The 54,954-nt window shown below is 70.0% G+C and carries 53 protein-coding genes and 1 pseudogene (2 of these 54 running past the window's edge); 30 read left to right on the top strand and 24 right to left on the bottom strand.

Annotation, left to right across the window (positions count from 1 at the left end; translation table 11 throughout):
- Window positions 1–457: the 5' portion of a toxin-antitoxin system YwqK family antitoxin gene (locus AC1C2S_RS06955; RefSeq protein ID WP_495351797.1), read on the bottom strand. It extends 26 nt beyond the left edge of the window; 457 of the gene's 483 nt are visible here — the first part of the coding sequence; it begins with the start codon at window positions 455–457; its stop codon lies off the left edge, out of view.
- Window positions 458–459: 2 nt separating this feature from the next.
- Window positions 460–897 (bottom strand): Lrp/AsnC family transcriptional regulator, encoded by a 438-nt coding sequence (locus AC1C2S_RS06950; RefSeq protein ID WP_495353208.1) that lies wholly within the window; start codon window positions 895–897, stop codon window positions 460–462.
- Between the two features lie 153 nt (window positions 898–1,050).
- On the opposite strand from AC1C2S_RS06950, the gene AC1C2S_RS06945 reads away from it, so the two are divergent.
- From AC1C2S_RS06945 to AC1C2S_RS06935, 3 genes are all read left to right on the top strand, one after another.
- Complete coding sequence (locus AC1C2S_RS06945; RefSeq protein ID WP_495351796.1) at window positions 1,051–1,491, top strand: helix-turn-helix transcriptional regulator; 441 nt, start codon at window positions 1,051–1,053, stop codon at window positions 1,489–1,491.
- Window positions 1,492–1,501: 10 nt separating this feature from the next.
- Complete coding sequence (locus AC1C2S_RS06940; RefSeq protein ID WP_495351795.1) at window positions 1,502–1,912, top strand: VOC family protein; 411 nt, start codon at window positions 1,502–1,504, stop codon at window positions 1,910–1,912.
- Window positions 1,913–1,976: 64 nt separating this feature from the next.
- Complete coding sequence (locus AC1C2S_RS06935; RefSeq protein ID WP_495351794.1) at window positions 1,977–2,777, top strand: LLM class F420-dependent oxidoreductase; 801 nt, start codon at window positions 1,977–1,979, stop codon at window positions 2,775–2,777.
- Window positions 2,778–2,784: 7 nt separating this feature from the next.
- On the opposite strand, the gene AC1C2S_RS06930 is transcribed toward AC1C2S_RS06935, so the two are convergent.
- The 3 genes from AC1C2S_RS06930 to AC1C2S_RS06920 all read right to left on the bottom strand — a co-directional run bounded on the left by AC1C2S_RS06930 (window position 2,785) and on the right by AC1C2S_RS06920 (window position 5,121).
- A complete protein-coding gene (locus AC1C2S_RS06930) occupies window positions 2,785–3,537 on the bottom strand; it encodes a hypothetical protein (protein WP_495351793.1) in 753 nt (250 codons plus the stop codon).
- A complete protein-coding gene (locus tag AC1C2S_RS06925; RefSeq protein ID WP_495351792.1) occupies window positions 3,534–4,379 on the bottom strand; it encodes a hypothetical protein in 846 nt (281 codons plus the stop codon). Before AC1C2S_RS06925 ends, AC1C2S_RS06930 begins: the two co-directional genes overlap by 4 nt.
- Before the next feature lie 184 nt (window positions 4,380–4,563).
- Entirely contained in the window at window positions 4,564–5,121 is a 558-nt protein-coding gene (locus AC1C2S_RS06920; RefSeq protein WP_495351791.1) for a TetR/AcrR family transcriptional regulator, read from the bottom strand.
- Window positions 5,122–5,158: 37 nt separating this feature from the next.
- Here AC1C2S_RS06920 and AC1C2S_RS06915 point away from each other — a divergent pair, with 37 nt between their 5' ends.
- From AC1C2S_RS06915 to rocD, 3 genes are all read left to right on the top strand, one after another.
- Window positions 5,159–6,439: an FAD-dependent oxidoreductase gene (locus AC1C2S_RS06915; protein WP_495351790.1), complete on the top strand. Its 1,281-nt coding sequence runs from the start codon at window positions 5,159–5,161 to the stop codon at window positions 6,437–6,439.
- A 251-nt stretch (window positions 6,440–6,690) separates the two neighbouring features.
- Window positions 6,691–7,563 (top strand): dimethylargininase, encoded by an 873-nt coding sequence (gene ddaH, locus AC1C2S_RS06910; RefSeq protein ID WP_495351789.1) that lies wholly within the window; start codon window positions 6,691–6,693, stop codon window positions 7,561–7,563.
- Complete coding sequence (rocD, locus tag AC1C2S_RS06905; protein WP_495351788.1) at window positions 7,560–8,819, top strand: ornithine--oxo-acid transaminase; 1,260 nt, start codon at window positions 7,560–7,562, stop codon at window positions 8,817–8,819. Before ddaH ends, rocD begins: the two co-directional genes overlap by 4 nt.
- Before the next feature lie 25 nt (window positions 8,820–8,844).
- Here rocD and AC1C2S_RS06900 read toward each other — a convergent pair whose 3' ends face one another.
- A complete protein-coding gene (locus AC1C2S_RS06900) occupies window positions 8,845–9,591 on the bottom strand; it encodes a DUF4097 family beta strand repeat-containing protein (protein ID WP_495351787.1) in 747 nt (248 codons plus the stop codon).
- Between the two features lie 206 nt (window positions 9,592–9,797).
- On the opposite strand from AC1C2S_RS06900, the gene AC1C2S_RS06895 reads away from it, so the two are divergent.
- The 4 genes from AC1C2S_RS06895 to AC1C2S_RS06880 all read left to right on the top strand — a co-directional run bounded on the left by AC1C2S_RS06895 (window position 9,798) and on the right by AC1C2S_RS06880 (window position 13,632).
- Complete coding sequence (locus AC1C2S_RS06895) at window positions 9,798–10,385, top strand: Rho termination factor N-terminal domain-containing protein (protein WP_495351786.1); 588 nt, start codon at window positions 9,798–9,800, stop codon at window positions 10,383–10,385.
- 83 nt (window positions 10,386–10,468) lie between these two features.
- Window positions 10,469–11,020, top strand: a complete 552-nt coding sequence (locus AC1C2S_RS06890) for a TetR/AcrR family transcriptional regulator (RefSeq protein ID WP_495351785.1) — start codon at window positions 10,469–10,471, stop codon at window positions 11,018–11,020.
- Window positions 11,021–11,242: 222 nt separating this feature from the next.
- On the top strand, window positions 11,243–12,766 hold the full coding sequence (locus AC1C2S_RS06885; protein WP_495351784.1) for a peptide MFS transporter: 1,524 nt from the start codon (window positions 11,243–11,245) through the stop codon (window positions 12,764–12,766).
- 50 nt (window positions 12,767–12,816) lie between these two features.
- Window positions 12,817–13,632, top strand: a complete 816-nt coding sequence (locus AC1C2S_RS06880; RefSeq protein ID WP_495351783.1) for a polyprenol monophosphomannose synthase — start codon at window positions 12,817–12,819, stop codon at window positions 13,630–13,632.
- On the opposite strand, the gene AC1C2S_RS06875 is transcribed toward AC1C2S_RS06880, so the two are convergent.
- The gene (locus tag AC1C2S_RS06875; RefSeq protein ID WP_495351782.1) at window positions 13,584–14,855 is read right to left on the bottom strand and encodes an ROK family protein; all 1,272 of its coding nucleotides are present in this window, start codon (window positions 14,853–14,855) and stop codon (window positions 13,584–13,586) included. The two genes, AC1C2S_RS06880 and AC1C2S_RS06875, sit on opposite strands and share 49 nt — an antisense overlap.
- A 167-nt stretch (window positions 14,856–15,022) precedes the next feature.
- Between AC1C2S_RS06875 and AC1C2S_RS06870 the strand changes: the two genes are divergently transcribed.
- Entirely contained in the window at window positions 15,023–16,264 is a 1,242-nt protein-coding gene (locus AC1C2S_RS06870) for an MFS transporter (protein WP_495351781.1), read from the top strand.
- Between the two features lie 2 nt (window positions 16,265–16,266).
- Here AC1C2S_RS06870 and AC1C2S_RS06865 read toward each other — a convergent pair whose 3' ends face one another.
- Together AC1C2S_RS06865 and AC1C2S_RS06860 are read right to left on the bottom strand one after the other, a co-directional pair.
- Window positions 16,267–17,175, bottom strand: a complete 909-nt coding sequence (locus tag AC1C2S_RS06865) for an AraC family transcriptional regulator (protein ID WP_495351780.1) — start codon at window positions 17,173–17,175, stop codon at window positions 16,267–16,269.
- A gap of 103 nt (window positions 17,176–17,278) precedes the next feature.
- A complete protein-coding gene (locus AC1C2S_RS06860) occupies window positions 17,279–18,781 on the bottom strand; it encodes a carboxylesterase/lipase family protein (RefSeq protein ID WP_495351779.1) in 1,503 nt (500 codons plus the stop codon).
- 201 nt (window positions 18,782–18,982) lie between these two features.
- On the opposite strand from AC1C2S_RS06860, the gene AC1C2S_RS06855 reads away from it, so the two are divergent.
- A complete protein-coding gene (locus AC1C2S_RS06855; RefSeq protein ID WP_495351778.1) occupies window positions 18,983–19,525 on the top strand; it encodes a DUF1990 domain-containing protein in 543 nt (180 codons plus the stop codon).
- 91 nt (window positions 19,526–19,616) lie between these two features.
- Here AC1C2S_RS06855 and AC1C2S_RS06850 read toward each other — a convergent pair whose 3' ends face one another.
- Window positions 19,617–20,198, bottom strand: a complete 582-nt coding sequence (locus tag AC1C2S_RS06850; protein WP_495351777.1) for a TetR/AcrR family transcriptional regulator — start codon at window positions 20,196–20,198, stop codon at window positions 19,617–19,619.
- 94 nt (window positions 20,199–20,292) lie between these two features.
- On the opposite strand from AC1C2S_RS06850, the gene AC1C2S_RS06845 reads away from it, so the two are divergent.
- Together AC1C2S_RS06845 and AC1C2S_RS06840 are read left to right on the top strand one after the other, a co-directional pair.
- Window positions 20,293–21,570, top strand: coding sequence for an MFS transporter (locus tag AC1C2S_RS06845; protein ID WP_495351776.1), 1,278 nt, complete (start codon window positions 20,293–20,295; stop codon window positions 21,568–21,570).
- 115 nt (window positions 21,571–21,685) lie between these two features.
- Window positions 21,686–23,980 carry a beta-glucosidase gene (locus tag AC1C2S_RS06840; RefSeq protein ID WP_495351775.1) on the top strand — a complete coding sequence of 765 codons (2,295 nt, stop codon included), beginning with the start codon at window positions 21,686–21,688 and terminating at the stop codon, window positions 23,978–23,980.
- A 157-nt stretch (window positions 23,981–24,137) separates the two neighbouring features.
- Here the strand turns inward: AC1C2S_RS06840 and AC1C2S_RS06835 are convergent, their stop codons facing one another.
- Window positions 24,138–24,710: a TetR/AcrR family transcriptional regulator gene (locus tag AC1C2S_RS06835; protein ID WP_495351774.1), complete on the bottom strand. Its 573-nt coding sequence runs from the start codon at window positions 24,708–24,710 to the stop codon at window positions 24,138–24,140.
- Window positions 24,711–24,783: 73 nt separating this feature from the next.
- Here AC1C2S_RS06835 and AC1C2S_RS06830 point away from each other — a divergent pair, with 73 nt between their 5' ends.
- The 4 genes from AC1C2S_RS06830 to AC1C2S_RS06815 all read left to right on the top strand — a co-directional run bounded on the left by AC1C2S_RS06830 (window position 24,784) and on the right by AC1C2S_RS06815 (window position 27,770).
- The gene (locus AC1C2S_RS06830; RefSeq protein WP_495351773.1) at window positions 24,784–25,374 is read left to right on the top strand and encodes a dihydrofolate reductase family protein; all 591 of its coding nucleotides are present in this window, start codon (window positions 24,784–24,786) and stop codon (window positions 25,372–25,374) included.
- Between the two features lie 287 nt (window positions 25,375–25,661).
- The gene (locus AC1C2S_RS06825) at window positions 25,662–26,216 is read left to right on the top strand and encodes a hypothetical protein (RefSeq protein ID WP_495351772.1); all 555 of its coding nucleotides are present in this window, start codon (window positions 25,662–25,664) and stop codon (window positions 26,214–26,216) included.
- 9 nt (window positions 26,217–26,225) lie between these two features.
- Window positions 26,226–27,149, top strand: a complete 924-nt coding sequence (locus AC1C2S_RS06820) for a transglutaminase-like domain-containing protein (RefSeq protein ID WP_495351771.1) — start codon at window positions 26,226–26,228, stop codon at window positions 27,147–27,149.
- A 243-nt stretch (window positions 27,150–27,392) separates the two neighbouring features.
- The gene (locus tag AC1C2S_RS06815) at window positions 27,393–27,770 is read left to right on the top strand and encodes a hypothetical protein (RefSeq protein WP_495351770.1); all 378 of its coding nucleotides are present in this window, start codon (window positions 27,393–27,395) and stop codon (window positions 27,768–27,770) included.
- On the opposite strand, the gene AC1C2S_RS06810 is transcribed toward AC1C2S_RS06815, so the two are convergent.
- The 4 genes from AC1C2S_RS06810 to AC1C2S_RS06795 form a co-directional block, all read right to left on the bottom strand.
- Complete coding sequence (locus tag AC1C2S_RS06810; RefSeq protein ID WP_495351769.1) at window positions 27,760–29,133, bottom strand: alpha-hydroxy acid oxidase; 1,374 nt, start codon at window positions 29,131–29,133, stop codon at window positions 27,760–27,762. The two genes, AC1C2S_RS06815 and AC1C2S_RS06810, sit on opposite strands and share 11 nt — an antisense overlap.
- Window positions 29,134–29,203: 70 nt before the next feature.
- On the bottom strand, window positions 29,204–30,052 hold the full coding sequence (locus AC1C2S_RS06805; protein WP_495351768.1) for a FadR/GntR family transcriptional regulator: 849 nt from the start codon (window positions 30,050–30,052) through the stop codon (window positions 29,204–29,206).
- Window positions 30,053–30,240: 188 nt separating this feature from the next.
- Window positions 30,241–30,933, bottom strand: coding sequence for a CAP domain-containing protein (locus tag AC1C2S_RS06800; protein WP_495351767.1), 693 nt, complete (start codon window positions 30,931–30,933; stop codon window positions 30,241–30,243).
- A 638-nt stretch (window positions 30,934–31,571) separates the two neighbouring features.
- The gene (locus AC1C2S_RS06795; protein WP_495351766.1) at window positions 31,572–32,723 is read right to left on the bottom strand and encodes an NYN domain-containing protein; all 1,152 of its coding nucleotides are present in this window, start codon (window positions 32,721–32,723) and stop codon (window positions 31,572–31,574) included.
- 108 nt (window positions 32,724–32,831) lie between these two features.
- Here AC1C2S_RS06795 and AC1C2S_RS06790 point away from each other — a divergent pair, with 108 nt between their 5' ends.
- The 3 genes and pseudogenes from AC1C2S_RS06790 (at window position 32,832) to AC1C2S_RS06780 (ending at window position 34,929) form a co-directional block, all read left to right on the top strand.
- Entirely contained in the window at window positions 32,832–33,329 is a 498-nt protein-coding gene (locus AC1C2S_RS06790) for a DUF1707 SHOCT-like domain-containing protein (protein WP_495351765.1), read from the top strand.
- Window positions 33,330–33,376: 47 nt separating this feature from the next.
- A complete protein-coding gene (locus tag AC1C2S_RS06785; RefSeq protein WP_495351764.1) occupies window positions 33,377–34,417 on the top strand; it encodes an aldo/keto reductase in 1,041 nt (346 codons plus the stop codon).
- A gap of 114 nt (window positions 34,418–34,531) precedes the next feature.
- Window positions 34,532–34,929, top strand: a pseudogene (locus AC1C2S_RS06780) (alpha/beta-hydrolase family protein).
- A 147-nt stretch (window positions 34,930–35,076) separates the two neighbouring features.
- Here AC1C2S_RS06780 and AC1C2S_RS06775 read toward each other — a convergent pair.
- Together AC1C2S_RS06775 and AC1C2S_RS06770 are read right to left on the bottom strand one after the other, a co-directional pair.
- Window positions 35,077–36,060 (bottom strand): serine hydrolase domain-containing protein, encoded by a 984-nt coding sequence (locus tag AC1C2S_RS06775; protein WP_495351763.1) that lies wholly within the window; start codon window positions 36,058–36,060, stop codon window positions 35,077–35,079.
- 58 nt (window positions 36,061–36,118) lie between these two features.
- Complete coding sequence (locus tag AC1C2S_RS06770) at window positions 36,119–37,045, bottom strand: 2-hydroxyacid dehydrogenase (protein ID WP_495351762.1); 927 nt, start codon at window positions 37,043–37,045, stop codon at window positions 36,119–36,121.
- Window positions 37,046–37,150: 105 nt separating this feature from the next.
- On the opposite strand from AC1C2S_RS06770, the gene AC1C2S_RS06765 reads away from it, so the two are divergent.
- Together AC1C2S_RS06765 and AC1C2S_RS06760 are read left to right on the top strand one after the other, a co-directional pair.
- On the top strand, window positions 37,151–37,726 hold the full coding sequence (locus AC1C2S_RS06765; RefSeq protein WP_495351761.1) for a hypothetical protein: 576 nt from the start codon (window positions 37,151–37,153) through the stop codon (window positions 37,724–37,726).
- Window positions 37,727–37,830: 104 nt separating this feature from the next.
- On the top strand, window positions 37,831–38,316 hold the full coding sequence (locus AC1C2S_RS06760) for a pyridoxamine 5'-phosphate oxidase family protein (RefSeq protein ID WP_495351760.1): 486 nt from the start codon (window positions 37,831–37,833) through the stop codon (window positions 38,314–38,316).
- Between the two features lie 73 nt (window positions 38,317–38,389).
- Here AC1C2S_RS06760 and AC1C2S_RS06755 read toward each other — a convergent pair whose 3' ends face one another.
- The 3 genes from AC1C2S_RS06755 to AC1C2S_RS06745 all read right to left on the bottom strand — a co-directional run bounded on the left by AC1C2S_RS06755 (window position 38,390) and on the right by AC1C2S_RS06745 (window position 42,800).
- Complete coding sequence (locus tag AC1C2S_RS06755) at window positions 38,390–39,853, bottom strand: rhamnulokinase (RefSeq protein WP_495351759.1); 1,464 nt, start codon at window positions 39,851–39,853, stop codon at window positions 38,390–38,392.
- A 31-nt stretch (window positions 39,854–39,884) separates the two neighbouring features.
- Window positions 39,885–41,933 carry a bifunctional aldolase/short-chain dehydrogenase gene (locus AC1C2S_RS06750; RefSeq protein ID WP_495351758.1) on the bottom strand — a complete coding sequence of 683 codons (2,049 nt, stop codon included), beginning with the start codon at window positions 41,931–41,933 and terminating at the stop codon, window positions 39,885–39,887.
- A gap of 105 nt (window positions 41,934–42,038) precedes the next feature.
- Entirely contained in the window at window positions 42,039–42,800 is a 762-nt protein-coding gene (locus AC1C2S_RS06745) for a DeoR/GlpR family DNA-binding transcription regulator (protein WP_495351757.1), read from the bottom strand.
- 140 nt (window positions 42,801–42,940) lie between these two features.
- On the opposite strand from AC1C2S_RS06745, the gene AC1C2S_RS06740 reads away from it, so the two are divergent.
- Window positions 42,941–43,726 (top strand): SDR family NAD(P)-dependent oxidoreductase, encoded by a 786-nt coding sequence (locus tag AC1C2S_RS06740; protein ID WP_495351756.1) that lies wholly within the window; start codon window positions 42,941–42,943, stop codon window positions 43,724–43,726.
- Window positions 43,727–43,758: 32 nt separating this feature from the next.
- Window positions 43,759–45,207, top strand: a complete 1,449-nt coding sequence (locus AC1C2S_RS06735; RefSeq protein ID WP_495351755.1) for a rhamnulokinase — start codon at window positions 43,759–43,761, stop codon at window positions 45,205–45,207.
- Here the strand turns inward: AC1C2S_RS06735 and AC1C2S_RS06730 are convergent.
- Window positions 45,185–46,123 (bottom strand): sugar-binding transcriptional regulator, encoded by a 939-nt coding sequence (locus AC1C2S_RS06730; RefSeq protein WP_495351754.1) that lies wholly within the window; start codon window positions 46,121–46,123, stop codon window positions 45,185–45,187. The genes AC1C2S_RS06735 and AC1C2S_RS06730 overlap by 23 nt on opposite strands.
- A gap of 157 nt (window positions 46,124–46,280) precedes the next feature.
- Between AC1C2S_RS06730 and AC1C2S_RS06725 the strand changes: the two genes are divergently transcribed.
- From AC1C2S_RS06725 to xylB, 5 genes are all read left to right on the top strand, one after another.
- On the top strand, window positions 46,281–47,324 hold the full coding sequence (locus AC1C2S_RS06725; RefSeq protein ID WP_495351753.1) for an NAD(P)-dependent alcohol dehydrogenase: 1,044 nt from the start codon (window positions 46,281–46,283) through the stop codon (window positions 47,322–47,324).
- A complete protein-coding gene (locus tag AC1C2S_RS06720) occupies window positions 47,321–48,910 on the top strand; it encodes a sugar ABC transporter ATP-binding protein (protein ID WP_495351752.1) in 1,590 nt (529 codons plus the stop codon). Before AC1C2S_RS06725 ends, AC1C2S_RS06720 begins: the two co-directional genes overlap by 4 nt.
- Window positions 48,907–49,920, top strand: a complete 1,014-nt coding sequence (locus AC1C2S_RS06715; protein ID WP_495351751.1) for an ABC transporter permease — start codon at window positions 48,907–48,909, stop codon at window positions 49,918–49,920. Before AC1C2S_RS06720 ends, AC1C2S_RS06715 begins: the two co-directional genes overlap by 4 nt.
- A gap of 88 nt (window positions 49,921–50,008) precedes the next feature.
- Window positions 50,009–51,076 (top strand): substrate-binding domain-containing protein, encoded by a 1,068-nt coding sequence (locus AC1C2S_RS06710; RefSeq protein WP_495351750.1) that lies wholly within the window; start codon window positions 50,009–50,011, stop codon window positions 51,074–51,076.
- 46 nt (window positions 51,077–51,122) lie between these two features.
- Window positions 51,123–52,538, top strand: coding sequence for a xylulokinase (xylB, locus tag AC1C2S_RS06705; protein WP_495351749.1), 1,416 nt, complete (start codon window positions 51,123–51,125; stop codon window positions 52,536–52,538).
- Between the two features lie 48 nt (window positions 52,539–52,586).
- On the opposite strand, the gene AC1C2S_RS06700 is transcribed toward xylB, so the two are convergent.
- From AC1C2S_RS06700 to AC1C2S_RS06690, 3 genes are all read right to left on the bottom strand, one after another.
- Window positions 52,587–53,525 (bottom strand): alpha/beta hydrolase, encoded by a 939-nt coding sequence (locus AC1C2S_RS06700; protein ID WP_495351748.1) that lies wholly within the window; start codon window positions 53,523–53,525, stop codon window positions 52,587–52,589.
- Window positions 53,526–53,554: 29 nt separating this feature from the next.
- Window positions 53,555–54,721, bottom strand: coding sequence for an L-rhamnose isomerase (rhaI, locus tag AC1C2S_RS06695; RefSeq protein WP_495351747.1), 1,167 nt, complete (start codon window positions 54,719–54,721; stop codon window positions 53,555–53,557).
- A gap of 84 nt (window positions 54,722–54,805) precedes the next feature.
- A protein-coding gene (locus AC1C2S_RS06690; protein ID WP_495351746.1) for an L-rhamnose mutarotase crosses the window boundary here: on the bottom strand, window positions 54,806–54,954 show its end. Its footprint extends 217 nt past the window's final position; only the last 149 of its 366 coding nucleotides appear in the window; its start codon lies beyond the right edge, outside the window; the stop codon is at window positions 54,806–54,808.

The following is a 54,954-nucleotide window of genomic DNA, read 5'->3' as shown; positions in this document are numbered from 1 at the left end:
CCGAGGGCTTCACGCGCAGGGTGCGCTCGTCGCGGACCGACCCGTCGGGGTGGTACCGGCGCCACAGGCCGACCTTCGTGCCGTGGTCGTACTCGCCTTCGTCCATGAGCTCGCCGCTCGCATGCCAGCGCTTCCACGGGCCGTGCTGCTCGTCGCGCACGAAGGAGCCCTTCTGCAGCGGCTGCCCGTTGTCGCGCCACCACTGCCAGAGCCCGTCGAGGGTGTCGTCGACGCGGTCGCCGATCGCCTTCAGTCGCCCGTCGCGGTACCAGTAGCGCCAAGGGCCCTGCTGCACCCCGTGCACAAAGTCGCCCTCTTCGGAGACAGCGCCATTCGCGAAGCGCTGCTGCCACAGCCCGTGCTTGCGGCCCTCGGCGTCGAGAGCGTTCGGCGCCGGCGTCTTGCTCGGCGTGCGGCTCGCGGCATCCGCGTCGCCCTGAACTGCTCGATGAGTCATCGTCAGTCCCTGTTGCGGTTGACCAATCGCGACAGCACGATCGCGCTGCGGGTGTGGTCGACGTTCGGGGCGATGCGCACTCGCTCGAGCGCGTCTTCGAGCGAGGTGATGTCGCGGGCGCGCATGTGCACGATCGCGTCGGCACTGCCGGTGACGGTGCCCGCGTAGACGACCTCGGGCACCCCCTGCAGGATGCGCTGCAGTTCGTCGGGCGCGACGGTGCCGCGGCAGAAGAGCTCGACGTACGCTTCGGTCGACATGCCGTCGACGGCGGGGTCGACCTGGATCGTGAACGAGCGGATGACTCCGTCGGCGACGAGCCGGTCGACTCGACGCTTCACGGCCGACGCCGAGAGGCCCACCGCCGACCCGATGTCGCCGTAGCCAGCCCGGGAGTTCTGCCGAAGCAGGTCGAGGATGGCGCGATCGAGGTTGTCCATGCTCGGATTGTACGTCGATCCGTTGCGCTCCCACAGCGCGTCGCGCACTTTTCCTGCGCCGCGCGCACGGTCCCACTCGGAGACGACGCCGATGCCGTCCCGCCTGGAATCGCCGGCCATCCGGCCTCGTGGCGCCGGTGCTACCGTCGAATCATGACCCCGCAGGAGCTCGAGAACTTCGCTCACCTGCGCCGTGCCCGCGATCTGATCGATCGCGAGTACGCGAAACCGCTCGACGTACCGACCATGGCGAGCCGGGCGCTCATGTCGCCCGCGCACTTCTCGCGCCGATTCCGCGCGGCATACGGTGAGACGCCGTACAGCTACCTGATGACCCGCAGAATCGAACGGGCGATGGCGTTGCTGCGTGCGGGCGTGAGCGTCACCGAAGCGTGCATGGCGGTCGGCTGTACTTCGCTCGGCTCGTTCAGCTCGCGGTTCACCGAGATCGTCGGCGAGACCCCGACGGCCTACCGGAGCCAGGAGCACGACGCCGTCAAGGCCATGCCCGCTTGCGTCGCGAAAACCTACACGCGCCCGGTCCGAAACGCATCGAGCAGAAACGGAGAAGCGACCTCGGAAGACGCGGCGTAATGTCTCGATCATGACCATCGCACTCCAGTACACGAACATCACCGTCAACGACGTCGACGAGTCGCTCCCCTTCTACCGCGACGCGCTCGGTCTCGACGTGCAGAACGACGTGGCCTCCGGCGAGTTCAGGTGGGTCACGCTCGGCAGCGACGCGCAGCCCGGCCTCGGCATCGTGCTCTCCGTGCCGCACGCTGGTCGCTCCGAGGCTGACGGTGACGCGATCCAGGAGCTCCTCGTCAAGGGCCAACTGCCGATGCTCGTGTTCCGCTCCGATGACGTCGATGCGACGTTCGAGACCGTGCGGGCATCCGGCGCCGAGGTGCTCCAGGAGCCCATCGACCAGGGCTGGGGCCCGCGCGACTGCGCGTTCCGCGACCCGTCGGGCAACACCGTGCGCATCTCGCAGGCGCCCGCGGCCTGACGGCTCAGGCGAAATCTCGCGACTCGCTCGGTGAGAGCGCGATGTTCAGCCGTAGGCTTTCGGGATGCCTCTGAATTCGCCCGTGCGTCTCGCTGTGCAGGTGCAGCAACAGCACGCCCAATACCCCGCCATCCGTGACACGGTGTTGCGTCTCGAAGACCTCGGTGTCGACGTCGTCTTCAACTGGGACCACTTCTTCCCACTCACGGGTGACCGCGACGGGCTGCACTTCGAGGCGTGGTCGATGCTCGGCGCTTGGGCGGAGCAGACCGAGCGCATCGAGTTCGGCTCCCTCGTGAACTGCAACTCGTACCGGAACGCCGACCTGCAGGCGGACATGGCCCGTACCCTCGACCACATCAGCGCAAAGGGCGGCACGGGCCGGTTCATCTTCGCCACGGGTTCCGGGTGGTTCGAGCGCGACTTCGACGAGTACGGCTACGAGTTCGGCACTCGTGGATCCCGGCTGAACGCACTCGCCGCCGCGATGCCACGCATCGAGGCCCGTTGGGCGAAGCTCAACCCGCCGCCGACCCGAGACATTCCGGTCATGATCGGCGGCAAGGGGGAGCAGAAGACGCTCCGCATCGTGGCGCAGCATGCGGACATCTGGCACTCCTTCGTTCCGCCGGCCGAGTTGCCGCACAAGCTCGACGTGCTCGCTCGCTGGGGCGACGAGGTCGGGCGGGATGTCTCGGAGATCACCGTCTCGAACGAACTTGATCGATCGGGCGTCGACGTCGAGCACGCCGACGCGCTGTTCGCGGCGGGAGTTCGACTCTTCACGCTCGGCATCACCGGGCCCGACTACGAGCTCGGCCCCGTGCGGCGCTGGTTGGACTGGCGCGACGCGAAGAACGGCTGAGGCTGCGTCAGCCGGCGAGCACCTGCATCGTCAGGGAGCCATCGGGGTGCCAGGTCACGTCGACGCTCGGAGTCGAGGTGCCGTAGAGGGAGCCACTGAGCCGGAGGCCGTCAGGAGGAAAGCGACCATCGGTTGTGCACGTCCCGGCGCCGCCGTCGCTCCCGAACGGGACGAACAGGCACAACTCCGAGTCGTCGCGTGCGCCGTAGACCGGTAGACCGTCGGCCCTGGTGGCGAGGAGCCGATACTCGAGTGGGCCGTTGCCGTAGCTCATCAGTGGGCTCGTGCCCGGTGAATCGGCGGCGGTCGCGGGTCGCAGGAACACGTCTGCTGCGGGAGAGTCCGCCGCGACCGGCAGCGATTCGAGGAACTCGGCCTGCGTGCGCGGACCAAGGAACACCGTCGGGGTCGCGCCGGCTGCGGCCGCGTCGGATGCTTCGCGCTCCCCGAGCTGCCACCCGGCCAGGAGGCCGATGACGAGCGCTGCGGTCCCGGCGATGACGGCCGTGCGATACCTGCGTTGTCGCGAGGACCTACTGCGTCTGTCGATCGCGTCGGCCGCCGTGCCGGTTCCCTCGTGGGTGTCGGATGCCGCGTCGGCGGCTCGAACCGGTGACGGAACGGATTCGGTGATTTCCGCCGCGGCCGAACGCAGGGCGTCGAGCTCGCGGGCGGCATTCACCCGTTCCTCGTCACTCGCCCCGGCGCCGTAGATGAGCTCGTGCAGCCGGGCGATCCGCTCCTCCTGGTCGGGGTTCACTTCGTGCCCTCCACGACATCACCGGAGATGGGCAGCACCTTCGGTGGGGCGACGGTGGTGATCTCGACCGCTCCGTCGGGGCGCCAGCGCACGGTCATCGGGATGGATTCGTCAGGGTACAGGTACCCGACGGCGAGCCCATCGTCGCTCATCGCACTGTAGGTGCTGCATGCGACTCCGGCGTCCTCCATGGTGGAACCCACTGCGACCAGGCAGACATCGGCGCCTCGCCTCGCCCCGTACACGGCGAGCCCGTCGGAGCGGGTGAGCAGCAGCCGCACGCTCGCAGAGTCGAGCTCGAACGCCGTCACCCAGGTGGCCTGCGTTGCGTCCACCTCGGTCGCCGCGCGTTCGAGTATTGCCGGCAGCTGGGTGTCGGGCAGGGGAATCATCGACTCGGGCAGTGGGCCACCGGTGGGCGACGCCATCGGCAGTGCGGTCGGTGGCGCCTGGCTCGACAGCGTCACCGATGCCGCCGGCTCCGTCACTGTGCGAGTGCCGAGCTGCCACCCGGCCATGAGCCCGATGGCGAGCGCAGCGACGCCCGCGACGATCGCCCAGCGGGGATCGCGGGCATCAGCGCCCCACCATGGAGCCGCCGTCGTCGAAGTCGCATCGTCGACGAGCGTCGGCGTCGGCGGCTCCTGAGCGGGTGCCATCGGTGCCGCGGCCGACTCTGCGTCCGATTCCGCGCGCCTCAGAGCATCGAGTTCGGCGGCGGCCGCCGAACGTTCTGCCTCGGAAACGTCGGCGCCGTAGATGAGCCGTTGCAGCCGCGCGACCTGTTGGGCGTCGGCATCGAGACGGGAATCCCGGTCGGAATCGCGATCGGGTTCCACCATGCCGGCCTCCGTCGCTGCGCCGGAACCGCTGTCGAACAGCACGGGCCGGATCGGTCTCCAGAATGCCGCAGTGACCGACCGTCGGCAAACCGGCTGGAGACGCGTGAGTGGAGACATCCGGCCCCAGACTCTGCACGACGTCGACGTCGAGCACCCCGGCGGGCTGTTCGGAGCAGTGTCGGCGCTACCGCAGCATCGACAACAGGTGCGTCGCGACCTGCGTCGGTGTGAGCGCGGTCATGGCTGGCAGGTGCAGCACGTAGCGCGCGAAGATCACCCCGATGATGGCGGTCGCCATGCGGCGTGCGCGCTCCTGCCCGAATTCCGCGACCAGTGCGCCGAATACCGTGTGCTGCAGATATGACATCAGCGTCGGCGAGCGTTCATCGCCGGTCGCGAGGTGGTGCGCGAATTCCACCAGTCGCGCACCGTTCTCCGGGTCCTCCCACACCGTGACGAGTCCGCGCACGAGCAGGGCGAGGTCGATGTGCCCATCCTCATCGGTAGATGCAGCGACCACATGATGCGGGGCTGCGCGAAGTGAGACGGCTGCTGCGATCAGGGCGTCACGCGAACCGAAGTGATAATTGACCAAAGTGTGACTCACGCCCACTTCTTCGGCGAGCTTTCGCGCCGAAACCGAGGCCAGGTCGCCCGATTCGAAGTGCTGGTGGGCAGCATTCAGCAGGCGTTGACGCGCCGTGGCATCACCTCGTGGCCGCCCGGCTTTCTTATTGACCATGCTCGCATCATCACACGGGCGAGGCGATCGTGAACACATGAGCACTCACATCGATACGGACTGCGTGATCGTCGGCGGCGGTCCCGCCGGACTCATGATGGCATTGCTCCTGCTACGCCAAGGACTCGAGGTCACGGTCGTCGAGAAGCATGCCGATTTCCTGCGCGACTTCCGCGGCGACACGATCCATCCCTCTACCCAACAGCTGCTCGGTGAGCTCGGCCTTCTCGACGAGTTCCTCACTCGGCCGCACGCGGACATGCCCCGTGTCGGCCTGAGCTGGCACGGCACAGAGCTCACTCTCGCCGACTTCACCCGGCTACCCACCCGACGCAAGGTCATGACGTTCATGCCGCAGTGGGACTTCCTCGATCTCCTGGCCGACACCGCGGCGAAGCATCCGGGATTCCGCCTGCTCCGCTCGACTCGGATCGACGGACTCATCAGGGAAGGCGGTCGCATCAGCGGCGTCACGGGCGCAGGGCCGGATGGTGCGGTGAGCGTGAGCGCGCGCCTTGTGGTCGACGCATCCGGCCGGGACTCGGAGGTCCGTGCGGCCGCCGGTCTCATCCCGGCCGGCACTGCTGCAGCGATGGACGTGCTGTGGTTTCGACTGACGAAGCGCGCAGGCGAGACCTACCCGTTCGTCCAAGCCGGCGCCGGAATGATCATCACGATCGACCGCGGCGACTTCTTCCAGATCGCGCACGTCATCCCGGCAGGAACCTGGGCTGGCACCGAAGACGACCTTGCACGCATGAGGTCGCGCATCGCGCTCATCTCGCCACAGATGACGGATCCCGTCGCCTCGATCACGAGCGACGACGTGCACCTTCTGCGGGTGAAACTCGAGCGGCTGCGCCGCTGGCACGCCGACGGGATGCTGTGCATCGGCGACTCCGCGCACGCGATGTCGCCGGCCGGGGGCGTCGGCATCAACCTCGCGATCCAGGATGCCGTGGCGGCCGCGCGCATCCTCGGACCGGTGCTGTGCGTGCGCGTGCCGCGAGGGGCCGACCTGCACCGGGTGCAGCGCCGTCGTGCCTGGCCGGTACGGATCACCCAGTTCGTGCAGCGGCGGATGCAAGGCGCGGTCCTCTCTTCGCGTGAACCTGGTTCGCCGATGCCCTTGCCGCTGCGGATGCTGCGCGATCATCCACGGCTCACATTTCTGACGGGGCGGTTCATCGGTCTGGGGGCACGGCCCGAATCTGCCGGGATCCAGCCCGGTCCACGATCGAGGCTCCCGGGTCGCGTTGGCGCCGGAGACGAGCCGTTGCAGCGACCGACTGTCGGCAAACCGGCCGGAGACGCGTGAGTCGCGGCATCCGACCCCCAAGCTCTGCATGGAAGCTGCGTGCCGGCATCGAACGAGCACGAATATTGCGCCATATGCCACCAACCACGCCGCATTTCCCTTCACACTTGGAGTGGCGTCTCGACGACGGCGTAATCCGAACACTTCGTCGAGGCTCGCGAGAGTGACCTGGTCCGCCGGCAGTGCAGTCCATGCGGATGCCGCGAGCCCACGAGGCCGCGCAGCATCCGCTCACCTCTCGAAGGAGTGAGATGTCGACCGTGATCGAGACCGGGGAGCAGCCCGGCGAGCAGCGCCGAACCAGGCCCGAGCGCCGCGCCACCGGGCGCACCGTGCTCATGTGCCGCCCCGAGCATTTCACCGTGGTCTACCGCATCAACCCGTGGATGAACCCGGCACAGCCGACGAACACGAGCCTCGCGCTCGCGCAGTGGCAGGTGCTCTACGACACGTACCTCGAACTCGGATACGAGGTGGCGCTGATCGATCCGATCGCGGGGCTGCCCGACATGGTCTACGCGGCCAATGGCGGCTTCGTCATCGACGGCATCGCGTACGGCGCGAAGTTCGCGCACGCCGAACGGCAGCCCGAGGGGCCGGCGTACATGCGCTGGTTCCGTGAGGCGGGCCTCGAGGTGCGGGTGCCCGAAGAGGTCAACGAGGGCGAGGGCGACTTCCTGCTCGTCGGCGATGCGGTCCTCGCGGGCACGGGATTCCGCAGCGATTCGCGTTCGCACGCCGAACTCGCCGCGATCTTCGGCCGCGAGGTCGTCACACTCCGGCTCGTGGACCCGAACTTCTATCACCTCGACACGGCGATCGCGGTACTCGATCCGACGCCCGGCCAGGAGCACATCGCGTACCTGCCGAGTGCGTTCGACGAGGCATCCGTCGCCGTGCTGCGGGCGCGCTTTCCCGACGCCATCATCGTGAACGAGGCGGATGCCGCGGTGCTCGGCCTCAACTCGTTCAGCGACGGGTACAACGTGGTCATCGCCTCGCGGGCGACCGACTTCGAGCGGCAATTGCGTGAACACGGGTACCACCCGATCGGCGTCGACCTCTCCGAGCTGCTGCTCGGCGGCGGCGGCGTCAAATGCTGCACCCTGGAGCTGCGCCGATGACCGCCACGAACAACGCCGTGACCACCGACCTCACGAACGAGGCGATCGGGCTCGAAGAGGAGCACGCCGCGCACAACTACCACCCGCTGCCAGTGGTCGTCGCCTCGGGTGACGGCGCCTGGGTGACGGATGTCGGTGGGCGCCGCTACCTCGATTGCCTCGCCGCCTACTCGGCGGTGAACTTCGGACACGGCAACCCGCGGCTCGTCGAGGCGGCACAGGAGCAGCTCGGACGCATCACGCTCACGAGCCGCGCGTTCCACAACGACCGGCTCGGGCCGTTCGTCACCGAACTCGCCGCGCTCTGCGGCAAAGACCTGGTGCTGCCCATGAACACCGGCGCCGAGGCGGTCGAGTCGGGCATCAAGGTGGCACGCGCCTGGGGCTACCGGGTGAAGGGCGTGGCGCCGGATGCCGCGAACATCATCGTGATGGCCGGCAACTTCCACGGCCGCACGACGACGATCATCTCGTTCAGCGACGACCCCGACGCCCGCGCGGACTTCGGGCCGTACACGCCGGGCTTCCGTATGGTGCCCTACGGCGACGCCGACGCGATCGCCGCGGCCATCGACGAAAACACCGTCGCGGTGCTCGTGGAGCCCATCCAGGGCGAGGCCGGCATCGTCGTGCCGCCCGCGGGTTTCCTGCCGGCGGTGCGCGCGATCTGCTCCGAGCACAACGTGCTCATGATCGCGGACGAGATCCAGTCGGGGCTCGGCCGAGTCGGAGCGACCTTCGCCTGCGACCTCGTCGGCGTCGTGCCCGACCTCTACCTGCTCGGCAAGGCGCTCGGCGGCGGCATCGTGCCCGTGTCCGCTGTCGTCGGCGACCGGGATGTGCTCGGGGTGCTCCGGCCGGGCGAGCACGGGTCGACTTTCGGGGGCAATCCGCTCGCGGCATCCGTGGGGCTCGAAGTCGTGCGCATGCTCGCGAGCGGTCAGCCGCAGGAGCGTGCCCGGATGCTCGGCGCCCACTTGCAGTCGCGACTGCGCTCGCTCGTCGGGCGCGGCGTCGTCGACGTTCGCGGCGCCGGCCTCTGGGCGGGCATCGACATCGACCCGGCGCTCGCCACCGGACGCGAGGTGTGCGAGGCGCTCATGCGCCGCGGCGTGCTCGCGAAGGACACGCACGGTTCGACGATCCGCCTCGCGCCGCCGATCGTGGTGGAGCAGGCCGATCTCGACTGGGCCGTCGACCAATTCACGGTCGTGCTCGACGAGCTCACCGCACGGGTGGGCCTCGTGCGTCCCTAGCCAGCCGGCCCCAGCAGGGTCGTCGTCAGCGGCCGGTGATCGTGATCGACCCGTTCGAGGTGGTGAGGTCGAGCAGGAACTCGCCGTCGGAGTCGTCGTCGATGCCGACGTCGACCGACCCGTTCGAAGAGTCGGTCGTCACTCGGTATGTGGCCGCACCCGTCGGCACAGTGACGTCGATGGCTCCATTCGAGCTGCGGGCCTCGACATCCTGCGGCGCCTCGAGCCGCAGGTCGATCGCACCGTTCGAGGTCGCCGCGCGCACTCCGGCGCCGGCCAGGGCGCGCCCCTCGATGCGCCCGTTGCTCGTCTCGGCGTCGATGGCGCCCGTGACATCGTCGAGCTCGATCCTGCCGTTGCTCGTCTTGACATCGACCTCGTTCACTCCGCTGAGCTCGATCGCGCCGTTCGAGGTGGAGCCGCGCACATCGACGCCTGCGGGGAGTTCGATCGTGTAGTCGACAGTGCAGTTCCGGCCGCAGCCATCGAGCACGAGCACGCCATCGCGAACCTCGTAGGTCAGCCCGATCGTCTGCTCGCCTCGATACGACACCGTGCGCGAGAGCGCCACATCGGTGGCGCCTTCGATACCCTCCACGGTGACGCTGCCCTCCGGGTCATCGATCTCGATCGCGTGCACCTGCTCGGCCAAGGTGGCGTCATCGCTGAATCGCTCCGGTGGGGCGAGGAACGCGCATCCGCTCAGCAGCAGAGCCGAGGCCGTGACGGCGCCGATCGCGAGCGTGCGTGTCATCCGTGCGGTTGCGGTCATCGATCTCCCCTTTCGGGCGCGGCAAATGCCCGCCTCTGCGATCGACTCTAACGATGGCTGCGTGCCGCAGGCACGGGGGCTTTCCCCCGACTCTGGAGCGGGCACCGGGGAATCGCACCAACGCGCGCTCGGAGCGCTGAGAGCGGCCCGCGGTACCATGCTCCAACCGCTGATCACCGGGCGGACGTCTGAATCGGGGGATGACGATGGCAAAGAACAACGTGGAGAAGGCAGCTGCGAAGGCGCTCGACAATGCGCGCGACGCGGTATCCGAGGCGAAACGGCTGGCGAAGAAGGTCGACAAGGCCGCGAGGAAGCGGGCCGCTGAGGTGGACGCGAGGCTCGAGGCGGTCGCCGCCGACCTTCGCAAGTCCGGGAGGAAGCGGGCGGACGAGGTGGCGCGGCTGGCGAAGAAGGTCGACAAGGTCGCGAGGAAGCGGGCCGCTGAGGTGGACGCGAGGCTCGAGGCGGTCGCTGCCGACCTCCGCACGTCGGTGAAGGCGGCCGCGGCGGAACCTGTCGTGAACAACTCGACGAAGTCTGCGAAGTCCTCGACGACCGCTGCGAAGTCGGCGAAACCCGCCGCGAGACCCGCCGCGAGACCCGCCGCGAGACCAGCCGCGAGATCAGCGAGACCCACTGCGAAGGCCGCCGTTCGCGCGCCTCGAGCGGTGGCCGCTGCTGACCTCGACTCGCAGACCGTCGCGCAACTGCGGCAGCTCGCGAAGCAACGCGCGATCCCCGGCTACTCGCGATTCACGAAGGCGCAACTGATTGCCTCTCTCCGCAGCTGAGGCGGGAAGCGTCAGGGCCGGCGCGGGCGAGGTAGCGCGGGCGGGCTCGGCTAAGTCACTTAGTGCTGACTTATGATCGGGTCATGGTCATTCATCGAGATCGGGCCGCGACCCGTGCGCGACTTCTCGACTCGGCGCGGCGCCTGTTCAGCGAATCGGGCTACGAGGGCACGAGCGTGCGCGCCATCGCCGCCGCGGCCGGCGTGGACGCCGCGCTCGTGTTCCGCTACTTCGGGTCGAAGGACGGCATCTTCGTCGCGGCCACCGCGACGACCGACCCCGAAGAGCTCCTCGAGCTCTCGAGCGACGATTTCAGCACCGCCTTGCTCGAGCTCCTCGCGTTCCGGCCACGTGGCGAACCGAGCCCCGTTCTCGCGATGCTGAAGTCGGCGGCGACGGCCGACGGGCAACGTCGGCTGCAGGCAGAGGTGTGCGGGCCCTACCTCGATCATCTCGCCGGCCAGGCGTCCGAAGACGATGCAGCGCTGCGCGCCGACCTCGTCGCGGCTTGGGCGCTGGGAATCGCCGTGATGCGCGCCACGATGCCCGACACGGTCGTGGCGCGTGCCGAGCCGGCCCGCATCATCGCTCATTCCCAGCGAGTCGTCGACGCCGTCCTTCACGGCGAGCGCTGACGCTCCGCAGAAGTGCACGGCACGGCAGCCGCGACCGGGGCTCGCATCAGGCCGGCGCCGCCGAGCGACGAGCGTTCGGTGCCAGGAGCTCGGCGAGGCGCAGTGCGGCGTCGTCATCGACCACCGGCGCAATCGGGATGCTTCGACCCCGGTCGATGGCGCTGAGCGGCTCGGCGGGCGGGTTCGAACGCGACCCCGAGGTCGAGGAGTATGGTAACCCCCATGGGCAGCGTCACCGAACCTGCCCCGGGGGAGTACGGGCCGCCTGAGCCGAGGGGAACCGGCGAAGGCGACTCGTCGCGCGACACTCGGGGCGACCACGGCTTCTTCGGACAGCCGCGATCACTCGTGCACATCTTCGGCGTCGAGATGTGGGAGCGATTCAGCTTCTACGGCATGCAGGGGATCCTGCTCATCTACCTGTACTACTCGGCGGTCGACGGCGGACTCGGCATGGACGAGACCGCCGCAGCCGGCATCGTCGGGGCGTACGGCGGCGGCGTCTACCTCTCCACGATCCTGGGAGCGTGGATCGCCGACCGCCTGCTCGGCAGCGAGAAGGTGCTGTTCTACAGCGCCATCGTCATCATGGCCGGGCACATCGCGCTCGCGCTCATCCCCGGGTTCCTCGGGGTCGGCGTCGGCCTGATCCTCGTCGCGTTCGGCTCCGGCGGGTTGAAGGCCAACGCCACGAGCGTCGTCGGCACGCTCTACTCCGAGCATGACCCGCGCCGCGACGCCGGATTCTCGATCTTCTACCTCGGCATCAACCTCGGCGCGTTCCTCGGCCCGCTGCTCACCGGGCTCCTGGCGTCGACGATCGGCTTCCACTGGGGATTCGGGCTCGCCGCGGTCGGCATGGCGATCGGTCTGATCCAGTACTCGTTCGGGCGCAAAGGGCTGCCGCCAGAGGCATCCGTGGTGCCGAACCCGCTGCCCCGCGACCGCATCGGCCTCGTCATCGGTGTCGCCGTGGCATCCGTCATCGTGGTCGTCGTGCTCGTGCTCACCGGCCTCGTGAACCCGGCCAACCTCGTCACCTGGGTCATCGGCGCGACGATCGTCGCCGCGGTCTCGTACTTCGCGGTGATCCTCTCGAGCAAGCGCATCTCGGGTGTCGAACGCAGCCGGGTGTTCGGGTTCATCCCGCTGTTCGTCGCGAGCGTCGCATTCTGGTCGCTCTACCAGCAGCAGTTCACGGTGCTCACGATCTACTCCGACAAGCAATTGAACCGCGACCTCTTCGGCTGGGAGATGCCGGTGTCGTGGGTGCAGTCGATCAACCCGATCTTCATCATCATCCTGTCTGGAGTGTTCGCCGCGATCTGGACGAAGCTCGGCGACCGTCAGCCCTCGACGCCGATCAAGTTCGCACTCGGCACGGCGATCATGGGCGTCGCCTTCCTGCTGTTCATCCCGTTCGCAGGCGGGGCAGCGAACTCGACCCCGCTGCTGGCGATCGTCGGCATCCTCTTCATCTTCACCGTCGCCGAGCTGCTGCTCTCGCCGGTCGGCCTGTCGGTGACGACGAAGCTCGCCCCGAAGGTGTTCCACACGCAGATGGTGGCGCTGTTCTTCCTCTCCGTCGCGCTCGGCTCGGCGATCTCGGGCCAGCTCGCGACGTTCTACTCGGCCGACACCGAGGTGGCGTACTTCGGCGTGCTCGGCGCCATCGCGATCGTGCTCGGCGCCGCGCTCGCGCTCGGAAGCCGCAGTGTGCTGAAGCTCATGGCCGGCGTGCGCTGAGGCGCATACCACCTCCACGTGCCGCCGCGCGGGCAGCTACGATTCGATGGATGACCCGACCGCTGGTGGTGATCCCCACCTACAACGAGCGCGAGAACCTCGTCGCGACCGTCGCACGCGTGCGGGCGACGGTGCCCGCGGCATCCGTGCTCGTCGTCGACGACTCCTCACCCGACGGCACGGGCGTGCTGGCCGACGAACTGGCGGCGACGGATGCCTCGGTGCAGGTGCTGCATCGCATCGAGAAGCACGGTCTCGGCGCCGCCTATCTCGATGCCTTCGCGTGGGCGCTCGCCGAGGGCTTCGACCCGATCGTGCAGCTCGACGCCGACGGTTCCCACCTGCCGGAGCAACTGCCGCAACTGCTCGAACGGTTCCTGTCGCCGGATGCCGCAGGCCGCCCCGTCGACCTCGTCATCGGTTCCCGGTGGATCCCCGGGGGGTCCATCGAGAACTGGCCGCGCCGCCGGGAGCTGCTCTCGCGTGCCGGCAGTGCATACGCCCGCACCATGCTCGGCCTCGACACGCGCGACGCCACAGCGGGCTACCGGGCGTTCCGCGCCGGGGGCCTGCGGCGCATCCGGCTCGACGACGTGCACACACGCGGCTACGGGTTCCAGGTCGACATGCTCTGGCATGCACGCGAGGCGGGACTCTCGGTCGTGGAGGTGCCGGTGACGTTCGTCGAGCGGGTGCACGGCCGGTCGAAGATGAGCATCGGCATCGTGCTCGAGGCGATGGTGCGCGTCACCGGGTGGGGGATTCGCAGCGGATTCGGGCGAGCGGCGCGGGCCCGGCGGGCCAAGCGCGCATCGGCTCAGCCGACGAGCAGCGACGGGTCGGCGACGAGGCGTTCCCGCGCCTGAAGACGGGCGCCCACGAGCACACCATCTTCGCCGTGTCGCGCCAGTGCGAGCGTGGGGATCGCACCGAGCGCCCCGTTGCCGATGGTCGGCCGGTTGTCGCGGAATGCCGACTCGATGTCGTCGGCGAGGCGCGCCCAGTAGCCGCCGACGACCACGGTGGCCGGATCGACCGTCGGCACCACGAGCTGCAATGCACGCCCGATCCAGAGCGCCGCGTCGAGCCAGGCCCAGCGGGCGCGATCCTCGCCGTCTTCGACCCGCTGCACGAGTTCATCGAGGGCCGCGCGGCGTCCGTGCTGGGCGGCGAAGGTGTCGAGTCGTGCCCGCTCGAGCACGACCTCGGCCGAGGCGACGGTCGCGAGGCATCCGCGTTGCCCGCACTCGCAGCGCACACCGCCCTGCACGATCGGCAGGTGACCGAACGTCGCGGCGAGTCCGTGCGCACCCCGAAGCAGCCGGCCCTCGCTGACGACGGCGGCCGTGACCCCGTCGTCTCCCGAGATGAAGAGCAGGTCGTCGACGCCCGGCAGGTCGATGCGCTCGGCCGCCGCCGCGACGACGGACGTCGGCACGAGTGCGACGGGCACCGGGAGCGAGGCTTCGACGTCGCGGAATCCGGGGGTGCGCGCGCGGAGTTCGCCGAGCAGGTCGAGGGGCTCGGCGCCGAGTCGTGAGTCGGCGATGACCACCTCGGGTCTGCCGACGACGATGCCGTCGACGAGCACGCTGACATCGGCGACCGGATGCTCCGCCCGATCCGCTCGCGCCAGGGCTCGCCCCAGCACGACGGCGAGCGACTCGAGCGGCGTCGGCCAACGCTCGGAACCCGGCGTCTCGACGTCGAACTCGGTGCCCCACGGCGGCGTGAGAGGTGCGGTGAAGCGGGCGACTTCGGCGCCGCCGAGCGTCGCGACCGTGGCGATCGCGTCGTCGCGTCCGACGTACGCGGTGACGAGCACATGGTGGGCGGCCGCGAGTGAGAGCGGCGCGGCGCGGCCGTCGCCCGCGGCATCCGGCAGCCCCGTGCGCAGCACTCCGGCGTCGAGGAGCCGCGAGGTGACGCCCGCGATCGCGCCCCTGCCGAGCCCGGTGACCGTGCCCAGTTCGCTGCGCGTCGCGGGGCCGTGCGTCATGAGGTGGTCGAGCACGAGCGCCGAGTGCTCGCGCTGCAGATCGATCGGTGCGGTGGTGGTGGGAACGGATGTCTCGCCGACCTGCGTCATGGCCCAAGCATGCTGCCCGCAGCGCTTGCGGTCACGTACCCCATTCAGGGGTCAACATCGCAATCGGTGCGCTGACGCTTCCGGGGGATCGGTCATACCGCGGCGACGAACGGTCGGGTGGGCCGAGCTGCCGCGCGCCAAGCTGGGACTCCACCTGAAGGAGACCCATGTCGTCGACGAACACGCTGTCCACTCCGGCGATCGCGCCCGATGCCGCGCCGAATGCCGCGCCGGGGCGATCGACGCCGGTACGGCCGGGTGCGTGGCTCGCCGTCGTCTCGCTCGGTTTCGGCATCTTCACCCTCGTCGCGAGCGAGTTCCTGCCCGCGAGCCTGCTGTCTCCGATCGCGGCCGAACTCGGAATCACCGAGGGCGCCGCGGGCCAGCTCGTCACGGCGACGAGCGTCATCGGCATCATCGGCGGACCGCTCATCGTCTCGGGCCTGCCGCGGCTGGATCGCCGGTGGGTGATGACCGGACTCACGACGCTCGCGATCGTGTCGAACGTGCTCGTCGCGATCTCTCCGGTCTTCGGGCTCATGCTCGCTTCGCGGCTCCTGCTCGGCATCGCGATCTCGGGCTTCTGGGCGATGTCGCTGGCGGTCACGGCGCAGCTCGTGCCGGGCGACCGGCTCGGACGCGCCATGACGATCGTGAATTCTGGGGTCTCACTCGCGACGATCGCGGCCGTACCGGCCGGCGCCTTCCTCGGCGAGCTGCTCGGCTGGCGTGCGGTGTTCCTGATCGCCGCGGGGGCGGGCGTGCTGACCCTCGCCGCGCAGCTCGCGACGCTGCCCTCGATCCCGCCCAGTGGAGCGCCGGGTTTCCGCACCCTACTGCAGACGGCCCGGACCCCGATCATCGCCCTCGGCCTCCTCGCGGTCACGCTCATCGCCGGTGGACACTTCATGGGCTTCACATACCTGCGCCCGGCTTTCGAGATGATCGACGGTCTGACCGGTGCGCTCCTCGCACTCCTCCTCCTCGTCTACGGCGTCGCGAACTTCGTCGGCAACGTGCTCGCGGGCCTGATGGCCGACCGGCGACTCTCTGTGGTGGTGATCGCCGCTCCCGTCGCGATCGGCGTGGCCACCGTGATCTTCGCGGTGGCGGGTGCCAACGTCGCGCTCGCCGCGGTGACGGTGTTCGTCTGGGGAGTCGGCTTCGGTGCGGTGCCGACGATGGCGCAGACCTGGATCGCCCGCGTCGCCCCCGACCGCCTCGAGAGTGCCGGTGGCCTCGTGGTCGCCGCGTTCCAGGTCGCGATCACGATCGGTGCGGCGGTCGGAGGGCTTCTCATCGACTCGGTCGGCGTGCAGGCTGCACTCATCGCCGGCGGTATCGCGGCGGTGCTCGGTGGCGGGGTGCTGAGCTCTGCGTCGGCCGTCATCCGCGGCGAGCGCGCCTAGGATCAGGCGACGGGGCGCACCGGCTCGCGGGCGCTCGCCGAGGCGCGGCGCCACGAACTCGGCGAGACCCCGGCATGGCGGCGGAACGCGCGGCTGAAGCCCGCGTCGCTCTCATAGCCGAGCTGATATGCGATGTCGCCGACCTGGGCGCCAGCCCGAAGCATCCGCTCGGCTCGTTCCATGCGCACCCGCGCGACATACCGGGCGGGAGTGTCGCCGACCGCATCCCTGAACTGCTCGGCGAACTGCGAACGCGACGACCGCGCGAGGCGTGCGAGTGATTCGACGGTCCACGGCGAACCCGGGTCGTCGTGGATCGCCTCGAGAGCTCGACCGAGGTGCGGATCGCGTGTCGAGGCGAGCCAATCGCGTGCGGAGCCGCAGCCGCGTTCGAGCCAGATGCGCACGGCGGCGGATGCCACGACGTCGGCGAGCCGTTCGATCACGGAGCCGCTGCCGGGGCGAGCGCTCGCCGACTCCCGGTGCATCGCCTCGAGTAGTGAAGCGAAGACCGGTTCGTGCATGCGGAACCCGCAGGTGAACAGCACCGGCGCCATGACGCCGGATGAGATCGGATCGGTACCGTCGAGTGCGAGCGAACCGCTCAGGAGCAGTGTGTCGCGCGCGACGTGCAGCTCGAGCCGGCCGCCGCGCGGCAGCATGACGAAGTCGCCCGCCTGCATCGACAGGGGCTCGTCGGTGCCACGACGCAGTTCGAGAGCGCCGCTCGCGAGGTAGTGGAAACGGATGCCGCGCCCCTCGTCGTGCACGACGGCGCCGGCCGAGAGATCGCGGTGGCCGAACTCGAGCACCCGCCAGTGCAGGCGCTCGAGCACGGCGTCGATGCTCGGCTCAGCGTCGACAGCCACGACGTGGAGCGGTCGAGCTTCGATCACGTTGATCGCGTTCATGTGTGAAGCAAGCGCGCCGGGCGGCGATCCATTCCCGGGCGCACCGAACACCTCGATGTGCCGCCGCGCAGCGCGAGTCGTGGGAACGCCGACGCTGCCCCGTTCAGAGCAGCGGGCGCACGCTCGCGTAGCCGTCGTCGGCCACGCTCGACGGGAGGTCGTAGATGCGCGTCGCGCCCGCGGCATCCGTGAATCGCGGCCATGTCGCTGCACCGTCGCGCACGAAGGTGACCGCACTGCCGTGCACCTCGTCGGCGAGCGCGTGCGACGGGTGATCGCCGGCGATCACGTCGACGCGCTCAGCGCCGAGGCAATCGAAGAAGAACGGCACATCGAGGCAGTGCACGGCGCTGCCGAACTTCGGCGATCGCCACGAGAACCGGTAGAGCCACGTCGGCGCGGACCCACGCGCTTCGGCGACCCGAAGGGCGAGGGTGCGGAACATGCGGTCGGTGATGTACCGGCCGAGGACGGCCGCGGTGCCGAGTCGCCGCACGTCGCGATTCGCCGCGAGGTACGCCGCGCGAGCAGTGCCGCGGAGGCCGACCTTGCCGAGCATGAATCCGGCGGGCAGCCAGCGCAGCTTGCCCTTCGCGCCGTCGAGGATCATCGAGAACTCGTCGTCGAGGGTGCCGAGCACGAGCGGCTTGTCGGCGCCGATGCCTGCCGCGATCGCGTCGACCGTGCCGTGCGGAATCAGCTCGCCGTCGATCACCGGACCGAGCGAGAGGCCGTCGTCGATGAAGCCGCGCAGCAGGTCCATCGGGTTGCCACCGGGTGCGGGGTCGGTGAGCTGCTTCTGCAGCTCGCGCACCCGCGCCTCGCTGAGTGAGGCGAGGCCCGCGCGGGTCGGCTCGACGCCGCCGAGCGCCGCGAGCTCGCGGCCGAACGCCTCGGCCCGCTCGGGCGCGATGTCGGCCGCCGCACCCGAGATGCTGTACGCACCGGCGAAGAGCTCCTGGGCCCGGGGCATCCCCAACAGCGTCAGCACCGCTCCGCCGCCCGCCGACTGGCCGGAGATCGTGACCCTGGTCGGGTCGCCACCGAACGCCGCGATGTTGTCGCGCACCCACTCGAGCGCGAGCAACCAGTCGAGCACGCCGCGGTTCGGCGGGGCATCCGCGATCCAGCCGAAGCCGTCGAAACCGAGACGATACGAGATCGACACGGTGACGACGCCGTCGCGGTTGAACGCGGCGCCGTCGTACCAAGGGCTCGCCGGTGAGCCGGCGAAGTAGCCGCCGCCGTGGATGTAGACGAGCACCGGCAGGGCGGCCCCTTCGACGGGCTCGGGGAGCGCCGGAGCCGGCGTGAACACGTTGACGTTCAGCGTCGACTCGCCCGGTACCGACGGTTCGGGAATGAGCGTCACGCCGGGGTCGCCGCGCTGCGCGGTCGGTCCGAACTCGAGTGCGTCGCGCACGCCCGCCCAAGGCGCATGCGGTACGGGGTCGGCGAAGCGCCGTTCACCGACGGGTGCCTCGGCGAAGGGGATACCGAGGAACGCGGCCGAACGATTGCCTGCGACATCCGCTCGCCAGAGACCGCGGACGCGACCGGCGAGCGTCTCGACCTCGACGTGGGTCTCGCTGGTGACAGGTGACATGGTGCGACTCCTCACGAACGCTCTTGATGGGGATGAGCCACGATGCCGCAGCGATGATCGCGACGATACCGAAGACGAACAGCATCGGGTAGCCGCCGCGAGAAGGCCCGACGCGGGGAGGAGTGCGGCTTGTGCGGCACCGATCGGGTACTCCTCCGCCGATCGGGTCCTCAGATGCTCGGCTCGGATAAGGTGCGGGTCATGGCAGGTGATGCACGGCACGAGACGCTGCAGTACCCCCGTGTCGGGGCGACCCGCGATGCGTCGCTGCTGAGCGACCCGCCCGACGGCTACCGGGCCACCGAGCGCACCGTGCTCGTCGGCACGGGCGAGGCGCGGTGGGAGTTCGCGCGGCGCGAGGTGCTGCGGTGGGGCATCAAGACACGCTCCGGCTTCCGGGTGCACGGCGATGCCGGAGACGGCAACCCGCCGGTGCGCGCGGGCGATGACGCCGAATTGCGATTCCACCTGCCGATCGGCACCCTCCGCGAACCGGTGCGCGTCGTGTGGGTCGAGGATGAAGCGCGGCGCGCCGGTTTCGGCTACGGCACGCTGCCGCGGCATCCACTCATGGGGGAAGAGGCCTTCATCGTCGAATGGGGCGCAGACGACGATGTGCGCGTGACGGTACGGGCGTTCGCGCATCCGGCTCGAGCGTGGCGGCTGCTCGCACCGGTACTCGCGATGGCTCGCAGCATCGTGGTGCGCCGTTACCTTCGTGCCCTCGCCGGCCCGCTCGGATGAGCCGTTCCGCCGCGAGAGGACCCGATGCGCGTGCTCCTCCGCCGATCGGGTCCTCAGATGGGTCGGCGACGAGTGGATGGGCGAGGCCTCATCAGGGCTGTCGCGTGATGAGGTGCCAGAATCGGCGGATGTGGTCGACCATGTCGAATGACGGGTCGAGCATCCACTGGGTCTGGAGGCCGTCGGTCACCGCCACGAGCAGTGCCGCGGTGCTGTCGGCGTCGATGTCGGAGGAGACGCGACCGGCGGCCTGTTCGTCTCGGACGAACCCGGCGAAATGGCCGCGGATCATGCCGTAACGCTCGATGAAGTAGGCGTGCGAAGGGTGATCGGGGGCGCCGGCGGCCTCGGTCGAGACCTGCGCGTACAGCTGCACGAGTCCCGGCACTTCCATATTGTGGGCGACGAGGCGTGCGAGGCCGTCGATCGGCTGGCCGAAGTCGGGGCCGTAGGCGGCGAGGTCGACCTCGTCGCGCTTGCGGAGGATCTCTTGGAAGAGCTCCTCCTTCGAGCTGAAGTAGTGCAGGAGCCCCGCCTGGCTGAGCCCGACGGCGTCGGCCAGCTCGCGCACGCTCGTGCGGCGATAGCCGTTGCGCGCGATGACGTCGAGTGCGGCCGTGAGGATCTCCTCGCGCTTCGCGACGCCCTTCGCGTATGAACCCCTGCGTGCCATACCTGCATGCTACGGAAGTCTTCTTGCGAACAAAAACCGAGCGATGTATGGTTTTGCCACCCGCCTCAACGTCGAGGCCTCGAAAGGACCACACATGACAATGGCGTCTGCCCCCGCGCCCACCGTCGAGCCCGACGGCACGGACGAACCCCGACCGCTCGTCACCGGCACCCTCAAGCGACTCCTCGGCTGGATCATTCCGGCGAACATCTCAATCTTCGTGCTGTGGGGAGCCATCCCCGGCCTCCTGCTCGCAACGCAGATCGCCGAGCTCGACGAGGCCAACAAGGTCGCCAACCTCGCCGTCGTGACCACGATCGGGGCTCTCGCCGCGATGCTCGCCCAACCGATCGCCGGTCAGATCTCCGACCGCACCCGCAGCCGGTTCGGGCGTCGCGCGCCCTGGATGGTCGCCGGCGTGCTGATCGGCGGACTCGCGCTCGTCGGCATGGGCCTCGCGAACTCCATCGCGCAGATCACGATCGCGTGGATCATCGTGCAGATCGCCTACAACTTCACGCAGGGTCCACTCTCAGCGGTGCTGCCCGATCGAGTGCCGCGGTCCGCGCGCGGCACCTTCTCGGCCCTCGCGGGCCTCGGCTCGATGCTCGGCGCTCTGGGCGGCCAGATCGTCGGATCGATGCTCCTCTCCGACATTCCAGCGGCCTACGTCACCCTCGCGGGCGTCGCTCTCGTCGTCATCGTGCTCTTCATCGTCTTCAACCCCGACCACTCGTCCAAGAACGACTCACGCCGGCCCTTCAACTTCGTCGAGTTCCTGAAGACGTTCTGGGTCAATCCCGTCACGCACCCCGACTTCTTCTGGGCCTTCACGGGCCGGCTCCTGCTCTACACCGGCTACTTCGCCATCACCGGTTACCAGCTGTTCATCCTGCAGGACTACATCGGCCTGGGTGAGGCCGCCGGCGCGGCCATCCCGATCTTCGGCCTCGCCTCCCTCGGCGGCATCATCGTCTCGACGCTCATCTCCGGACCGCTCTCCGACAAGCTCGGCCGCCGCAAGATCTTCGTCTTCGCCTCCTCCGCCGTCGTCGGTCTCGCCATGCTCATTCCGATGTTCATGCCGACCTTCGAGGGCTGGCTGATCTTCTCGGTCGCGTCCGGCTTCGGCTTCGGCATGTTCGGCGCCGTCGACACCGCACTCATGAGCGAGGTGCTGCCCTCGGCCAAGTCGTTCGCAAAGGACCTCGGCGTCGTGAACATCGCCGCGACGATGCCGCAGACCCTCGCACCCGCCGTCGCCGGGGCGATCGTGTTGAGCTTCGGCAGCTTCTTCGCCCTGTTCCCGATCGGCATCGTCCTCTCGATCCTCGGTGCGTGCGCGGTGTGGCCGATCAAGGCGGTGAAGTGATGGCGGTGCAGGGCGCTCGCGACGCTCGTCCGGGCGCTCGCGACGCTCGGCGGAAGGACTATGCCGAACTCCGCTTCCGGCGGAGGATCGAATCACCGATACACGAAGGAGCATCATGACAGACACCCTGCACACCGAGGCCGTGGCATCGGCGGCCGGCCTCGTCGCCACGCTGACGCTCGAGGAGAAGGCCTCGCTCACGAGCGGCGCCGACTTCTGGACGACGAAGGCCGTCGATCGCGTCGGCCTGCCGTCGATCATGCTCACCGACGGCCCGCACGGTGTGCGCAAGCAGCGCGAGGGCAGCGACCACCTCGGCATCGCCGACAGCGTGCCGGCCACGTGCTTCCCGCCCGCCGTTGCGCTCGGCTCCTCGTTCGACCCCGGCCTGCTCGAACGCGTCGGCATCGCCCTCGGCGAGGAAGCGCAGGCCGAGGGCGTCGGCGTGCTGCTCGGCCCGGGCATCAACATCAAGCGCTCGCCCCTCTGCGGTCGCAACTTCGAGTACCTCTCGGAGGACCCGATCCTGTCGGGCGTGCTCGGTTCGGCGCTCGTGCGCGGCCTGCAGTCGCAGGGCGTCGGCGCATCGCTCAAGCACTTCGCCGCCAACAACCAGGAGACCGATCGCATGCGCGTGTCGGCCGACATCGACCCGCGGCCGCTGCGCGAGATCTACCTGCGCGGCTTCCAGCGCGTCGTCGAAGGGGAGCAGCCGTGGACGGTCATGTGCTCGTACAACCGCCTGAACGGCGTGTACACCTCTGAAGACCCGTGGCTGTTGAACTCGGTGCTGCGCGACGAGTGGGCCTTCGAGGGGCTCGTCGTCTCGGACTGGGGCGCGGTGAACGACCGTGTCACGGGCGTGGCCGCCGGCCTCGACCTCGAGATGCCGGCTTCACAGGGGCGCACCGACGCCGAACTGGTCGCCGCCGTGCAGAGCGGCTCGCTCGCCGAGTCGGTGCTCGACACGGCGGCCCGCCGCAACATCGAGCTCGTGCAGAAAGCGGTCGCCCGTCGACGAGCGGATGCCTCGTACGACGTCGCTGCCCACCACGCGCTCGCCCGCGAGGTCGCCGGGGCGTCGATCGTGCTGCTGAAGAACGACGACGCCGTGCTGCCACTGGCGCCCGAGGCATCCGTCGCCGTGATCGGTGAGCTGGCCCGCACGCCGCGGTACCAGGGCGCCGGCTCCTCCCTCATCAACCCGACGAAGCTCGACAATGCGCTCGACGAGATCCGCGCGCTCGCCGGCGCCGGTGCCGCCGGCGAGGTGCCGTTCGCGGCCGGGTACGGCAACGACGGCGAGGCTTCGGAGACGCTCACGGCAGAGGCGGTCGCCGCGGCATCCGCTGCCGGTACCGTGCTGCTCTTCCTCGGCGTTCCCGCCGCGCAGGAATCGGAGGGCTTCGACCGCGACGACATCGAGCTGCCCGCCGCACAGCTCGCGCTCGCCGACGCGGTCGTCGCCGCGAACCCGCGCACGGTCGTCGTGCTCTCCAACGGCGGTGTCGTGCGCCTCGCGGGCCTGGCCGAGCGGGTGCCCGCGATCGTCGAGGGCTGGCTGCTCGGCCAGGCCGGCGGCGGCGCGGTCGCCGACGTGCTCTACGGCGTCGTGAACCCCTCGGGCCGGCTCGCCGAGACGATCCCCGTGCGGCTCGCCGACAGCCCCGCGTACCTCGACTTCCCGGGTGAGCACGGCCATGTGCGCTACGGCGAGGGCCTGTTCGTGGGCTACCGCTGGTACGACGCCCGTGAGCTCGAGGTGTCGTATCCGTTCGGCCACGGGCTGTCGTACACGAGCTTCGCGTACTCGGATGCCTCGGTGACCGCGACTGCCGAAGGCTTCACGGTGCGCGTGACCGTGACGAACACCGGTGATCGCGACGGCGCCGAGGTCGTGCAGGTGTACACCTCGCTGCCGGGTTCGGCCGTCGTGCGCGCACCGCGCGAGCTCAAGGGCTTCGCGAAGGTCGCGCTCGCCGCGGGGGAGTCGCGCTCGGTCGACGTGCCGGTGCGCCGCGAGGATCTCGCGTACTGGGACATCCGCGTCGACCGCTGGCTCGTCGAGGGCGGCGAGTACCGGATCGAGGTCGGGGCGTCGAGCCGCGACATCCGTTCGGTCGTCTCGGTCGCCGTCGACGGCGACGCGGCGGGCGTGCCGCTCACGATGGAGTCGTCGATCGGCGAACTCATGGCGCACCCCGTCGCCGGGCCGATCGTGCAGCAGGCGCTCACCGCGGGCGATGGCGCGGGCGGTGACGGTGGTGCGGCGGGAGCCCTCATGGCCGACCCGTCGATGTTCAAGATGATGTCGTCGTTCCCGATCGGGCGCCTCGCGTCGTTCCCGGGGGTGCCGGTGGGGCGCGAGCAGATCGAGCAGCTGCTCGCGGTGGCGAACGCGGCCGGCTGAGTCGGGTGAGAGATGAGCGGCGGATGTCGCGGGCCGCGGTGGCCCGCGACATCCGCCGTCTTCGTGGCGGTGGTCAGGCGGGCCCGACGCGCACAGGGTCGACGGGCACGGGGTCGACCGGCACAGCCTCGACCGGCACGGGCTGACCGGCATGGGCTCAGGCGCCGGGCAGCAGCTTCGCGACGAGCGCGTCGACGATCTCGTCGGTCGGCGTGCCGGGATCGATGGGGGAGGTCAACCGGTCGAAGAGCAGCCCATCGATCGCGTAGTGGAAGAGCGCAATCTCGTGCGCACCTCCCGGGAGGCCGGCGGCGCGGTTGAACTCGACGTCGCCGTCGAAGCCCGCGCGCTGCCACGATGCGAGCATCTCGGCGATCTCGGGCCGACGTGCAGCCTCGAGCCGGAGCTCGAACAGCGCGAGCGTGACCTCGGGGTTCTCGCTGAGGCGTCGCACGATGTCGTGCAGGTAGTCGGCGAAGAGCGCACGGCTCGGCGGCGCGCTCGCCCGCTGATCGAGGTCGGCTTGCGTCGGCGCGAGGCGTTCGCCGATGCGCGTGACGAGGCCGGCGATGAGGGCATCGCGGCTGCGGAAGTAGTTGGAGGTCGTGCCGGCGGGTACCTCGGCCGCCGCGTCGACGGCGCGATGCGTGAGGCCCCTCGCGCCGTCGCGCGCGAGCACGCCCAGACCGGCGTCGGCGATCACCGCCCGTCGTTCTGCATTTCGTGCCATGCCTCGAGCGTAGCGCAGACCACTACGTGTGTTGTAGTCTAGCAATCACTACAACAGTTGTGATTGGAGCACTGTGCGAGAACTCGTCTACTACGTCGCCGTCAGCCTCGACGGCTGCATCGCCGGTCCTGCCGGCGAATTCGACGCCTTCCCCGTGGAAGGCGACCACATGGATCGGCTCAACGCCCGCTTCTCCGACGCCGTGCCGACCGACATCGCGGACGCCCTCGGCATCGAGCGCGACGGCGAGATGTTCGACACCGTGCTGATGGGCTGGAACACGTACGCGGTCGGGCTGCCCGCCGGCGTCTCGAGCCCGTACCGGCACCTGCGGCAGTTCGTGTTCTCCCGAACGCGAACCGAAGCGGACCTCCCGGGCGAGCACCCGAACCTCACGATCACGGGCGAAGACCCCGTCGACGTCGTCCGCCGGCTGAAGGCCGAACCGGGCGCGTCGATCTGGCTGTGCGGCGGGGGATCGCTCGCGACCGCGCTCGCCGGCGAGATCGACCGGCTCGTGCTGAAGCGCAATCCGCTGCTCTTCGGAGACGGCATCCCGCTGTTCGCGCCGGGCGCGTACCGCCCCCAGGACTTCGACGAGGTCGAGACGACGGCCTTCGGTTCCGGCGTGGTCGTCTCGGAGTACGTGCGGTCGTCCTCCTGAACGTCGCCGGCCGCGGCTGAGGCCACGAGGCCGCAGTCGAGCCCAAGCTGGGGCCGACGGACTCGGCGCGATCAGGCAACCCCCTTGCCTGGGCATCCGAGTTCGCGTAGACCGGGAGGTGTCCCGCCGGCTTCACCGCCGTGGGCGGGGAGGGGAGGAGATCACCGATGGGGAATCGGCTCAACGAGACGGCGCCACCGACACGCGCGTTCGCTGGTGGGCGACCGAGACGAGCTTCGGGATGCCGCGAACAAGCTCCTCGAGCTCGACGACGAGGGGAGTTCGTCGTGAGCACGTCGAAGGTGCGCGCGCCACGTAGCAAGCGGTGGCGCGCCGGCGCGGCGATCGCCGAGGCGAAGCGGGTCGAGGCCGAGACGCAGAAACTCGCACGTTCGCTCTCGCGCGAAGCCCGCGCCGAGCTGCAGGCCGTCGCCGCGTCGGTCCACGAGAAGATCCAGGCGGCCGGCCGGGATGTCGATCGGCGTCCGCGTCGAGCCGCCCGGCGGGCTCGGAAGGCGTCGGCACGTCTCGAACGCGCCTCGTTGCGGGTCACGGCGTCGCCCGGCGCGCGCCGAGTGGGTGGTCGGCGCGGCATGCCCGGCGTGACTGGCGTGACTGGCGTGACTGGCGAGGTCGATGCGAAGGCGCGTGCAAAGACCATCAAGCGTCGTCGCGCGCACGCCAAGAATGCGCAGAAGGTGCAGGCCAAGCAAGCGCAGAAGATGGTGAAGCTCGTCGCAGCGCATACGAGCACCGCGGCACCCGCGGCACCCACTGGCGAGGAGCGGATGCGGCGCACAGCTGCGAATCCGGTCTTGAAAACCGCCGGGCGATCCGGGTAGACCTGAGGGATGCCATCCGTCATCGAGATCGACCCCTACCGTGCCCACACGATCTGCAGCGACCCCGGCCGCATGGCCGAGTGGGTCGGCGCGCCGCCGAGCGATCTCGCCGAGCTTCGCCGGCTCGCGTCCGGGCTCGTGTTCCACTACCGCGCGAACGGGGACCTCGCCGAGCACGGGTTCGAGCTCGAACGGTTCGGTGAGATCGACCTGCGCTACGCCGACGACCAGTTCGCACGGCTCGCTGAGCTGAACGACCGAGCGATCGGCACCGCACGTAAGGACACCGAGCGCATCCTCGGCTGCTGCCGCGACTTCACGCTGCTCTTCGTGTCACTCGCGCGCGTAGCGGGCATCCCCGCGCGTTCCCGCGTCGGCTTCGGCGGCTACTTCACCGACGGCTGGTGGTTCGACCACGTCATCGCCGAGGCCTGGGATGCCGAGACCGCCCGCTGGCGACGGATCGAACCGCAGATGCCCGATGGGTATCTCGACGCGTCGACCGGGGCCGTGCTCGATCTGATCGACGTGCCGCACGATCGCTTCCTCACCGGTCCCGACGCGTGGATCGCCGCGCGCTCGGGCGGCCTCGACCCCGAGCGCGTCGTCGTGGCCATTGACCTCGAGGAGCCGGACCTCCGCTCCTGGCCGTACCTCGCGCACAACCTGATCCTCGACCTCGCCGCACAGGCCGGGCACGAGACACTGCTCTGGGAGTCGTGGGGCGCCGACGAGCAGATCACTGCGCCGGGCCCGGATGCCGCGCTGACCGCCGACCTCGATCGCCTCGCCGCGCGCCTCGTCGACCCGGATCTCACCCGTGCCGAGCTGCTGGAGCTGGCTTCCGATCCGAAGTTCCGGGTGCCGTCGGCCGTGACGCGCTTCTCGCCGTTCGACGGATCGTCGCGGCTGGTCTCACTCCGCGCGGGGTGAACGGAGTCGTCACCGCGCGCCGTTCGTCGGGTGCCAGTTTTCGAACCGAATGACGCCGGGAGGTCGAGGATGCACGCTGCTGCGGCATCCGAACGCGCCTGCATCTGCGGGCCTCCGAGCACGCCCTGATCCCCGATCCGGGTCGCACGGCGCGATCGGCGTGTGCGACGGCTCCATGCAGCACCCGCAGAATGGGTGGCCCTCCGGATGCCGCGGCCACGCGACATCCGTAGCTTCGGTGTCATGGATCTCGCCGTGCTCGCCGGCGTCCTGTCGACCGGCCTCTTCGCCATGAGCTACCTGCCCATGCTGGTGAAGGCCGCGCGCACGCGGGACCTGTCGTCGTACAGCCTCGGCAATCTGGTGATCACGAACGTCGGCAACGCGGTGCACTCGGTCTACGTGTTCAGCCTGCCGCTCGGCCCGATCTGGTTCCTGCACTCCTTCTATCTCGTCGCGTCGGCGCTGATGCTGATCTGGTTCTGCCGGTTCCGTGCGGGGAGGCACTCGCCCGAGCGACGCGCGGCCGCCCGGGCGAGTGCAGTTCCTGCGGGCCGTCCGGAGTACGTACTCGCACGAACCGTCGTGAAGCTCCGGAAGAGCGCGCGAACTACTTCTTGACCGAGGTGCGGCCCGCCGCAGACTTCGTCGCCGGCTTCGCGGCCGACTTCGTTGCCGACCCCGCCGCACGCGGGGCGCGCACCGTCTTCGGCTTCGCCTCGACTGCCTGCTCCGCAGCATCCGTCATCGGCTTCGGCAGCGCCGTGAAGCGCGAGAGCTGCGTGACGTGCTGCGGGCCGAGCTCGTCGAGCGTCGACACCTCGAGCAGCTTCATCGTGCGTGCGATCTGGGTCGACAGGATCGAGATCGTCTTGTCGACGCCCTCGCGCCCGCCGGCCATCAGGCCGTAGAGGTAGGCGCGGCCGATGAGTGTGAAGCGTGCGCCGAGGGCGACGGATGCCACGATGTCGGCGCCCGACATGATGCCCGTGTCGAGGTGCACCTCCAGGTCGGAGCCGACTTCGCGCACGACGTGCGGCAGCAGGTGGAAGGGGATCGGCGCGCGGTCGAGCTGGCGGCCGCCGTGGTTCGAGAGCACGATGCCGTCGACGCCCTTGCCGGCGAGGATCTTCGCGTCTTGCACCGTCTGCACGCCCTTGACGACGATCTTGCCGGGCCACATGTCGCGGATCGTGGTGAGGTCGTCGAACGAGATCGTCGGGTCGAACATGCCGTCGATGAGCTCGCCGACGGTGCCGCCGGTCGTCGAGAGCGAGGCGAACTCGAGCTTCGGCGTCGTGAGGAAGTTGATCCACCACTCGGGGCGCGGAATCGCGTTGACGACGGTCGCGGGGGTGAGCTGCGGGGGGATCGAGAAGCCGTTGCGGGTGTCGCGCAGGCGAGCGCCGGCGACGGGAGTATCGACCGTGAAGAAAAGGGTGTCGAAGCCGGCAGCGGCAGCGCGGCGCACGAGCTCGTACGACTTCTCGCGATCGCGCATGACGTAGAGCTGGAACCAGTTGCGGCCCGTCGGGTTCGCGGCTTTCACGTCTTCGATCGAGGTCGTGCCCATCGTCGACAGGGTGAACGGGATGCCCGCTGCGCCCGCCGCGCCTGCGCCGGCCGTCTCGCCCTCGGTCTGCATCATGCGGGTGAAGCCCGTGGGGGCGATGCCGAACGGCAGGGCGGTCGGACCGCCGAGCACCTCGCGGCTCATGTCGACCACGGGCACGTTCCGGAGGATCGCCGGGTGGAACTCGATGTCCTCGAACGCCTGGCGCGCGCGCTTGAGCGAGATCTCGCCCTCGGCGGCGCCCTCGGTGTAGTCGAACGGCGCCTTCGGCGTGCGGCGCTTCGCGATGTCGCGCAGGTCGGCGATCGTGAGTGCCTTGTCGAGGCGGCGCTGCTTCGCGTTCAGCGTCGGCGCCTTGAAGCGCATGAGCTCGGCGAGCTCCTTGGGGTTCGGGAACTGGCGCTGGACCATGGTGCGTGGTGTCCTTTCAGGTCGCCCGCGAACGGGCGCTTGTGGTCGCGTCGCGACGCGTGGGTCGACATCAACTGCCGGCTTGGGGGCGTAGGGCGGGGGTGGGTGCGGGTTGGGGCGCGGAGGGTGCGGGTTCGGGCGCGGAGGGTGCGTGGTCGGGCGAGCCGCCCGGCATGAACGTCTCTGCGTAGTAGCCCGAGATGTGGTCGTGGGTACGGGTGCGTGCAGCTGCGGCATCCGCTGCCCTGATCGCCTCGACGATGCCGCGGTGCTCGGTTCGCAGGCGAGCGGATGTCGCGTGCCAGTCGACGATCGCGGCGAGCCCCTCGAGGGCGTACCCCTCGATGCCGCTGCGGAGGCCCGCCATCGTTGCGGTGATCACCTGGTTGCCGGATGCCTCGGCGAGCGCCAGATGGAAGGCGGCGTCGAGCGCGAGGAACTCGGTCGGGGCGAGGTCGGGGGCATCCATCGCGTCGAGCAGGAGTTCGGCCGGGGCGAGGTCGGGCGCGGCGGTGCCGGTCGTCGCGGCGGTGCCGGTCGTTGCGACCCGCCCGGCCTCGGCGAGGTCGCCGGCGATCGAGGTCTCGAGGATGAGCCGGGTGCGCACGATGTCGGCGACCGGGAATCCGCTCGCCGCGACCTGCAGTCGCATGAGCGCGGACATTCCGCCGTCGGGCGTCGCGATGATGATCGCGCCCGAGCTCGGGCCGGAGCCCGCTGCGGTGCGGATCAGCCCCAGCACCTCGAGCACCCGCAGCGCCTCGCGCACGCTCGAACGGCCGACGCCGAGCTCGGCCGCGAGCGCGCGTTCACCAGGGAGGCGGTCGCCGGGCCGGAGGGCGCCTTCGAGCAACTTCGTCTCGACGTGCTCGAGCACGAGTCGCCAGGCGCGCGGCGATTCGGATGTCTCAGCAGCCATGCTGATCGTCCCCTTCGCTCGCTCGCGTCGTGTCTGTGGTCCGACCACAGGCTAGCACGTGTGGTCAGACCACACATGCTGCGTTGACTCGGCCCTCGGGCTGCACACCTTCGTACGCAGTCGGGCAACTCGATGGGGTGGCGCCGGAGTCGGCGCGCGTGCCATGTGCCGCGCGATGCCGATCGGGCTCAGAATCCGAACAGCTGGGTCCACCAGGGCCCGCCGGGGCCCTCGTGCACGCCGACGCCGAGCTTCGTGAACGCGCAGTTCAGGATGTTGGCGCGGTGGCCCGGGCTGTTCATCCACGACTGCATGACGGATGCCGCGTCGGCCTGGCCGCGCGCGATGTTCTCGCCGCCGGCGTAGGAGATGCCGGCCGCGCCCGCTCGGTCCCAGGGGGTCTGCCCGTCGGGGTTCGTGTGGGCGAAGAATCCTCGGGCCGCCATATCGTCGGAGTGGGCGCGGGCGACCGCGCGAAGCCCGGCATCGTCGGAGACCGCCCCGCAGCCCCTTGCCGCGCGTTCGCGGTTGACGATCGCCAACACCTCGGCTTCCACCGACGACCCGCCCGATGGCGGGGCGGGCACCGCAGCGGGTGGCGGGTCGGCCGTTGCGGGCGTCTCCGGGGCGGGCGCCGGTTCGGGTGCTGGTGCTGGTTCCGGGGCAGGCGCGGGCGCGGCGATGGCGGCGGCGGCCGGTGCAGGGGGTGCCGCCGTCGGAGTCGGCCGGGTGGAGTCGGCATCACTCGCGCGTTCGGGCGCGACGGTCACGGTGTCGGATGCCGTCGCTCGTTCGTCCCCGGAGTCGTTGAGGGCGCCTACCGAGACCGAAACGCCGCCGATGAGGAGCGCGGCGCCCGCGCCGATCAGCCACAGGCGCATGGGCCGCCTCGACGGCTGTTTCCTGTGCTGACGCATTGGAGTTCCAGTCTCCTCGCACTGCCGGATCGGCCCGCCATCGAAAGCGGACATTCGGGTGCCCGAACGGGGGCACGCTCGATCGACTCTACGGCCTCGCGCTTCATGCGGCACGTTCGCGTCGCGGGCTCGCCCCCGGTGACAAGTCGTGCCCCGTGACAACTCGTGCCCCGATGACGGGTCGTGTCTCGGTGACGGGTCGTGTCCGGTGACGGGTCGTGTCCCGGTGACGGTCGTGTCCCGGTGATGGGTCGTGTCCCGGTGATGGGTCGTGTCCCGGTGATGGGTCGTGTCCCGGTGATGGGTCGTGTCCGGTGACGGGTCGTGTCCCGGTGACGACTCGTGCGCCGGTGACGAGTCGTGTCCGGTGACGGGTCGTGTCCCGTGACAACTCGTGCCCCGGTGACGAGTCGTGCCCCGCGACGGCACTTTGCCCGTCAGCGGCCGCAGCGCGGCACCGTGCGCGCGCAAAAGGTCGTCGCGCATCGGCGGCACGAGGGTGGGAGTGGGGAGTGGGGTGAGGGAGTGGGAGTGGGAGTGAGGAGAGGGAGTGGGGTGGGCAGAGCCGGGCGGGGCGGTGAGTCGCGGGCGGATGCCGCGGGTCAGTCCTTCTGCGGGCGGATGCGCACGCGGCCGCGGCCTGACTCGTCGAGTTCGACGACGCCGCCCCGCGACTTCAGGAAGTCCGTGAACGAGGCGAACCCGAGCCGGCGCTCCTGGAAGGTCGGGTCCATGCGCATCATCTGATTCTTGACCGCGGTCGACGACTGCCACTCCTCGTCGTTCTTCGCCCGCAGCAGTTCGAGTGCCTTCAGGAGCAGTCGGCCCGGGTTGCGGGGGCTGCCCGGCGAACCGTCATCGACGGGCACGGGCTCGACGGGCGCGACAAACTGCAGCGCGCGTGCCGAAGGACGCTTCGTGGTGCCGGCTTCGCGAGTTTTCGCCTCGGCCGCGTCGGTCGCGTCGGTGGCTTCGGCCGGCGCGCCGGCAGTGGCATCCGCGACCGTCTTCGTCGACGCTCGACGACGTCGCGCAGGGGCTGGGCCGGGCTCGACGGCCGGTGCCTCGCCAGCCGCTTCGGCCGTGGCGGTCGCCGCGACCTCGGGAGTGGATGCCCGGGAGCCGCGACCCGTTGCGGCAGCGGCCGGGGCCGGCGCCGCGGCATCCGTCACCTCGTCGTCGTGCACCGCGGCATCGGTCGCGAGCAGTGTGTCGTAGTCGGCGTACTCGTCGCACGCGGCGGTGAGCGCTCTGCTCGTGCCGCCCGCGACGCCGATGCCGACGACGTAGCGACCGAGGCGCTTCGCCTTCTGCGCGAGCGCCACGTAGTCGGAGTCGCCCGCGACGATGACGATGTGCGAGAGGTCGTCGATGCGGAACATGTCTTCCACGGCGTCGACGGCGAGCCGGATGTCGGCGCCGTTCTTCGTGGCGGAGAGCGGAAAGAGCTGCACGAGGTCGACGGCGCGGTCGATGAGCTGCCCGCGATAGCTCGCGTTGACCGGCGTCGACCAGTCGGCGTAGGCGCGGGCGATGGCGATCGTGCCGAACGTCGCGGCGAAATCGAGCACGGCGTCGATGTCGACGGTCGCCTCGGCGAGCTTCTTGGCCGTCTGCGTTCCCGCGGCGGTCGACTTGCCGCGAGAGGTGTCTTTGCGGTACGCGCTGTCGCCGTGCAGCTGGTCGTAGCGCGAGATGACGATGTTGTCGAAGTCGAAGTAGAGGGCGACGCGAGGTTCTGCCGAAGTGGCCATGCCTCGACCCTATGCCTCCTGTGTGTGCAGAGCCCGAGTTCGTGCGCCCCGGCAGACACCCGCGCCCCAGGGTAGAGAGTGCAGTGCCGCGTACGCCAGAGTTGGGGGATGACCGACTACGCGCACCCCGATCGTCCCGAACTTCGGCTGAGCAATACCGAGCGGGATGCCGCCGTCGCACGTCTCGGCGCGGCGCAGGCCGAGGGCCGCTTCTCGTCGGCGGAGTACGCCGAGCGTTCCGCGGCCGCGCGCGCGGCAGTGACGCGTGGCGACCTCGCGCCGCTCTTCGCCGACCTGCCGGCCGAGGCAAGGGCGACGCCGACGACGCCGCCGCTGCCCGCGTCGACGCCGCCTGCTGCCTTCACCACGCCCATCACGGGGGCGGCGGACTCCGCGTCCGAGACGTACGGGCGCAGGGGGCGGCAGCCGCTCGGCGGTGCGATCGGCGCGACCGTCATGGCGCTCGTTCCGTTCCTCGCGCTCGGCCTGTTCTTCCTCACCGGCCACTTCGGAAACTACGCGTGGTCGTGGATCTGGTTCCTGCTGATTCCGATCGCCGGCATCGTCATCTACGGCCCGGGGTCCGAGTACCGAAGGCGCGGCTGACCCAGGGTCGACGACATCACACCAGTTCCCCGAGACGTAGGAGCAGCATGACCGAGACCACCGCGGCCGCGGCTGCGACCGTGACCGCGACCGCCACCCCGACCGCCACCGCGACCGTGACCACGACCGCCACCGCGACCCGCCGGCGTATCGCCCACTCCGAGCTCGAGGTCTTCCCGCTCGTTCTCGGCGGCAACGTCTTCGGCTGGACCGCCGACGAGGCGGAGTCGTTCGCCGTGCTCGACGGGTTCGTCGCCGGAGGCGGTGACTTCATCGACACGGCCGACGGCTATTCGCACTGGGTGCCCGGCAACAGCGGCGGCGAGAGCGAGACCATCATCGGCCGTTGGATCGCCGCACGCGGCAACCGCGACGACGTCGTCATCGCCACGAAGGTGAGCAGCCACCCCGAGTTCTTCGGCCTGTCGGCTGCGAACATCGCTGCGGCAGCGGATGCCTCGCTGCAACGTCTCGGCACCGACCGCGTCGACCTCTACTACGCGCACTTCGACGACGAGTCCGTGCCGCTCGACGAGACGATCGGCGCGCTCTCGTCACTCGTCGACGCCGGTAAAGTGCGCGCCATCGGCATCTCGAACTACTCGCCCGAGCGCATCGACGAGTGGTTCGAGGTCACCGCGGCCAACGGGTTCCACCGCCCCGTGGCGCTGCAACCGCAGTACAACCTCGTCGAGCGCGGCTTCGAGCACGGCCTGCGCGAGCGCGCAGAGCGCGAGGGCCTCGCCGTGCTGCCGTACTTCTCGCTCGCGAGGGGCTTCCTCGCCGGCAAGTACCGCGGTGAAGCGGATGTCGCCGCCTCCGGCGCCAGCCCGCGTGCCGGAGCCGCCGCCGCCTACCTCGGCGAGCGCGGTCTGCGCGTGCTCGCCGCTCTCGACACGGTCGCCGCGGCGCACGGTGTCGACGTGGCATCCGTCTCGCTCGCGTGGCTGCGGCAGCAGCCCACCGTGCTCGCACCGATCTCGAGCGCGCGCACGGTCGCGCAGCTGCCGGCGCTGCTCGCCTCGGCGTCGCTCGAGCTCACTGCGGAGGAGCTCGCAGCGCTCGACGGGGCGTCGGCGATCGGCTGAGCCCGTTCCCTTCGACGAACTCAGGGAGCTTGGGTACAGGGGCGGTCGCACCGAACGCCCGCGGGCGGTCGCACCGAACGCCCGCGCCGGCGGCATCCCTCGTGCCATGATCGGGTGACGTCCTACCTCCAGCACGCGACCGACCCGGTCACCTGGCTCGGGCCCGAACTCATCTGGGCCGAACCCGACTGGCTGCGGGCCGGGCGGCGCGCACCCGACGTGAGCGACTCTTGCGGTGGATCCCGGGCGTCACCGCGCTGCACCTCGTCATCGACATGTTCATGGGCGAGAGCGTGCCCGCGATGCACGGGCACAACTACGGCGACGTGATCGTCGACGGATGGCGCGGCGTCACCGGTGATGGCGGGCTGAGCGAGGCCGCGGTCGCCCGGGTGCAGGCGGTCATCGAGGGATACGCCGAAGTGCGGCCGGTCGGCAGCGTCAGCGAGAAGCGCGCGCGGCGCAGCGCTCCGGCTTCGTCTGCATCGAGAGTGCAGTTGTCGTCGTTCTGACCGACGCTTTCCGACCGGAACTGCACTCTCGATGCGCACCGCGCCGCGGGGAAGGGGAAGGGGAAGGGGAAGGGGAAGGGGAAGGGAAGGGGAAGGGGAAAGGAAAGGGGAAGGGGAAAGGAAAGGGGAAGGGGAAGGGGCGGCCGCTCAGGCTGCGGCGACGACCGCGTTGTGCAGTTCGTCGCCGTTCACGCCGAGCCGGCCGAAGCCGCCGCCGATGTTCGTGAGCAGCACGAAGCACACGTCGCGCGACGGCGTGATCCAGAATTCGCACCCGGCCCAGCCGCCGTGGCCGTAGCTGTCGCGCGCGAGCAGGCCGGGCGCGTTGTTGCGGAGGTTCCACGTGAAGCCCCAGTCTTGACCGCGCTCGGCCCGGTAGGGCTCGAGCTTCGTCATTCCCGTCGTCAGGGGCCGCAGCATCGCCTCGACGGTGACGGGTGCGAGGAGCGAGCCGTCATTGCGCAGCAGGGCACTGCCGACGGCGAGCAGGTCGGCGGCACGCCCGAACAGTCCGGCTCCGGGATGGTCGAGCGTTGCGAAGCGCTCGTAGTCGAGACCCTGAGCGGATGCCTCGATGACCTCGTGCGGCGTCGAGTCGACGTCGAGCGTGAAGCCGTCGGCACCGGCTCGTGCCGCGACGGCCCTGACAGCGTCGAACCACGACTCGTCGCCAGCGTGCTCGATCAGGGCGGCGACCCCTTCGAAACCGATGGTCGAGTATCGAGTGACCGTGCCGGCTGTGAAGTCGCGCCCGGGCGCGAGCAGCAACGAGCGCAGGCCGGGTGTGTCCATCGGGGGTTCGACGATGCCCGAGCTGTGGCTGACGAGGTGTCGAAGCCGCACGACGTCGTCGCGGTCGACCCCGAACTCGGGCACGGCGTCGCTGAGGGGAGTGTCGGGTGTCAGCCGCCCCTGCTCGATGAGCCCCAGGGCGGCGAGGCCGACGAGCGGCTTGGTCACCGAGAAGAGCGGGTAGTGGTCGTCGACGGATGTCGCGCGCCCCCGCTCGGTGCCGAACGCGTCGAGCGCGACGACGCCCGCGCTCGTGGCGATGCCGAGCACGGCCGTCGGCAGTGCCCCGTCGGCAACGCCCCGTCGGACCCAGTCGAGGGCGTGGTCGAATTCGGGCATGGGGTCCTCTCGAGTGGGTGGTGGTGCTCCCTTCGACGAGCTCAGGGAGGGGGCAGGGTCAGCTGCGATACACGACGTTCAGGGGAGCGTCACCGCGAAGCATCCGCTCGATCTGCTCACGCAGGAGCCGAGCCATGCGCGGCAGCATCGCGGTCGACGCGCCGCCCACGTGCGGGCTGACGAGCACGTTCGGCAGGGCGAAGAGCGGATGCCCCGCCGGCAGCGGCTCGGGGTTGGTGACGTCGAGCGCGAAGCGGAGTCGGCCGCGCTCGGCCTCTGCGAGGATCGCCGTGGTGTCGGCGACCTTGCCGCGCGCGATGTTCACGACGAGCGCGCCGTCGGGCAGCGCCGCGAGGAAGGCCGCATCGACGAGGCCGGTCGTGGAACCCGTGAGGGGCACGCCGATGATGACGATCTCGGCGTTCGGCAGCAGGTTCGACAGTTCGTCGATGCCGTGGATGAAGCCCTGCTCGTCGGAGCGGGCGCGACTCGCGACCCGCGTGATCGAGACCTCGAACGGTGCGAGCCGTGCCTCGATCGCGCGACCGACTCCGCCGTAGCCGATGAGCAGCACCCGGCGATCGGCGAGGCTCGCGTGACGAGCGGGCGCCCAACGCCCCTCGGCGGCAGCGCGCACGAAGTCGGGGATGCCGCGTTGCGACGCGAGCACGAGGGCGAGCGTCAGCTCGGCGGTCGAGGTCTCGTGCACGCTCGCGGCGTTCGCGAAGACGTGCCCGGGCGGCAACGCAGCCGGTACGTCGTCGTAGCCGATCGACTGCGACTGCACGAGCCGGGTCGTGACGCCGTCGAGCGCGCCGAGGCGTGCGGCGGCGCCCATGTACGGCGGCACGACGAGGTCGATGCGGTCGGCGGGTGCGGGCCCCGACATATCCCACAGCACGACCTCGGTGCCGACGGGCGGAGCGCCGAGGGCCTCGCGCAACGTGGTGCCGGGAATGGAGACGAGCAGCGGAGCGTCGGTCATGGATCAATCCTTTCAGAGCGGAGCGCGTACCGTTCGCGGCGTGCGCGCGCCGACCACGTCGATGCCGAAGTGCCGCAGGCGGGTCCGCCTGCTAGCTTTGCCCTCATGGTGAACGAAGAATCCTCGGGAACCGAAGACGAGCGGGGCGGACGATCGCGCAACAGCCGGGATCGTCGCCGAGGATGGCGGCGGCGTCAGTCGCGCGAGGTGCTCGCCGATGAACTGAAGGAGCGGGTCTACGCGACGTTCACCGGTCTCGCGATCGTCCTCGTGCTGCGCGGTCACGATCCGACGCCGCAGTCCGCGACGTTCTCCCTCGCCGTCGGCGTGCTCGGCATCACCGTCGCCGGCCTCGTCGCCGACATCATCGCGCACAGCGCGGCGCACGGGGCATTCCCGAACGGCGAGGAGCTCCGACGGATGCTCCGCGTCGCGGGTGGGGCCCTCGCCTCGGCCTTCGTGCCGATCGTCTTGCTGCTGCTCAGTTGGCCCGGATGGATCCACCTCGAGACGGCGTTGACGACCTCGACGATCGTCTACCTCGGCACGCTGGCCCTCGTCGGCCTCGCCGCGGTGCACCGCACGATGCTGACGTGGTGGGCGCAGCTGCTGGCGCTGCTGGCGCTCGTGGCGCTGGGCGCGATCGTCGTCGGTCTGGAGCTCGTGGCGCACGAGGCGTAACACGGCGCGGGTTCGTACCGTCGCGGCGCGAACGCCTGCGCATGAGCGCTCGCAGCCCGTCGAGCGCTGCGAAGCTCGACAATGTGAAGCGAGAGGAGAATGACATGGTCGACATCACGAACGCCGACGTCTGGAAGGCGATCGAGAGCGTGAACTTCATGGTCGTCGGCATGGTGTCGGCGAAGGGCGAGGCGCGCACTGCGGGTGTCATGCACGTCGTCGCTGACGGCGTGCTCTGGTTCACGACGAACGAGCGCGAGTTCAAGGCGCGCCACATCGCGGCCAACCCCGGTGTCTCGGTGACGGTGCCGATCCCGAAGCGCATCCCGTTCGTGCCGTGGGTGAAGATCCCGGCCGCTTCGATCACATTCGCGGGAGTCGCCGAGATCATCCCCGCCGACGAGATGCCGGGCGACGCGAAACAGGTGCTCCTCCACGGCCTCGAGCTGAGCGACGGTGAACGCGGCGCAATCATCGCGATCGGTGTCCACCCGATCGGCGACTTCGTCACCTACGGCGTGGGCGTCTCGCTGCAAGGCATGCGCGACACCGAGCTCGCACGCGGCCGAACAGCTTCGGCGCGAGGGTGAGCATCATCACGACGAGTCCAGCCGACAGCGCGAGCCACGACCAGATCCAGCCCACCGAGTGGCCCTTGTCGTTCTACATCGAGGGTGTATAGCGTCGCGGCGCGAAGACCTGCGCGACGAGCGCCCGCAGCGCCTCGAGGTCGCCCGTCGCGAAGCCCTGCGCCCGTGCCTGCACGAGCACGTTGCCGATCGCGGTCGCCTCGACGGGGCCTGCGAGCACCGGGAGGCCCGCGCGGTCGGCGGTGCGTTGGCAGAGCAACTCGTTGAGCGCGCCACCGCCCACCACGTGGATCGTCTCGACATCGACGCCCGAGAGGATCGAGGCGTCGCGCACGGCCAGGGCGAACGCCTCGGCGAGGCTCTCGACGATCGAACGGGCGAACTCCGCGCGCGACGCCGGTGCGGCGACACCCTGCTCGACGCACCACTCGGCGATGCGGCCGGGCAGGTCGCCGGGTGCCAGGAATCGCGGGTCGTCGACGTCGAACACGGCAACGGGCTCGGTGACGGATGCCGCGGCCGCCAGTAGCTCGGGCAGGTCGATCCGTTCGCCGTCCCGCTCCCACCACCGCACCGACTCCGACAGGAGCCAGAGGCCCATGACGTTGTGCAGGAACCGCACGCGGCCGTCGACGCCGCCCTCATTCGTGAAGTTCGCCTCGCGCGCGGCATCCGTCAGCACCGGACGCTCGAGCTCGACGCCGACGAGCCCCCAGGTGCCGCACGAGATGTAGGCGGCCGACTCGGCGCGCATCGGTACGGCGACGACCGCCGAGGCCGTGTCGTGCGAGCCGACGGCGACGACCTCGAGCGGATGCCGCGAGCCGATGCCGAGCTCGGCGGCGACAGCCGAGCGCAGCGGGCCGAACGATTCGCCGGGACTGATGAGGGGGGCGAAGACGGATGCCGGGAGCCCGAGTCGCTCGATGAGCTCGTCGTCCCACTCGCCCGACTCGATGCCGACGAGGCCCGTCGTCGACGCGTTCGTGCGTTCGGCGAGCCGCGCACCGGTGAGTTGGAACCCGATCAGGTCGGGCACGAGGAGGAGCGAGTCGGCGAAGCCGAGCCAGCTCTTGGAGCCACCGTCGCTGCCGTCGCGCTCAGCGAGCTGCTCGGCGGCGAGCTGGTAGAGCGTGTTGAACGGCAGGAACTGCAGCCCGTTGCGGCGATAGAGCTCGTCGAACGGCACGATGCGGTGCACCGCTTCCACGCCGTGGTCGTTCCGCTCGTCGCGGTAGTGGAACGGCTCGCCGAGCATGCGGTTGCCGCGCAGCAGCGCGTAGTCGACGGCCCACGAGTCGACGCCGATCGACGCGACGGCCGGGTCGCGGCGGAACGCCTCGGCGAGGCCGCCGGTGAGGTCGCGGTAGAGGCCGGCGAGATCCCAGTGCAACCCCGAGGCGAGGTGCACGGGACCGTTCGGGAACCGCGCGACGTGGTCGAGTTCGAGTCGGCCGGCGCGCTGGTCGACGTGGCCGAGGATCACGCGCCCGCTCGTCGCTCCGAGATCGACCGCCGCAACCGAGCCTGTGCTCACGAGTCCTCGCCTTCGGTGGGGTGCGTCTCGATCATCGCAGGAACGCCGCGGCGACGCCCGCGTCGACGGGAACGTGCAGCCCCGTCGTGTGCGAGAAGTCGCTCGTGCAGAGGGCGTAGACCGCGTTCGCGACGTTCTCGGGCACGACCTCGCGCTTCAGGATCGTGCGCTGTGCGTAGAAGGCTCCGAGGTCTTCCTCGGGGATCCCGTAGGTCTTGGCGCGGTTGGCGCCCCACCCGCTCGCGAAGATCCCCGAGCCCCGCACGACGCCGTCGGGGTTGATGCCGTTGACCTTCACGCCGTACTCGCCGAGCTCGGCGGCGAGCAGGCGCACCTGGTGCGCCTGGTCGGCCTTCGTCGCCGAGTACGCGATGTTGTTCGGCCCGGCGAAAACGGAGTTCTTCGAGGAGATGTAGACGATGTCGCCGCCGAGCTTCTGGTCGATGAGCACCCTCGCAGCCGTACGCGAGACGAGGAAGGAACCCTTGGCCATCACGTTGTGCTGCAGATCCCAGTCGGCGACCGTCGTCTCGAGCAACGACTTCGAGAGCGAGAGTCCCGCGTTGTTCACGATGAGGTCGAGACCGCCGAACGCGAGCACCGCTGCGTCGACGGCCGCCTGGACGGCACGCTCGTCGGAGACGTCAGCGGCGATCCCGACGGCGACGTCGGTGCCGCCGAGCTCGGCAGCAGCGGCCTGCGACTTCGCCAGGTCGAGATCGGCGATGACGACGCTCGCGCCCTCAGCCGCGAGGCGAGTGGCGATCGCCTTGCCGATGCCGGAGGCGGCGCCGGTGACGAGGGCGATGCGGGTCGCGAGCGGCTTCGGCTTCGGCATCCGCTGGAGCTTCGCCTCTTCGAGCGCCCAGTACTCGATGCGGAACTTCTCGGACTCCTCGATGGGCTCGTAGCTCGACAGCCCTTCGGCGCCGCGCATCACGTTCACGGCGTTGAGGTAGAACTCGCCGGCGACGCGGGCGGTCTGCTTGTCTTTGCCGTAGCTGAACATGCCGACACCCGGCACCAGCACGATGAGCGGGTCGGCGCCGCGGATCGCGGGGCTCGAGGCATCCGCATGCCGCTCGTAGTACGCGGAGTAGTCGTCGCGGTACTGCTCGTGGAGCTCGGTGAGGCGCGTGAGCGAGTCCTCGACGGAGGCATCGGCGGGCAGGTCGAGCACCATCGGCTTCACCTTGGTGCGCAGGAAGTGGTCGGGGCAACTCGTGCCGAGCGCGGTCAGGCGGGGGTGCTCGGTGCGGGCGAGGAAGTCGAGCACGCGCTCGTCGTCGCTGAAGTGGCCGACCTGGGGGGCATCGGTCGAGACGAGGCCGCGGATCGTGGGTGCCAAGGCGGCTGCCTTCGCACGGCGCTCGGACTCGGACAGTGCTTCATAGCCGGGCAGCACCGGGCCGAACGGCTCGGGCTTCGAGTGCTCCGCGATGTAGTCGGCGGCGGTGTCGATGATCCACAGCGAGCGCTGTTCGACCTCGTCGCTCGTGTCGCCCCACGCCGTGATGCCGTGGCCGCCGAGGATGCAGCCGATGGCGTCGGGGTGTTCGCGGCGGATGGCGGCGATATCGAGACCGAGCTGGAAGCCGGGGCGGCGCCACGGCACCCAGATCACCTTGTCGCCGAAGATGGTGCGGGTGAGCTCTTCACCATCGGCCGAGGTGGCGATCGCGATGCCCGAGTCGGGGTGCAGGTGGTCCACGTGGGCCGCGTCGACCAGGCCGTGCATGGGGGTGTCGATGGAGGGGGCTGCGCCGCCGCTGCCGTGCAGCGTGTAGGCGAACGCGTCGACCATCTCGTCTTCGCGATCGACGCCGGGGTACACGTTCTGGAGGGCGCGGACGCGGTCGAGTCGAAGCACCGCGAGGCCGCGCTCGGTGAGCGTGCCGAGGTCGCCGCCGGAGCCCTTGACCCACAGCAGTTCGACGTCTTCACCGGTGACGGGGTCGACGGCGACGCCCTTCGCGCTCGTGTTGCCGCCCGCGTAGTTCGTGTTCTTCGGGTCGGCGCCGAGGCGGTTCGAACGGGCGATGAGCTCACTCGCGGCGGGGTTGGCGACTGCTGCGGACATTGGAGCTCCCTCGATCAAGCGGTTGTGACTTCTTGAAAATTATCACAACATGCAACGTTCGGGCCAAGAGTGGCGTTTGCGCGGCCTCCGGCTCGGCCGCCCGTCTCAGAGGATCTCGACGAGCCCTCGGTACGGCTCGAGTAGTTCATGATCGGGGTCGAGTTCGGTCACGAGCAGGCCGATCGCGTCGAGCGGGAAGCACAGCGCGACATCCTGCTGGCCGAGCTTCGTCGAGTCGACGCACAGCACGGTCTCGCTCGCGGCGCGCGCGAACTCGTGCTTGATCTGCGCCTCTGAGAGCGAGACTTCGGAAGAGCCGTGTACCGCATCGACGGCGCTCGCCGAGGTGAAGAAGCGCCGGTACAGCATCGAGGATGCCGCGCGGCAGGCGATGGCGCCGACGAAGCTGTCGGTGAGCTCGTCGGGCTCGCCGCCCACGAGCACGGGCTTGGCCGCGCCGCCCTGGCGGACCGCCGCGAAGTTGTCCCACGAGTTCGTCGCAACGAGGAGGCCGTCGTGGGTGCCGACGCGGGCGCCGAGTCGTCCGACGGTCGACGATGCGTCGAGCGCGATCGCGCCGCCGGGCGGCACGAGACGGATCGCCTTCTCGGCGATCATCGCCTTCGCCCTGCCCCGAGTCGAGCTGCGGTCGCTGAAGGAGCGCGGGCCGAGTGGGGGGAGCGCCCCGCCTCGGACGCGCCGCAGCAGGCCCGACGCCTCCATGTCGACGAGGTCGCGGCGAATCGTCATCGCCGACACGTCCAATTCGGCGGCGGCCGCCTCCAGCCGGATGGCGCCGTCACGGTCGAGGAGCGCGGCCAGTGCCGTGCGACGTCGTTCACCGTCGAGGGAGCTCGTCGTGGTCATGTGAGAAAGCTTGGTGGATCGCACAGCTTCGCACAACCTCGCACGACGGGGGCGCCATCCTTCTCGACCTCGCTCTCGCGCGGATCGCTCAATTGAGCGCTCGTTCGTAACGTCTGAGCGCAGTCGCTATGCTCTGCTCCATGCTCGGAACCTCCACACTCCCGCTCGACGGCCGGATCGCCGTCGTCACCGGCGGGGCACGCGGCCTCGGATACGCGATGGCCGAGGCGCTCGCCGGTGCGGGCGCAGACATCGCCCTGCTCGACCGACTCGACAATGTGGCCGTGTCTGCCGAACGTCTCGCCGACGGCACTGGTCGCCGCACCGTCGGCGTGAGCGTCGACGTGACCTCCGAGGCATCCCTCGGTCGCGCATTCGACACGGTCGGCGAGGCGCTCGGCACTGCATCCGTGCTCGTGAACAGCGCAGGCATCACCCTCGGCGACCCCGCGATCGACACCCCCATCGCCGACTGGGAGCGACTCTTCGCCGTCAACGTCACCGGCACGTTCGCCGCCTCGCAGGCATTCGCCCGACGGCACGTCGCCGGCGGCGGTGCCGGTCCGGCGAGCATCGTCAACGTGTCGTCGATGTCGGCGTTCGCCGTCAACGTGCCGCAGACGCAGGCGGCCTACAACACGTCGAAGGCGGCCGTCTCGATGCTCACCAAGAGCCTCGCGATCGAATGGCTGCCGCTCGGCATCCGCGTCAACGCGCTCGCGCCGGGCTACTTCGCGAGCGACATGACCCGCGACTTCGTGGCCGAGAATCCGCGGATGGCCGAGGAATGGGTCGGCAGGATCCCCGCGGCTCGCATGGGCGAGCCGCATGAACTCGGCCCGCTGCTCGTCTACCTCGCGAGCGAGCAGTCGGCGTACGTCGTGGGGCAGAGCATCGTCATCGACGGCGGCTACACGATCGTGTAGGTGGTCGTCGCCGGGGACCTAGGGTTGATCCCATGCCACATCGTGTCGGCGCCGGTGACGGCGTCTTCCGCGCGGCGGCCATCGACTTGGGTGGATCGAGCGGGCGCGTCGCCACCGCGAGCGTCACGCCCGACCGTCTCCTCATCGATGGGATCCATCGCTTCAGGAGTCATTCGTTCAGCGACGAATTCGGCCTGCGCTGGGACGTCGAGCGTCTGTTCCGCGACTCCACCGCTGCGCTGCGCTCGGCGCGTGGCACCCGACCGTTGCACAGTGTCGCCGTCGACGCGTGGTCGGGAGACTACGGTCTGGTCGGTGCCGGGGGACTGATCGACGCACCGTTCCATCAGCGCGACCCGCGCACGCTCGCGCAGGTCGAGCCGGTGCATTCGGCGCTGCCGCCCGAGGCGTCCTTCGCCGAGACCGGCGTCACCGCGCTGCCCTTCATGACGCTCTACCAGCTGGCGGCGGATCGTGCGGCCGGCCGGCTCGAGAGCGCGCGCCGGCTCTTGTTCATCCCCGATCTCATCGCGAACTGGCTCGGCGGCGCCGAAGTCGCAGAGGCGACCAATGTGTCGTGCACCGGGCTCGCGCTGCCGCTCGGCTCGGGCTGGGATGTGGAGCGCATCGCAGCGCTCGGTCTCCCGCCGCAGATCTTCCCCGAGGTCGTGGGCGCGGGCATGGTCATCGGCGAACTCGACCGCGCGTACGGTGGGCGCGGCGAATCGACGCTCATCGTGACGGCGCCCTCGCACGACACCGCCTCGGCGGTGGCGGCCGTTCCGGCGCGAGATGCAGAGTTCGCCTACGTCTCGTGCGGTACCTGGATGCTCACCGGGCTGGAGCTCGACCGCCCCGTGACCAGCAAGGCGGCACGCGCCGCCGGCTTCACGAACGAGCTGGGCCTCGACTCCACCGTGCGTTTTCTGCGGATCACCGCGGGCTTCTGGCTGCTCAACGAGTGCTTCCGGGAGTGGGGCCTCGGCGAGGATGGGGCGGCACCGAGGCGCACTGCGCTGTTCGAGGAGGCCGACCGGCTTCCGATCCCCGGCACGATCGACACGAGCGACCCGCTGCTGCTGCGACCGGGCCGGATGCCGGGGCGGATCGCGGATGCCGCGGAGCGTGCGGGCCTGCCGAGGCCGCCGTCACGTGCGCACACCGTGCGGCTCGTGATCGAGAGCCTCGCGGTGTTCGCCGCGGAGCAGGTCGCCGCGGCCGCCGGCCTCGCCGGGGTCAGACCGCGCGTGATCCACGTGGTCGGCGGTGGATCTCAGTCGGAGCTGTTGTGCCGAACCATCGCGCGGACGAGCGGACTGCCCGTGGTCGCTGGCCCGGTGGAGGCCACCGCGATCGGCAACCTGCTCGTGCAGGCACGGGCGGCCGGTGTGTTCACGGGCGGTCTCCCGGAGCTCCGGGCGATCGTGGCGCGCTCGGTGGAAACGCGTCGCTTCGAGCCTACGCGGCCGACTCGTCGGTGAGCAGGCGCCGGGCGAGCGCGGCATCGGTGACGAGCGACGTGATCATCCCCGAGCGCAGCGCCGCGGCCACGGCCGCGGTCTTGAGCGAACCGCCGGCGACGGCGATCACCTCGGGTATGGCGCGCAACTGGTGCGTGGAGATGGCCAGCGAGCGATCTGCGATGAGGTCGATCGTGGTGCCGTCGGCGCCGATGAGCGTCGAGCACACTTCGGCCTGCACGCCCGCGGCCAGCAGCTCGTCGAGGATGCCGACGCGTTCGGCACTCTCGTAGAGCTGAGAGTCGGGCGGGCTCCAGCTGCCGATCGCGACCACGGCCTTGGTGACCGAGTCGAAGCGGCGGAAGGTCTCGAGGATGCCGGGCTCCCGCCGGAGGGCGGACGCCGTCGACGCGGCATCGACGAGCAGCGGGGCGAAGATGGCGCGCGAGCGACCCCCGGATGCGCGGCTGACGCGGCGGATCACCTCGACGCCGTTCTCGGGCGTGGGCGCGGCGACGCCCGCGAGTTGCACGACCTCGCACGTGGCGATGCGGGTGAGGTGGCCGGCCATCGCCGTGAGCGTGCGTCCTGCCGTGAGCCCGAGCACGTCGCCTTCTTCGACGATCTCGACCAGGAGCTCGGCGGTGGCGCGGCCCAGCCGGTCTTGCACGAGCTCGGGTGCGGCGCCGGGGGTGATCACGGCGAGTGCGCGCGAGAGGCCGAATCGCGTGCGCAGCTCGATGGAGAGCTCGAGGTCGAGCGAATCGGGCGCGTCGATCGTGATCTTCACGATCCCGTGTCCCATGGCGTCTTCGAGCATGCGGGCGACCTTGAAGCGCGAGATGTCGAGCTCTTCAGCGATCTCGATCTTGTTCAATCCGTCGAGGTAGTGGCGACGGGCGACGTGCGCGATCCGTACGAGCTCGTCCGGTCCCATGGTCTCTCCGCTCTCGTCTGCACGGCGCGTGCTCCGTCAGCATACCGGCGCCCACACGCTCATATGAGCGCGCATTTGTCTCATCCGTGATCGGTGATCTATCGTCCCGGAAGAGACCTCACAAGATCGCCGCGGTTCGTGCCGCGGAGGGGAGCCGATGATGCACCAGGACCTGCCGACGATGATGCGCGCAAGCGTGCTGGTCAGGGCGCGTGAGCTGACCCTCGAGGTCCGCACCGTGCCGAACCCCGACGCCGGCGAGGTGCTCATCCGCGTCGAAGCCGTGGGCGTCTGCGGATCCGACGTGCACTACTTCCATGAAGGACGCATCGGCGACTTCGTCGTCGAGGCGCCCCTCGTGCTCGGCCACGAGGCATCCGGAGTCATCGTCGCAACGGGCGCAGGCGTCGAAGCCGGCCGTATCGGCGAACGCGTGTCGATCGAACCGCAGCGACCGTGCCGTCGCTGCGAACGCTGCAAGGCCGGCCAGTACAACCTCTGCCCCGACATCCAGTTCTATGCGACGCCGCCGATCGACGGCGCATTCGCCGAGTACGTGCTCATCCAGGACGACTTCGCGCACCCGGTGCCGGATTCGGTCTCCTTCGAAGCCGCGGCGCTCATGGAACCGCTCTCCGTCGGCGTGTGGTCGGCACAGAAGGCCGGCATCGGGCCGGGAAGCCGGGTGCTCATCACGGGCGCCGGGCCGATCGGCATCGTGACCGCCCAGACCGCCCGGGCCTTCGGTGCGAGCGAGATCGTCGTGAGCGACCCGATGCGCGCGCGTCGCGATGTCGCGCTCCGCTACGGCGCCACCCGGGTCATCGACCCCGCCGTCGAAGGCCTCGGCGAGGGATTCGACGCCTTCATCGACGCGTCGGGTGCGCCGGTGGCCGTGAAGGGCGGCGTCCGCGCGCTCCGGCCCGCCGGCGTCGCGGTGCTCGTCGGCATGGGCGCCGACGAAGTGGCCCTCCCCGTGTCCGTCATCCAGAATCGCGAGCTCCACGTCACAGGTGTCTTCCGCTACGCCAACACCTGGCCGATCGCGATCGCGCTCGTCGCCGACGGCCGGGTCGACCTCGACGCGCTCGTCACCGGCCACTTCGGTCTCGACGAGGTGCGAGAGGCACTCGAGGCCTCGGCCGACCCGGCGACGCTGAAGAGCATCATCCGGCCGGGCAGCACCGGAGGCGCTCGGTGACGGATGCCACCCTGACGAGTCGGCCGGCGCCGAACGAGCTTCCGGCGATGCTCGAGTGCGTCGACCTGCGGAAGTCCTTCGGCGGCGTCCCAGTGCTCAAGGGCGTCACCCTCGCGCTCGCACCCGGCACCATCACCGCCCTCGCCGGCGAGAACGGCGCCGGCAAGTCCACGCTCATGAAGATCGCGTCCGGCCAATACCGGCCCGACGAGGGGCGAGTGCTCGTACGCGGCACCGAGCTGCCGGCCGGCTCGCCGAAAGCGGCGCACCAGCACGGCGTCGCGATCGTCCCGCAGGAGCTCGCCTCGATTCTCGAGACGGCCATCTACGAGAACATCTTCATCGGGCGCGAACGCCGAAACGCCATCGGTCTCCTCGACCGGCGACGGATGATCCGCGAGTCCGCCGAACTGCTCGCCGAGTTCGGCGTCGACGTCGACCCGAGCGTGCGCATGGGTTCCCTCCCGGTCGGGATCCGCCAGATCGTCGAGATCGTCAAGGCCACCAGCACGGGCGCCCGGGTGCTGCTGCTCGACGAGCCCACGAGCGCGATCGCCGAGCGCGAGGTCGCGCGGCTGCTCGACTCGATGCGCGTGCTCCGCGATCGCGGAGTCGCCATCCTCTTCACGACGCACAAGATGGAGGAGATCCGGAATGCGGCCGACCGGGTCGTCGTCCTCCGCGACGGCAATCTCGTCGTCGACTCGCCGCTCTCGGCGCTCACCGACGACGACATCGTCACGGCGATGATCGGCCGGGAGCTCGAGGACCTCTTCCCCGAGCGCCGGCCTCCCGGCACCGAGACCGTGCTCAGCGTCACGGGCCTCAGCTACGCGCCCGCCCATGTGCCTGCCGACCTTCAGGTGCGGCGCGGCGAGATCGTCGGGTTGGCGGGGCTCGTCGGCGCGGGCCGCACCGAACTGATCGAGGCGATCTTCGGCATCCGTCCGTCGACGTCCGGTGACATCCGCGTCGCCGGGAAGGCGATCAAGCGCGGCCGGCCCGAAGCCTCGATCACCGCCGGGATGGCGCTCGTGCCTGAAGATCGCAAGGGCGCCGGCGCGGTGCTCTCGATGGACATCCTGGCCAACGGCACGCTGCCCCGGCTCGGCGGGTTCAGCGTCGCCGGGTGGCTCAAGGGCAAGAGCCGGGTCGAAGCGGTCTCGACGGCCATGGAGTCCGTGCAGCTCCGCAGTCGCGGACTCGACCAGACGATGGAGACGCTCTCGGGCGGCAACCAGCAGAAGGTCGTGCTCGCCCGATGGCTCACCGAGCACGTCGATGTGCTCCTGCTCGACGAGCCGACCCGCGGCGTCGATGTCGGCGCGCGGAGCGAGATCTATCGCATCATCACGCGACTCGCAGCCTCGGGCATGGCCGTCGTCATGGCCTCGAGCGACATGCCCGAGATCCTCAGCCTCTCGCACCGGGCGCTCGTGCTGCGAGACGGCTCGATCGTCGGCGAACTGAGCCGCGCCGAGCTCGCCGAGCCCACCGTCCAGGACCGCATCTTCCGCCTTGCGAGCGGCCTCGCCGAGAGCGCGCCGGACTCGATTCCCTCACAGCCGAAGGACAGCAACGCATGACCGACCTGAAGACCGCACCGGCCACCGCGAAGCGTGCGGCCGATACCGCCGTCCGCCGTTTCAGCGCGGCCTGGTTCGGCGACGTCGCCATCCGCTACGCGATGGTCATCGTGCTGGTGCTCATCATCGCGTTCTTCCTCTATCGAAGCGCCCGCTTCGGCACGGTCGAGAACCTCACCACGATCCTCGTCGCCGCCGCACCGTTCGCGCTCATCGCGCTCGGGCAGACCCTGGTGATCCTGACGGGAGGCATCGACCTCTCGGTCGGCAGCGTCATCGCGGCGGCCGCGGTGTTCGGCGCCCTGACGGCGAAGGCGTTCCCCGACCAGATCTGGCTCGCCGTCGTGGCCGGCATGATCGTCGGCTTGATCGCCGGCTCGATCAACGGCTTCGTGGTGTCGGTGATGAAGGTGCCGCCGTTCATCGCGACGCTCGGCATGCTGACTCTCGCCTCCGGCGTCGCCTACGTCGCGGGCAACGGCGCACCGATCACCGGACTCCCCGCCGACTTCGACCGCATCGCCAACACCCAGATCCTCGGGCTGACGCTCCCCGTCATCCTCATGATCGTCGGCATCGTGGGGCTCGCCGTCATCATGCGGCGCACCGCCTGGGGCATGCGGGTGTACGCGATCGGCGGCAACCCCGTCGCGGCCCGCATCGCCGGTGTCGGCGTCGGCCGCATCGTGTACAGCGTCTACGCGATCTCGGGGCTGCTCGCCGGAATCTCCGGCGTCATGCTCGCGAGCCGCGTGACCCTCGGCGCACCGAACCTCGGCACCGGATACGAGCTCGACGCCATCGCGGCCGTCGTCATCGGCGGTGCCAGCCTTCTCGGCGGGCGCGGCTCGATCTGGGGCACCGCGCTCGGGCTCCTGCTCATCCAGACGCTCAACAACGGGCTCGACATCCTCACCGTTCCGTCGTACTGGCAGAAGGTCATCAAGGGCGTGCTCATCGTCGCCGCCGTCGGCGTCGACGTGTGGGCGACACGTCGCCGCTCCCGCTGATCCGCCTCGAGCTCATCCGAGACGCCGCCGCCGTTCCACCACTGCAGACCCACCGTTTTCCATCCGAGAACCGAGAAAGAGGAATCACATGACGATCACCAAGCGCGTCATCGCGTCGGTCGCCACGACCGCAGCCGCAGCACTGCTGCTCTCCGGCTGCGGCGCAGGCGACCCGACGGCCAACCAGTCCGACGACAGCGGCGAGGAGCGCATCACGATCGGCGTGAGCGTCTACGACATGTCGTCCTTCGTCACCGAGGGCAAGGAGGGCATCGACCGCTACGCCGAGGACAACAACATCGAGATCCTCTGGAACTCGGCGAGCCTCGACGTCAACACGCAGGCGACCCAGGTCGACCAGTACGTCACGGCGGGTGTCGACGCGATCGTCGTCATCCCCGTGCAGGCCGACTCGCTGCAGCCGCAGATCGCCTCGGCGAAGGCCGCCGGCATCCCCTTCTTCGACGTCAACGCCTCGCTCGACAGCGAGGACCTCACTGGCAGCGTGCAGCCCGACGACGTCGCCGCCGGTGAGCAGGAGGCCGGGATGATGATGGAGGCGCTCGGTGGCAAGGGCAACGTCATCATCCTGCAGGGTCCACTCGGCGGCTCGGGCGAGATCAACCGCGGCCAGGGCATCGACAACGTGCTCGCCGAGAACCCCGGGGTCACGGTGCTCGCCAAGGACACCGCCAACTGGAAGCGCGACGAGGCCGTGAACAAGGTCAAGAACTGGATCTCCGCGTTCGGCGACCAGATCGACGGCGTCATCGCGCAAAACGACGACATGGGCCTCGGCGCACTGCAGGCGTTCAAGGAGGCCGGCATCACCGGTGTGCCGATCGTCGGCATCGACGGCATCGCCGACGGACTCACGGCGGTGAAGAACGGCGACTTCATCGGCACCTCGCTGCAGAACGGCACGGTCGAGCTCTCGGCCGGCGTCGCCTACGCCGCCGCGGTCGTGCGGGGCGAGAAGGTTGAGAAGAACCCGGTCTACCTGATGCCCGCGATCACCGAGGACAATGTGGGCGAGGCGATCGAGCACGTCGTGACCGAGCGTCCCGCCTTCCTCGACCAGCTCACCGAGATGACGAACGCAAACCTCCTCACGGGCGACATCGCCTTCGAGGGGCTCACCGGCCAGACGAAGTAGCGACGAACGGAGGGAGGAGCCCCGAGGCTCCTCCCTCCGTTCGCGCGTGGAAGGGAGCGACGTGCTCGTCGCCGGCATCGATTCATCGACGCAGAGCTGCAAGGTGGTGGTGCGAGACCTCGCCACCGGCGCGATCGTGCGCACGGGCCGCGCGCCCCATCCTCCGGGCACCGAGGTCGATCCGGAAGCCTGGTGGCACGCGCTCCAGACCGCGATCGCCGACGCCGGCGGTATGTCGGATGTCGCCGCGCTCTCGGTCGCTGCACAGCAGCACGGGCTCGTGGCGCTCGATGCCGGGGGCCGCGTCATCCGCCCCGCCCTGCTCTGGAACGACACGCGCAGCGCCGCCGCCGCCGCCGACCTCGTCGCCGAACTCGGCGCAGAGGAGTGGGCGCGCCGCGTCGGCGTCGTGCCCGTCGCCTCGTTCACCGCCGCGAAGCTGCGGTGGCTGCGTGACGCCGAGCCCGGGAATGCGGAGCGGGTGGCGGCACTCGCGCTCCCGCACGACTGGTTGTCGTGGCGGCTCCGCGGCTTCGGTCCAGCAACGGAGAGCCGGCTCGGCCCCGCGCTGCACGAGCTCGCCACCGACCGCTCCGACGCGAGCGGCACGGCCTATTGGTCGGCGACCACGGGGGAGTACGACCTGGGTCTCGTGCAGCACGCCTTCGGCCGGGTGCCGGTGCTGCCACGCGTGCTCGGACCGGACGAGCGCCAGGGCGAGACATCCACCGGGGCGATCGTCGCCGTCGGCGCGGGCGACAATGCCGGCGCCGCACTCGGCCTCGATGCGCACCTCGGAGACGCGATCGTCTCGATCGGCACGAGCGGCACGGTGTTCGCGGTGTCCGCGACGCCGACGCACGATCCAACGGGCGTCGTCGCGGGCTTCGCCGACGCGAGCGGACACCACCTGCCGCTCGTTGCGACCCTCAACGCCGCGCGCGTGCTCGACGCCGTCAGCCGCCTGCTCGGCGTCGACCACGACGGTCTCGCGGCGCTCGCGGCGACGGCCCAGCCGGGATCGAACGGGCTCGTGCTTCAGCCTTACTTCGAAGGGGAGCGCACGCCGAACCTGCCCGACGCGACCGCGACGCTGTTCGGTCTGACCCTCGCCTCCACCACCCGTGAGAACCTCGCCCGCGCCGCGATGGAGGGCCTGTTGTGTGGCCTCGCCGACGGCCTCGACGCGGTGCGCGCGTGCGGAGTGGCGGCCGAGCGGGTGCTGCTCATCGGCGGCGCCGCGCAGAATCCCGCGCTGGTCGAGGTGGCCGCACAGGTGTTCGACGTACCCGTCGTGGTGCCGGCGCCGGCCGAATACGTCGCGGCAGGTGCCGCGGTGCAGGCCGCGTGGGCGCTCACCGGCGCGCGACCCGACTGGCCGGTCGGGCATGAGCGAGCGGTCGGATCCGCTCACCTGCCCGCGATTCGGGCGGCGTACGCGTCGAGGGCGCCGCGCGTCTGAGGGGTGGCGGCAGTGGTTGAGGTGGCGGCGGCAGCGGCCAACCGGCGCTCAGCCGGCGTCGGGAATGAAGCCGCGGGCGAACCAGCCCGCGATGCGCTCGATCGAAGCGGATGCCGCAGGCTCGTCGGGTCGGTTCAGGTGACCGTGCAGGGCGCCGGGCTCGGCGAAGAGCTCGAGCGGCACGCGGGCTTCGACGAGCGTCTCGGCGAAGACCTCGCCCGAGACGCGAAGGTTGTCGATCTCGCTGTTGATCATGAGCACCGGCGGGAAGCCGGCGAGGTCGGATGCCGCGGCGCGACCGGGCGCCACGTCGAGCGGGGCGTCGTCGAGCGGCCCGCCGAAGTAGTTCACGTACATGTCGTGCACGTAGGTGGAGCTGTGAGCGGCCGCGGGGTTCGCATCGATCAACGCCCGCAGTGTGGCATCCGGTGCCGGCTGCCACGCGAGGAGGGTCGGGTAGGCGAGGAAGATGCCTGCGGGCGGGCGAGTCGGCAGCGGCGAAGAGGCATCCGTCTCGGCGCCCCGTGCGGGGGTCTCGATACGCTCGCTTCGCTCGCTACTCGGCCCGCGGTCTTGCCCGCGTAGGCGCAGCACGGCGCCCGTCACGAGGTTGCCGCCGGCGCTCGCGCCGCCGATCGCGAGGCGAGCGGGGTCGATGCCGAGCTCGTCGACGTGGTCGAGTGTCCACCGCCAGGCGGTCAGGATGTCGTCGGACGGCACGGGGTAGCGGAAGCCGCCGCCCGCGTGGCGGTAGTCGACCGAGACGACCGTGATGCCGCGGTCGGCGAGCGCGCCCGCGACCCAGTGCGCCTCGGGCATGTCGAGGTCGCCCCCTGCGAAGCCGCCGCCGTGCGCCCAGACGAGCCCCGGCGTCAATGCGCCTGGGGCCCGTGCGCCCGTTGCGGCATCCGACACGGCATCCGTGCCCGCCGGATACACCCGTACGAGACCGTCGGCCGCCGCGTACGGCGTGTTCACTCGTGACATCCGCTCACCCCTCGTCTCGCTGGAGTCCCTCAGGCGCCCCAGCCGGCCTGCACGCCGCCGACGCGGTCGGCCGCGATCTGCTGCAGGTAGCCGGATGCCGCGAAGGCGGCCATGGGGTCGGCGGGCAGGCCGCGCGACTCGCGCCACTCGGCGAGGGCGGGCCGCACGTCGGTGTAGAAGGCGTCCATGAAGATGCGGTTGGCCTCGAGCACGTCGCCCGACAGTTGCGCCGCGCGGAGTGCCTCGGTGTCGACGAGCAGGGCGCGGGCGGTCATCTCCTGCACGTTCAGCACGGAGCGGATCTGGCCGGGCACCTTGTCTTCGATGTTGTGGCACTGGTCGAGCATGAATGCCACGTCGGGGTCGTTGAAGCCGCCGCCGCGGATGACCTCGAAGAGGATGCGGAACAGCTGGTACGGGTCGGCCGCGCCGACGATGAGGTCGTCGTCGGCGTAGAAGCGCGAGTTGAAGTCGAACGAGCCGAGCTTGCCGAGGCGCAGCAGCTGCATGACGATGAACTCGATGTTGGTGCCCGGCGCGTGGTGGCCGGTGTCGAGGCAGACCATCGCCTTGTCGCCGAGAGCGGCGACCTGCACGTAGCTCGTACCCCAGTCGGGAACGTCGGTGTGGTAGAACGCCGGCTCGAAGAACTTGTACTCGAGCACGAGGCGCTGCTCGTCGCCGAGTCGGGCGTAGATCTCGCCGAGCGAGTCGTGCAGGCGGTCTTGGCGGCCGCGCAGGTCGGCCTGGCCCGGGTAGTTCGAACCCTCGGCGAGCCAGATCTTCAGGTCGCGCGAGCCCGTCGCGTGCATGATGTCGATGCACTCGAGGTGGTGGTCGATCGCCTTGCGGCGCACGGCGGCATCTTCGTGGGTGAGGGCGCCGAACTTGTAGTCGTCGTCTTGGAAGGTGTTCGAGTTGACGGTGCCGAGGCTGACTCCGTGGTCTTCGGCGTACGTGCGCAGCACGCCGTAGTCGTCGACCTTGTCCCACGGGATGTGCAGCGCCACGGTCGGGGCGAGCGCGGTGAACTTGTGCACCTGCGCGGCATCCGCGATCTTCTCGAACGGGTCGCGGGGTGTGCCGGGCGTCGCGAACACCTTGAAGCGGGTGCCCGAGTTTCCGAACGCCCACGAGGGCAGCTCGATGGCCTGCCGGCCGAGCTGGCCGAGGATGTCGGTTGAGAGGATGCTCACGAGTGGCTCTTTCCGGTGTGTCTGTTGGTCGGTCTGGTGCGCGGGGCCCGATGGCGGTGCGCCGGTCTGGTCGTCATTGGTCGTTCACCGATCGTCGCCGAGTGCGGTGAGTTGGTCTTCGAGGTGGAACACCTCGGGGAGCCGGGCGGCGGCCTGGTCGGGGCGTCCGTCGAGGGAGATGAAGAACTCGGCCATGTCGGCCTCCCATGCCGCGGTGCGCGGGTCGAGTTCGA

Source organism: Agromyces sp. Y782, from assembly GCF_059445405.1.
Note: the sequence above shows the minus strand (reverse complement) of the source record. Positions and strands in the feature narration are given on the sequence as shown.

Coding starts and splice junctions, on each gene's coding strand:
- AC1C2S_RS06950 (WP_495353208.1), bottom strand. CDS start 897: ATGGACAACCTCGATCGCGCCATCCTCGACCTGCTTCGGCAGAACTCC.
- AC1C2S_RS06945 (WP_495351796.1), top strand. CDS start 1,051: ATGACCCCGCAGGAGCTCGAGAACTTCGCTCACCTGCGCCGTGCCCGC.
- AC1C2S_RS06940 (WP_495351795.1), top strand. CDS start 1,502: ATGACCATCGCACTCCAGTACACGAACATCACCGTCAACGACGTCGAC.
- AC1C2S_RS06935 (WP_495351794.1), top strand. CDS start 1,977: ATGCCTCTGAATTCGCCCGTGCGTCTCGCTGTGCAGGTGCAGCAACAG.
- AC1C2S_RS06925 (WP_495351792.1), bottom strand. CDS start 4,379: ATGGTGGAACCCGATCGCGATTCCGACCGGGATTCCCGTCTCGATGCC.
- AC1C2S_RS06920 (WP_495351791.1), bottom strand. CDS start 5,121: ATGGTCAATAAGAAAGCCGGGCGGCCACGAGGTGATGCCACGGCGCGT.
- AC1C2S_RS06915 (WP_495351790.1), top strand. CDS start 5,159: ATGAGCACTCACATCGATACGGACTGCGTGATCGTCGGCGGCGGTCCC.
- ddaH (WP_495351789.1), top strand. CDS start 6,691: ATGTCGACCGTGATCGAGACCGGGGAGCAGCCCGGCGAGCAGCGCCGA.
- rocD (WP_495351788.1), top strand. CDS start 7,560: ATGACCGCCACGAACAACGCCGTGACCACCGACCTCACGAACGAGGCG.
- AC1C2S_RS06900 (WP_495351787.1), bottom strand. CDS start 9,591: ATGACCGCAACCGCACGGATGACACGCACGCTCGCGATCGGCGCCGTC.
- AC1C2S_RS06895 (WP_495351786.1), top strand. CDS start 9,798: ATGGCAAAGAACAACGTGGAGAAGGCAGCTGCGAAGGCGCTCGACAAT.
- AC1C2S_RS06890 (WP_495351785.1), top strand. CDS start 10,469: ATGGTCATTCATCGAGATCGGGCCGCGACCCGTGCGCGACTTCTCGAC.
- AC1C2S_RS06885 (WP_495351784.1), top strand. CDS start 11,243: ATGGGCAGCGTCACCGAACCTGCCCCGGGGGAGTACGGGCCGCCTGAG.
- AC1C2S_RS06880 (WP_495351783.1), top strand. CDS start 12,817: ATGACCCGACCGCTGGTGGTGATCCCCACCTACAACGAGCGCGAGAAC.
- AC1C2S_RS06875 (WP_495351782.1), bottom strand. CDS start 14,855: ATGACGCAGGTCGGCGAGACATCCGTTCCCACCACCACCGCACCGATC.
- AC1C2S_RS06870 (WP_495351781.1), top strand. CDS start 15,023: ATGTCGTCGACGAACACGCTGTCCACTCCGGCGATCGCGCCCGATGCC.
- AC1C2S_RS06865 (WP_495351780.1), bottom strand. CDS start 17,175: ATGAACGCGATCAACGTGATCGAAGCTCGACCGCTCCACGTCGTGGCT.
- AC1C2S_RS06860 (WP_495351779.1), bottom strand. CDS start 18,781: ATGTCACCTGTCACCAGCGAGACCCACGTCGAGGTCGAGACGCTCGCC.
- AC1C2S_RS06855 (WP_495351778.1), top strand. CDS start 18,983: ATGGCAGGTGATGCACGGCACGAGACGCTGCAGTACCCCCGTGTCGGG.
- AC1C2S_RS06850 (WP_495351777.1), bottom strand. CDS start 20,198: ATGGCACGCAGGGGTTCATACGCGAAGGGCGTCGCGAAGCGCGAGGAG.
- AC1C2S_RS06845 (WP_495351776.1), top strand. CDS start 20,293: ATGACAATGGCGTCTGCCCCCGCGCCCACCGTCGAGCCCGACGGCACG.
- AC1C2S_RS06840 (WP_495351775.1), top strand. CDS start 21,686: ATGACAGACACCCTGCACACCGAGGCCGTGGCATCGGCGGCCGGCCTC.
- AC1C2S_RS06835 (WP_495351774.1), bottom strand. CDS start 24,710: ATGGCACGAAATGCAGAACGACGGGCGGTGATCGCCGACGCCGGTCTG.
- AC1C2S_RS06820 (WP_495351771.1), top strand. CDS start 26,226: ATGCCATCCGTCATCGAGATCGACCCCTACCGTGCCCACACGATCTGC.
- AC1C2S_RS06815 (WP_495351770.1), top strand. CDS start 27,393: ATGGATCTCGCCGTGCTCGCCGGCGTCCTGTCGACCGGCCTCTTCGCC.
- AC1C2S_RS06810 (WP_495351769.1), bottom strand. CDS start 29,133: ATGGTCCAGCGCCAGTTCCCGAACCCCAAGGAGCTCGCCGAGCTCATG.
- AC1C2S_RS06805 (WP_495351768.1), bottom strand. CDS start 30,052: ATGGCTGCTGAGACATCCGAATCGCCGCGCGCCTGGCGACTCGTGCTC.
- AC1C2S_RS06800 (WP_495351767.1), bottom strand. CDS start 30,933: ATGCGCCTGTGGCTGATCGGCGCGGGCGCCGCGCTCCTCATCGGCGGC.
- AC1C2S_RS06795 (WP_495351766.1), bottom strand. CDS start 32,723: ATGGCCACTTCGGCAGAACCTCGCGTCGCCCTCTACTTCGACTTCGAC.
- AC1C2S_RS06790 (WP_495351765.1), top strand. CDS start 32,832: ATGACCGACTACGCGCACCCCGATCGTCCCGAACTTCGGCTGAGCAAT.
- AC1C2S_RS06785 (WP_495351764.1), top strand. CDS start 33,377: ATGACCGAGACCACCGCGGCCGCGGCTGCGACCGTGACCGCGACCGCC.
- AC1C2S_RS06775 (WP_495351763.1), bottom strand. CDS start 36,060: ATGCCCGAATTCGACCACGCCCTCGACTGGGTCCGACGGGGCGTTGCC.
- AC1C2S_RS06770 (WP_495351762.1), bottom strand. CDS start 37,045: ATGACCGACGCTCCGCTGCTCGTCTCCATTCCCGGCACCACGTTGCGC.
- AC1C2S_RS06765 (WP_495351761.1), top strand. CDS start 37,151: ATGGTGAACGAAGAATCCTCGGGAACCGAAGACGAGCGGGGCGGACGA.
- AC1C2S_RS06760 (WP_495351760.1), top strand. CDS start 37,831: ATGGTCGACATCACGAACGCCGACGTCTGGAAGGCGATCGAGAGCGTG.
- AC1C2S_RS06750 (WP_495351758.1), bottom strand. CDS start 41,933: ATGTCCGCAGCAGTCGCCAACCCCGCCGCGAGTGAGCTCATCGCCCGT.
- AC1C2S_RS06745 (WP_495351757.1), bottom strand. CDS start 42,800: ATGACCACGACGAGCTCCCTCGACGGTGAACGACGTCGCACGGCACTG.
- AC1C2S_RS06740 (WP_495351756.1), top strand. CDS start 42,941: ATGCTCGGAACCTCCACACTCCCGCTCGACGGCCGGATCGCCGTCGTC.
- AC1C2S_RS06735 (WP_495351755.1), top strand. CDS start 43,759: ATGCCACATCGTGTCGGCGCCGGTGACGGCGTCTTCCGCGCGGCGGCC.
- AC1C2S_RS06730 (WP_495351754.1), bottom strand. CDS start 46,123: ATGGGACCGGACGAGCTCGTACGGATCGCGCACGTCGCCCGTCGCCAC.
- AC1C2S_RS06725 (WP_495351753.1), top strand. CDS start 46,281: ATGATGCACCAGGACCTGCCGACGATGATGCGCGCAAGCGTGCTGGTC.
- AC1C2S_RS06715 (WP_495351751.1), top strand. CDS start 48,907: ATGACCGACCTGAAGACCGCACCGGCCACCGCGAAGCGTGCGGCCGAT.
- AC1C2S_RS06710 (WP_495351750.1), top strand. CDS start 50,009: ATGACGATCACCAAGCGCGTCATCGCGTCGGTCGCCACGACCGCAGCC.
- AC1C2S_RS06700 (WP_495351748.1), bottom strand. CDS start 53,525: ATGTCACGAGTGAACACGCCGTACGCGGCGGCCGACGGTCTCGTACGG.